Below are 57671 nucleotides of genomic sequence, written 5' to 3' on the forward strand. Positions count from 1 at the left end.
GCAGACATAATTCTATGAAAGCATAAATTAAAAACGCACAGAAGCGTAGGACGTAATGTCTGGTTTATAAAATGAACCTTCAATTTTATTTTTTATGAAAACAGCATTTCATTTTTATGGTTTCGTTTATACCGATGGTTTATGTGGAAATTGTCGAATAGAGCAGGTTTGCGCAACGCTGGGATCAGTCTTAAAAAGTAAAAAAATATATTTGCTTGAACGATTCACCGTTTTTTTCATCCGGTTAAATATGCAAAGATAAATGCGCAGAAATGTGTTTCTCAAACCGTTCATTTATCACAAAAGGATTGTTCGATGTCCAACAATGGCTCGTCACCGCTGGTGCTTTGGTATAACCAACTCGGCATGAATGATGTAGACAGGGTTGGGGGCAAAAATGCCTCCCTGGGTGAAATGATTACTAATCTTTCCGGAATGGGTGTTTCCGTTCCGAATGGTTTCGCCACAACCGCCGACGCGTTTAACCAGTTTCTGGACCAAAGCGGCGTAAACCAGCGCATTTATGAACTGCTGGATAAAACGGATATTGACGATGTTACTCAGCTTGCGAAAGCGGGCGCGCAAATCCGCCAGTGGATTATCGACACTCCCTTCCAGCCTGAGCTGGAAAACGCCATCCGCGAAGCCTATGCACAGCTTTCCGCCGATGACGAAAACGCCTCTTTTGCGGTGCGCTCCTCCGCCACCGCAGAAGATATGCCGGACGCTTCTTTTGCCGGTCAGCAGGAAACCTTCCTCAACGTTCAGGGTTTTGACGCCGTTCTCGTGGCAGTGAAACATGTATTTGCTTCTCTGTTTAACGATCGCGCCATCTCTTATCGTGTGCACCAGGGTTACGATCACCGTGGCGTGGCGCTCTCTGCCGGTGTTCAACGGATGGTGCGCTCTGACCTCGCATCATCTGGCGTGATGTTCTCCATTGATACCGAATCCGGCTTTGACCAGGTGGTGTTTATCACTTCCGCCTGGGGCCTTGGTGAAATGGTCGTGCAGGGCGCGGTTAACCCGGATGAGTTTTACGTGCATAAACCGACACTGGCGGCGAATCGCCCGGCTATCGTGCGCCGCACCATGGGGTCGAAAAAAATCCGCATGGTTTACGCGCCGACCCAGGAGCACGGCAAGCAGGTTAAAATCGAAGACGTACCGCAGGAACAGCGTGACATCTTCTCGCTGACCAACGAAGAAGTGCAGGAACTGGCAAAACAGGCCGTACAAATTGAGAAACACTACGGTCGCCCAATGGATATTGAGTGGGCGAAAGATGGCCACACCGGCAAACTGTTCATTGTGCAGGCGCGTCCGGAAACCGTGCGCTCACGCGGTCAGGTCATGGAGCGTTATACGCTGCATTCACAGGGTAAGATTATCGCCGAAGGCCGTGCTATCGGTCATCGCATCGGCGCGGGTCCGGTGAAAGTCATCCATGACATCAGCGAAATGAACCGCATCGAACCTGGCGACGTGCTGGTTACTGACATGACCGACCCGGACTGGGAACCGATCATGAAGAAAGCATCTGCCATCGTCACCAACCGTGGCGGTCGTACCTGTCACGCGGCGATCATCGCTCGTGAACTGGGCATTCCGGCGGTAGTGGGCTGTGGAGATGCAACAGAACGGATGAAAGACGGTGAGAACGTCACTGTTTCTTGTGCCGAAGGTGATACCGGTTACGTCTATGCGGAGTTGCTGGAATTTAGCGTGAAAAGCTCCAGCGTAGAAACGATGCCGGATCTGCCGTTGAAAGTGATGATGAACGTCGGTAACCCGGACCGTGCTTTCGACTTCGCCTGCCTACCGAACGAAGGCGTGGGCCTTGCGCGTCTGGAATTTATCATCAACCGTATGATTGGCGTCCACCCACGCGCACTGCTTGAGTTTGACGATCAGGAACCGCAGTTGCAAAACGAAATCCGCGAGATGATGAAAGGTTTTGATTCTCCGCGTGAATTTTACGTTGGTCGTCTGACTGAAGGGATCGCGACGCTGGGTGCCGCGTTTTATCCGAAGCGCGTCATTGTCCGTCTCTCTGATTTTAAATCGAACGAATATGCCAACCTGGTCGGTGGTGAGCGTTACGAGCCAGATGAAGAGAACCCGATGCTCGGCTTCCGTGGCGCGGGCCGCTATGTTTCCGACAGCTTCCGCGACTGTTTCGCGCTTGAGTGTGAAGCAGTGAAACGTGTGCGCAACGACATGGGACTGACCAACGTTGAGATCATGATCCCGTTCGTGCGTACCGTAGATCAGGCGAAAGCGGTGGTTGAAGAACTGGCGCGTCAGGGGCTGAAACGTGGCGAGAACGGGCTGAAAATCATCATGATGTGTGAAATCCCGTCCAACGCCTTGCTGGCCGAGCAGTTCCTCGAATATTTCGACGGCTTCTCAATTGGCTCAAACGATATGACGCAGCTGGCGCTCGGTCTGGACCGTGACTCCGGCGTGGTGTCTGAATTGTTCGATGAGCGCAACGATGCGGTGAAAGCACTGCTGTCGATGGCTATCCGTGCCGCGAAGAAACAGGGCAAATATGTCGGGATTTGCGGTCAGGGTCCGTCCGACCACGAAGACTTTGCCGCATGGTTGATGGAAGAGGGGATCGATAGCCTGTCTCTGAACCCGGACACCGTGGTGCAAACCTGGTTAAGCCTGGCTGAACTGAAGAAATAAAATAAATCCCCGGCGGCGTTTAGTCGCCGGGGTTATGTGATCCCCGAAGATGAAACTTATTCAATCTCTTCACAGACATCCTGCGTTAAACGCCGCATAATATCTTTTCTTAACAAAAACTTTTGTATTTTACCTGAGGTAGTTCGCGGTAGTTTTTCGATTACCACGATATGTTCAGGATATTTATATTTTGCGACCCGTTTACGGCTAAAAAAAGCCACTACCTCTTCCAGCGATAATGAATGATGCGGCGCTTTCAGCACGACATAAGCGCATGATCGTTCACCTAAACGTTCATCGGACATTGCAACCACACAGGCATCGTGAATTTTAGGATGCTGCAATAAAATATCTTCCACTTCACGGCTGCTAATATTTTCGCCGCCGCGGACAATAATATCTTTTTTGCGTCCGGTAATTTTTATATAGCCAGCCTCATCCATGCGGCAGAGATCGCCGCTGTAATACCAGCCTTCTTCATCCAGCGCACGGGCGGTTAATTCAGGTTCATCAAAATACCCCATAAACACATTGGGGCCACGCGAGGCTTCTTCACCTTCACAACCTGGCGGTAAGGTCTTGCGTGCGTCATCGACCACTTTAATCTCTACACCTGCGGCAGCGTAACCATCGGTGTGCATAAAGCGTGACAAAGGATCATCGAGATTCACCACCGCATGCGGCGAACTTTCTGTGGAACCATAAACACTTAATAATTTAATGCCGAGCTGCTGGCATTCACGCGCCACTTTTTTGGGGATTGTGGTTCCGCCGCAAAGAAAGAAACGCAGCGCTGAAAGGTCCGCGGGTTGTTTCTCTAGTACATTCAAAAGATCATAGACAAACGGCGTTGCGCCTAGCATACAGGTGCAACGCTGCTGCTCAAGCAGCGCGAGACATGCATCAGGAGTGAAAATATCTAACAACACGCTGCGAGCACCAATTAAAAATGGTGCTGTTACGCCATGCAGAAATCCCGTTGCGTGACCAAGTGGCGCAGGCATCATAAAGACATCCTGCCAGGTCAGATTCAGCCGCGCGTAATAAGCCCGCTCACTGGCGAGAATATTGTTATGCGTTAGCATCACGCCCTTTGGCAGACCCTCGGTTCCGGAGGTAAACAGCACCGCAGCTAATTCATCGCCGTGGGTCGTTATCGCCGTGGTCAGTGGGATATTGTCGGCGATAATCTGACTTAATGAGAGGGAAGAGGTGGCGGGAGCCAGTTTGTCCACGCCTACAATTTGTTGTAGTTGTGGAAGCTGATTTTGCAGCGGCAGGATTAAATCTACCGGACGCGTTTGTTTAAACAACGTCGGTGCAAAGAACATTTTTGCCTGACACTTATTGAGCACCCACACCAGTTCTGCTTCCCGCCAGGAAGGCAACAGCGGCACGGAAACCGCACCGGTTTTCAGGCAGGCAAGATAGATAACGGTAAATTCACACCAGCCTGGCAGTTGAAATGCGATGCGATCGCCTGATTCAATACCCTTCGCTAACATCCAGTTTGCCAGACAGCTCGCGGCGTGATCGAGCGCGCTATAGGTGTACGATGCACCATGATTATCGACCACGGCAATTTTGTCTGGCATCGCACGAGCGGTCTGCTGCCAGTAATCAGCCAGCGAAGCATCGCCCCATAACCCTTGCTGACGATACGCCGCACGACGTTGTTCGTTAAACGTTAATGTCACTTTCATTTTGGACTCTCGAGACAGAACATCAGGCCCGAGATGCGGGCCTGTGGGATGCATGATTAGCCGTAGCGAAAATCAATACCGAAGGTGCCTGCGGGATATTGCCACTGTTCGAGAATAGTGTTGCCGCACAGCACCCGACAGGTGCCGCACTCCAGACAACCGGCGGAATCGAAATGAATGTTTCCTGCGTCATCCTGCTTATAAAGTCCGGCAGGGCAGGCTTTCATTAATTTACGGAATTCATTGATATCGGGATTTGCCGCCAGAATGATATGCGGATGGCCCTCATCAACATGGAATTTATTTACGCCTAATTTGATGTCGACGTTAACCGTAGCGTTCTGGCTCATAGCGCGGTTGCTCCCTTAATGCCATCTTTCAGCAAGTTGATCAGCCCAATTTTCTTCGCATGTCCCATGATCATTTTGCGTACCGGTTGGTTAGGCTTACCGTCGATAGTGAACATCTCGTTCATGATGTCGGCTACCATTCGTGGGTATTGGCTAAACAGGCGCGGGTTTTCCATCAGCGCCGGGATCTTGCGGAAATGCTGCATATCGCGCATAACACAACTTTGTTCCAGCTCACGCTTGTATTGCGCCAGACTGCTGGCGGAGAAATCCGTGCGTTCTTTGGCGGCAATCACCGTTGTGGCGGCAGCCTGAGCCGATGCAATGGCTAAATCCATGCCGCGAACTGTAAAACCCAAATTCAGGCAGAAGCCTGCGGCGTCACCAACGATAATCACGCCATCGTTAACCAGCTGCGGCACCATCGCCAGACCGCCTTCCGGTACCATATGCGCGGAGTATTCAAGCAGTTTGCCGCCGCTAATCAGCGGGCGAATGGCGGGGTGTTGTTTAAAATCTTCCAGCATTTGCGGCACACTTTTTTGCGCATGGGCGATATCACCCAATCCACAAACCAGCCCCAACGATACGGAATCATTGTTGGTATAGAGGAATCCGCCACCCATCAGGCCGTCCGAAGGGGAACCGGCAAACAGCCAGGCGGCACCTTCCTCGCCCGTAACATTAAAGCGATCGTTGATTTGTTCTGGTGTGAGGCCAATAACCTCTTTAACACCAACAGCGTAATGATGCGGATCGGAAGCGGGAACCATTCCCAGCGAGCGGCCAAGCATCGAGTTAACGCCATCAGCCAGAATCACCACATTCGCTTCGAGAATATCATCCCCGGCCTGCACGCCAGTGACCTTGTTTCCTTCACGAACCAGCGCATCGACGCGAACGCCCGGGATAAACTGCGCGCCTGCCTGCTCGGCTTGCTCCATCAACCACGGGTCCAGACGATTACGCAATACGGTATAAGATGCGTGTTGCGGAACATCTGGTTGCTCGCGGTGAAAATCGAGGGTAACGGCGCTTACTTCGGTTAAGAAGGAGATTTTCTCGCGTGTGACCTTGCGTTCTACCGGCGCTGATGTTGCAAAGCCTGGAATAATCGCTTCAAGTGTGTGGGCATAAAGACGCCCGCCGGTCATGTTTTTACATCCGGCACTGTCGCCGCGTTCTATCACCAGGACATCCAGCCCGGCTCGCGCCATGACCAGTGCGGCAACGCTACCGGCAACGCCCGCACCGACCACAATGGCATCAAATTTGTCATCCGACATGCGTTATGCTCCCTTCCCGCTGCGTTTACAGCGGGAGATGTGGTTGAAAGGGGAATTAGCGGCTCAACTGGCTAATCAGGGCAGGGACGACTTTGTAGATATCGCCCACCAGACCGTAGTCGGCATAGTTGAAGATTGGCGCATTTTTATCTTTATTGATGGCGACAATCACTTTTGCGCCGTTGCCGCCAACCATATGTTGGATCTGCCCGGAGATCCCCAGCGTCAGGTAGAGATCGGATTTCAGCAACACGCCGGAGACACCGATATAACGTTCACGCTCCATCCAGTTCTCGCCTTCGGCAATTGGACGTGAACAGCCGACTTCAGCATTCAGCACCGCCGCCAGTTCGTGGACCATTTTCAGGTCATCCTGCGCTGCCAGACCACGACCGACGCCAACCACACGTTTTGCTTTGCTCAGGTCCACGCTGCTTGCCGCTTTCGCACGGCGTTCGCGACAGAGAATTTCATGACGCGGAGCAACATAAGGTACCGTTTCTGTCGGGCACTGATGAGAGATATCTCTGGTGGACGGTTCCTGAACACCGGGTGCAAGGGTAATGATCGCCAGCGGGCTGTTGATCTTTTCCTGAGCGAACGCTAACCCGCCATACATCCGGTGTTCGGCGCAAATGTGACCATCGACAATATCCACCGCCGTGGCATCGTTCACCAGCGCCGCATTCAGTTGCACACTTAACCGTGCTGCCAGAGCTTTACCACGTTTCGTCGCGGCCAACAGCAACATAGCGGGGGGGTTATCTTTCAGCAGGGCAGCAATGCTTTCGGCGTAATTTTCAGTACGTTGCAGCGCGTCGTTTTGCTCAAGAACATAAATGCATTTTGGCCCATAAGGCATAACTGCCTGCGCCTGCTCGATATTTTGTACAATGGCATACACCTGTTGGCCCCATTGCTGAGCGCCGCCAAACAGTTCAGCATAACGTTCAGGATTATCGCTAAAGACCCAGACGCTGTTTAATTGACTCATCGTTTCTTCTCCGTAGGCTTCAGTTCAGGGCTTTCTTCAGATATTCCGCCAGCTCGGCAATGGCCTCCGGCGAATCGTTATCGAGAATGATGTGTTTACGTTCTGTTTGCGGCGGTACGCGAATGCCGGTCAGTTCAGCAAGTGGTGCGCTCTGGCTCCAGCCAATATCACTTGCCTGCCACTGATTTACCGGTTTTTTACCCGCGCCGAGAATGGCTTTCATCGAAGGAATACGTGGCACGTTAATATCGGAGGTGACGCAGAGCACGGTTGGAACAGAGAGTTCAATAACTTCAACATCATCTTCAAGCGTGCGTTCAATCACCAGTGTATTGCCCTGACGCTGAATAGCACTCACTGCATTAATCACCGGAAGTTGCAGAATTTCTCCGACCAGCAAGCCAACCTGCTGGGCATAAAGGTCGCCGGAACCTTCACCAAAGATCAGTAAATCGAAGCCGATCTTTTCAACTGCTGCCGCCAGCGCTTTTGCGGTATCGAGAGGCAGTGCATGCTCAAGTTGTGCATCCTGCACCATATACAGGCTGTGCGGCCCGCGGGATAGCACGTCTTTGCGCACTTTCGAGTTCTGCAACAATGAGCCGCCAACGGTCAGCGCGGCTATCTCATCGTCATCTGTTGCAAGCTGGCTTGCAGCTTCAATGGCATTGAGATCGAACTGGCTGATTTTGGCGTCGGCATTGTCGAAATTCAGGGTGTATTCTGGAGTGACAACAATGTCCTGTTCTTCAGGCACCAGCTTAAAGCAGGTTATTATTTTCATGATTTCTCCTGTGAGTCGCATACGGAACCATCTCCGATGGAAGGTAAAAATGGCCTGAAAATAGTGTGCGATAGCGGTGCGGGGTTTTCGACGGAGCAAGCTGTTTTCCTTGCCAACAATCTTGCAAAAAAAATGCGATCGCTAAAACAAAAGTGCAATTTGCGGCAATATAGTTATTCCATGACCGTACAATCTTGCATTCAGTGTAAATAATCTTGTTTAGCTCTCGCTAAACGCGGTTGTATAACCGCAATACACGCCGTATTTTATCCGGCATATATTGTTTTTGCTTGCTCATGGAATAGGGAGGTTGTCATGTATCAACGCTGTTTTGATAATGCCAGTGAAACGCTGTTTGTCGCTGGTAAAACGCCACGGCTTTCACGTTTTGCATTTAGCGATGATCCAAAATGGGAGTCTGGACATCACGTTCATGACAATGAAACCGAGCTGATTTACGTCAAGAAAGGGGTGGCAAGGTTTACCATCGATTCTTCGTTATATGTCGCGCATGCAGATGATATAGTGGTGATAGAACGCGGCAGGCTGCATGCGGTGGCCTCTGACGTTAACGATCCGGCAACGACGTGTACCTGTGCGCTGTACGGCTTTCAGTTTCAGGGGGCTGAGGAAAATCATCTACTGCAACCGCATTCTTGTCCGGTAATTGCCGCGGGGCAGGGAAAAGAAGTCATTAAAACCTTATTTAATGAGCTAAGTGTGATTTTGCCGCAAAGTAAAAATAGCCAAACATCTTCGTTATGGGATGCATTTGCCTATACATTAGCAATTCTTTACTACGAAAACTTTAAAAATGCTTATCGTTCGGAGCAGGGGTATATTAAAAAAGATGTTCTGATAAAAGATATTCTTTTCTATCTGAATAATAATTATCGCGAAAAAATCACTTTAGAACAGTTATCGAAAAAATTTCGTGCCAGCGTCAGTTATATTTGCCATGAATTTACCAAAGAGTATCGTATTTCCCCAATTAACTATGTTATTCAACGGCGTATGACGGAAGCGAAATGGTTACTCACTAATACTGAATTATCACAGGCAGAGATCTCCTGGCGTGTGGGTTATGAAAATGTCGATCACTTTGGCAAACTGTTTTTGCGCCATGTCGGCTGTTCACCCAGCGATTACCGCAGGCAATTTAAAAACTGTTTTGCGGAACAAGAAATCCTATCTGAATTTCCTCAACCGGTAAGTCTTGTTGGATAAATCTGGCGGCGCAGTTTGTTAAGAAGCTGCGCCGCCTGCAGATTATTTGTTCTGATAGTCTTTCAGGATCTGCCGACCTGCTACGTAAATCATAATTTCGTCTGTACCGCCGCCGATACGTTCACAACGGACATCACGCCAGAAGCGGGAGACGCGCGCTTCATCGGTATAGCCCAGACCGCCCATGATTTGAATCGCATCATCAATGACCTCCATTGCGGTACGTGCGCAATGCAGTTTTGCCAGCGCCGCGCTGGTGCGCAGTGACTGATGCTGATCGGCTTGCCATGCCACTTTCAGCACCATGTTGCGCATGTTGTCAATCTTAATCGCCATCAGCGCCAGTTTTTCCTGGATCATCTGGTTATGACCAATGGGCTTACCAAAAGCGATACGTTGGTTGGCATAGCGGGCGGCATCTTCAAAGGCGCATTCGGCAAAGCCGGTGCTGCGCGCGGCGTTGATCAGGCGCTCCATCTCAAAGTTGTACATCACATTGAGGAAACCCATTCCTTCTTCGCCCACCATGTCGCTCTCTTCAACTTCCACGTTGTCGAGATAGACTTCGCAGGTGCTGAGCATATGCCAGCCGATTTTATGCAGCGGGTTAATCTTAATGCCGGGCTTACTGGAGTCGACCCACCACAGGGTGAAGGCTTTTTTGGGATCTTTCGGTTGCGGATCGCGCGCCAACACCAGCATATACGGGTACTCTTTCGCACCGGTAATAAAGGTTTTCTGTCCGTTGATGTAAACCTTGCCGTTTTTACGCGTGTAAGTGGTGGTGGCACTGTTGTTATCTGAGCCAGCACCTGGTTCCGTCAACGCCAGGGCATAGGCGGGGTCGCCGGTTTCCAGGGTGCTTTCTGCCGTTTTACGTAGCTGCTCTGCAGAACCGAAACGGCGCATACTGTGAATACATTGACCGTTGGTAATTAAAAATGCCGGAGCACCGCATTTTGACACTTCCATCAGCGCCAGCATTTGGGTGACGTAATCCGCAGGGATACCACCAAATTCTTCCGGCACGCCAAGCATGGAAATACCGTTATCCGCCAGCGCCCGCATAAACTCACGCGGATATGTCCCGTTTTGATCGCAGGTGCGGAAATACTCTTCCGGAAAGTTAGTCGTAATCAGTTCGCGAATACTGGCCAGCAGCAGTTCTTGTTCTTCAGTTAAAGAAAAATCCATCATTATACTCCTGTTAATGAGCCGCTTCAGGCAGGACAAAACCCATCGCCGCATCGATAAATAATCTTTCGTCCATCAGTTTGAGTTCTGGCGAAATCACTGGGGTGAAATCCATTTTGTCGAGAATATCTTTTTGTAAATCGACGCCAGGGGCGATTTCGATTAAATGCAGGCCGTCTTCTTTCAGCGTGAATACTGCGCGCTCAGTGATATAACGAACATCCAGCCCTCGCTCGAGAGCGATTTTTCCGCTGAAAGTAATTTCCGGTAGTTCCCGAATAAATTTCTTCACCCGTCCTTCCTGGACGATATTTAATTTGCCGTCGGTAATTTCTGTTTTTAAACTGCCCGCAGTTAATGTGCCGCAGAAAATGATTTTCTTCGAAGTGGCACTGATATCAATAAATCCACCGGTGCCCATGATTTTACCATTGAATTTATGCACGCCGACGTTACCGTGCTGGTCGACTTCAGCAAAACTCAAATAACAAACATCCAGACCGCCACCGTGATAAAAATCAAACTGGGACGTCATATCCAGAATGGCACGGGTATTCACGTTCGCGCCAAAGGCGATCCCCTGTGAAGTAATTCCGCCAATCGGACCTGTTTCTACCGTCAGAATAAAGTCATCAGCACAACCTTCTTCTCGGGCGACCAGGCCAATGCCGTCAGCAATACCGACGCCGACATTCCCCACCGCGCCTTTACGCATTTCGAATAATGCGCGCCGCGCAACTAATTTACGTTGGTTTAGGGGCAGGCTAAGTTTGGTACTGTCATCAAGGGTGAAGTCACCAGAAATAAAGCGGTTAACCGGTGCACCGCCATACAGTTGGGTTTGATCCGGATCGACCACCACAATATCCACCAGATAACCCGGAATACGGACAGATTTAGGATGCAGCGTGGCTTTCTTAACCATTTTCTGCACCTGCATCATCACAATACCGCCGTTATTGTGCACCGCCTGGGCAATAACCAATGCGTCGAGATACATCACCTCATCTTCAAAAGTGGCGTAGCCTTCGCTGTCGCAGGTGGTAGCGCGAATGAAGGCGATATCTGGCGCAATCGCTTTGTAATAGAGATATTCTTTGTTATCAAACTCGACCAGTTTAATCAGGTCTTCTTTAGTGACTTCATTCAGTTTGCCGCCTTGCTGGCGTGGATCGACAAATGTCCCGATGCCAATATCACTAATAATACCAGGCTGGTGGGCTGCGGCGGCGCGTAAGGTTTGTGTAAGTACACCTTGTGGATAGTTATAAGCAATAATTTTATTTTGTTCTGCGAGATCAGAAATACGCGGCGATTGTCCCCAGTGACCGCATAATGCCCATTTCAGCAGACCTTCTTGCGCCAGCGGACTAATACCGCGGTCGGCGCGATCGCCAAGCCCTGTTGGACTAATAATCGATAAATTACGTGGCGTTTGAGTCTGTTTATATTTATCAGCAAGAGCAGTAATTAACGTGGTGGCTTCCAGAATACCGCCGCCAGCGCCTAACACACAAAGTGTTGCTTCGTCGGGAATATAATTCACCGCTTCCTGTGCCGACAGGACCGGCACTCGTCCATTAATACGAGGTGGTTTTACAGGTTTCATTGTTAATTCCTGATTCAGGTGTGATTTTCCCTACGCCAGATGGATAATTAGCGCACAGAGACTCACGAAATATTTTTATTAAATACGGTTGAATATATTTTTTTAGTTCGGCGGGGGAGGATATTCCCGCCGAAATATTATTGCTTATGCCTGATGTAAAATAGTTAATACTGTGCGTAAATCAGTTACCGAGATTTGCCCTGGCGCAGAGGCTTTTTTTACCGCACCAAAAGTTGCCGCCGACCCAAATACTTCACCAGCCAGACGAGAAATTACGCCAGTTTTTGCCATCGACATCGTGATGATTGGACGATCGGCATACTGCTCCTGCATCTCCAGGGTCGCGGCAAGCAACGTCAGCACATCGCTGGTACTTTGCGGCATCAGCGCAATCTTAGGAATATCGGCGTCGAAGGATTGCATTTTGCGCAGACGGGCAATGATTTCTTCGGCTTCCGGCGTTTTATGGAAGTCATGGTTGGACATGACAACTTTCACATCATGCGCGTGGGCGTAGGCGACGGTTTCTTTAACCTGATCATCGCCGGTAAATAACTCCAGATCGATCATATCAACCAGGCCGCTGTCGATGGCTGCACGATTGAGAGCAATATAAGCCTCGGTGGAAATCGCCTGCTCGCCGCCTTCTTTGGCACTGCGGAAGGTAAACAGCAGCGGTTTTTCTGGCATGGTTTCACGGAGAATTTTTGCCGCCGCCATGACAGACTCCACATTGGAGAGGTCGGCAAAGTGGTCCACACGCCATTCCAGAATATCAAAGTCCGCTTCACGATAGGCGAGAGCTTCGGATTTCACGCGGGCGATATCTTTCGCCATCAGCGAGACGATGATTTTAGGTGCGCCCGCACCAATGACGAGATCTTTTACAGTTACGGTTTTCATTTTTTACCCTTTCTGCACGCGGTCAGCCTGTCAGGCACCGAACCCCATGACCTGTTTAACATATTCCAGAGGGAAATCTTTGCCAGTCCATAACGTGAACTGTTCAGCCCCTTGCCACAACAACATGCCGTATCCATCAATCGTTTTGCAACCAGCTTGTTGCGCCTGCTGCAATAACTTCGTCATATGCGGGTTATACACGCATTCAGTGACCAGCAGTCCCGGATGTAACAGACTGATATCATTAACCAATGATTCATTCTCAAGGGGTTTCATACCCATTTTTGTGCCATTGGTTAAAATGTCGGCGGAAGCCAGGGCTTCAGCAAAGGCTTGCTGATCGGCGAGATCGGTAACCGTGACGACACAATCGGTGTTTTCGTTAACCCGCTGCGCGAAGGCGAGGGCTTTATCGAAGAACTCATCCCGACGGTTAAAGAGTTTAATTTCTTTTAAACCTTCAATTGCCCCCTGCGCGCCAATCGCCGTTGAGGCACCTCCGGCCCCTAACAGCACCATTGTTTTGCCTTTGATATCAAAACCGCTCTCTTTAATGGCTCGAATATGGCCCGTGCCGTCGGTGTTATAGCCGCGCAGGTAGCCATCATCATTAACGATGGTGTTGATGGCACCCACCAGTTTGGCTGCTGGCGTTAATTCATCAACATATTCACACGCCAGTTGTTTGTTCGGCATTGATACACCAGTTCCGCGCATTTTTAGAGCTTTTAATCCTTCAATTGCTCCGGGAAAGCTATCGTTATCCACTTCGAAGGCCATATAGGTAAATGGCAATCCCGCTTTTTCTAAGGCTTTATTCTGCATTTCAGGCGATAAACTGTGGCGGATAGGATAAGCCATCAACCCAATCAATTCGTATTTTGCGGTAACATCCATAATTAACTCCTTTAACCTCTATGCTTAATTGTGTTTAACCGGGTGCTAAATTTGCGCTCGCCAAACCGCACATCATTCTCAGGAATAATAAAAACGCGGTAATAGCGGATAAAAACAATAATTGCGGTAATCAGGGCCAGCAGCGCGAAAGTAAAATCGAGAACAATGATATATTGCAGGCCGATGTTCGACAGATAACCGGTAATCAGCGGAATAACAAAGTTAGCCAGTCCACCCATCATCATATAAATACTGGTGACTTTGGCTTTGCTTTTTGGGAAAAACTCTGACATGACCGAAACACCGAGCTGTAAAATGCCGCCAGCTGCTGAGAAACCGATAACAAAGGCGCCGGCATTACACACCAGTGGAGAAGGGTACAGGTAGATAATGGCTGCTGTTATTGTTGCCAGTGCAGAGTTAAATACATTAGCCCAGATGGGCCGGACCATTTTTTTCAGTAGTGCGGCAAAAATAAAGACACAGACCAACGAGCCCATACTGTAATAAGAGATGGTTTTTAATGCCTCAGCTTCTGACATACCAGCAAAAGCCATCGCATATTTGGGCATCCACACCACAATCACATAAAAGGTCGAGAATGCGGCTACACCGAACAGTACCGATGAAACACCTTCCAGCCAGACTAACGGTTTGCTGTTCATTTGCGGTAATTCATTAGTTACGCTGGCGTCCACCAACTGGCTGGGGAATTTGCTTTTCAACAGCATCAGCGTGATCAGTACAAATAGAATACCCGGAATAATCAGCCCATAGCCGTACCAGATATTATTGAGCAACATATAGCTCACCAGCATTGGGTAGAACATTTGCCCAAATGACACCATCGCTTTAACCAGTATGACCGCCGAACCAGAGGCTTTCGGAAAGCATTCCATGAGCGCGGGGTAGCCACCCGTATCCAGCGCTGAGTTAGCGATACCTACGCACACTGCCAGACCGTAGGCGAGAGTTAAATTCGGGCAAGCGGGAATACCAAAGAAGAATAGCAGATACATTATTACTGCCATTAATATCACCGCCCGACGACCAAACTTATCGGAGATCACACCGAAGAATAAAATACTGATCAATCGCCCCAAACCGATACCGGAAATTAAGTAGGCAATGCCCGCGTTGTCAGTGGAAAACTTTTCCGCCAGAGATGACATATTTTGGGCAAGCGTAATAACACTAATGCCGTGCAGGAAGTAGCTGAAGTAAATACAAAGAACAGCCAGGATAAATGGCGTGCTGAAAGCCTTATTTTGAGACATTTTCACAGCTCCTTGCTGAAAGATAATTTCGTTACCGTACGTATTGTTCTCCGACGGTTTACATAATTACTATACTGAAGATGATTTTCCCTGGGTACATGGCATAAAGTTTATGTTTCCAGGAATATTGCATGTCATAGTTTGTTTTTGATCGCGATTTTCCTTAGTTAGCGCAGAAAGAGTTATTTATCCGTAAGATCTTGCATGACCTGAAAAGAATATTGCATTACCCACCCGGAGCGACATTTTCCTTTAGCGAGTGATGCCGCGTTTTTTTGCGGCTGCGTAAGCCGATAAACAGTGCCAGTAAAAAACCGATGGCAGCGATGGCGGTATCGAACCACATAATATCGGCAATACTTCTTTGGGACAGATGAGCCGTAATCAACGGAATAGTAAAGGTCGCAATACTGCCCGCACTGTAATAGATCCCTGTAGCTTTACCTTTAGCGTAAGGGAAACGTTCAGCCATTAACGTCAGGCCAATTTGCACAACACCTCCAGCAGAGGTAAAACCAATGACAAAAGCAAATATTATCACCACATAAAATGTGGGATGCAGGCAGACGGTAAACAGAGCAATAAATGAGATAAAGGTGTACAGCATCAGTAATGTTGTTGGGCGAACGGTATTACGAATGAGTGGAGCGGTAATAAATACACAAAGCAGCGAACCCACGGTGTAGATACTGAGTAGTTTGATCGACATAGTGTATGACATGCCTGCAACAAATTGTCCGTACTGTGCCAGCCACTGGCTAACCAGATAAAACGTTGCCATTGAGATATAGCCATATAAGGTATAACTGGCTAAATCGATAATTGAACAGCGATGTTCCGTAGAGCTGGTGGTTTTCTTTATGACAGGTAAGCGACGACCCGGATGGGGTGGGAACGTACCACGGTATAAAAACAGAGCGTTAATAAACATAATGCCTGCAGCAATCATAAAGGACCAACCGAACCACAGTTCAGCCCACACTAACAGGCTAATGATTAGCGGTAATAAAAATTGTCCGCTGGAAACAAATGCTTTAATTAAAATATTGGCTGTCCCAGGTGAGCGTGGAAAAGCTTCCATCAAACTGGGATAAGTGCCTGCATCGAGAAAACTGTTTGCCATTCCCGCCAGAAAGCCAAAAACATAAGCGATAATGATGTTATTGGTCTGCAGGATGCCAAAAAAGAAGGCCATATAGCAGCACATCCCGAGCATGATAAAAGGGCGGCGACCAAAGCGATCGGATAATAATCCTGCAAAAAGCAAGACACTTAATCGACCAATGCCCAGCGATGAGATAACTATCGAGACACCCGCGGCATTAGTCTGCCAAAGTGTCTCCAGCGAGGCCATATTCAGGCTCATCAAAATGACGCCCATACCATGCACCAGGTAATTAAAATACAACCCAAGTGCGGTAGGGAAATAGGGATTTTTCATAGGTTCTACTTAGCAAAGGTGCTTTAAAAAGTGAAGCGATGTTGTGTCAGCATCCGTTCATTATTGTTGTAACAACGACAATTCCTTTCTGTGGAAAAATTAACAAAGCCGCTCCAGATCGTGTGCATATAATTCAGCAGCTACCGATTGATAGATCTTCCAGTCAATAAAATTGCCATCAGGGTAGACTCGTTGAAATGCGGTTAAGTCGGGGAAAAAACGCATGGTGTTGTTGCCGATGCGGTTATTTATTTTCTCTATGATGGCATGAAGATGTTTTTTTCTTTGCTGACGCATAGCCAACAGTTGCTCGACTACACGATCAGGAATGGCACACTTGCCATTTTCCCACTGACGCCAGCTTTCACTGTCACCGGTCTGGGCAATCCAGGTCGCGCATTCATCAATAGTCATGGCAAAAATATGGCGGAGTGCCTGGAGTTCATAAGCGTTCATCGTGTAATGGCTGCATGAAATAAACAATAAAATATAAATAACATTATCAGCCTGCTGACGGCTTGAAGAGAGTCACAGTATCTTGTGCAACATTATTGGAAAGAGTGAGGGGCGAGGTAGCGAAGCGGAAAAATGTTAAAAAAAAGCCCATCGTGGGAGATGGGCAAAGACTACACACAGCAATTCGTTGTTTCACTCAGGGGATTTCCATGCTTATAAATCAATATGTTGATTTATAACCGTGAGCTAATAGTAGGCATACGGACTTTTTGCGTCGATCAGATTCGTCTCATTAGTTTAAAAACTGTAAAGAATTTGCGACAGGTACTACCAGCTGAATGGCGGTAAGCAGGAAAATATGGGGAAGAGCAAGCAAATATCAATTAGCGGTGGTTAACAATCAGGCGGCAGAGCCGCCTGATGAGAAATTACTTATTCGGTTTCTCGATTTCGCCAAGTTCTTCGAGAATTTCTTCCGGTTGGTCCGTCGGCGGCGGGACTTCTTCCACCCACGCGGCAAACAGACGCCAGGAAACGGCTAACAGAACCGGACCAATAAACAGACCGATCATCCCGAAAGCAATCAAACCACCAATAACGCCAGAGAGAATCAGGATCAGCGGTAAATCGGCACCCATGCGAATTAACATTGGGCGGATGACGTTATCCAGCGTGCCAACCACACCGCTCCACACTAACAATACCGTTCCCCAGGTGGTATCGCCAGTCCAGTAGAGCCAGATAATCGCCGGAATCAGTACCGGCAACGGGCCAAGCTGGACAAGGCAGGAGAGGATCATTAACACCGTTAGCAACGTTGCATAAGGTACGCCGGATACGGCGAGGCCGATACCGCCAAGCACTGCCTGTACTAACGCCGTCACCACCACACCCAGCGCCACCGCGCGGATAGCCTGTGCCGCCAGCAGCACGGCGGCATCTCCGCGAACGCCTGCCAGACGGGTTGCAAAATGGCGAATGCCTTGTGCCACCTGTTCACCGCGCCAGTACATCAGGGCACTGAAGAGAAGCATCAGCGCACAATGCACCATAAAGCGCCCGATATGCGCCGCCTGCCCAACGAACCAGGTGGTGGTGGTGCCAATATAAGGGCGGACTTTCGCCATGATCGCCGTCCCCCCCATATCCAGCAAGTTGTGCCAGCCTGCATACAGCTTCGCGCCAATCACCGGAATGGTATTAAGCCACGCCAGATCGGGTAACGTCATGTCACCGCTGGAAATGGCTTTAATTAGCGGGCCGCTGCCGTCGACGATACTGTTAACCAGCAAAGCAATAGGGATGATAAACACCATCACTAATAACAGCGTCATCACCAGAACGGCGAGAGAGCGGCGGCCAAACATGATCTTTTGCAAACGTAACAATACCGGCCAGGTGGCGATAACCACCGTACCGGCCCATGCAAAGCCGAGAATAAAGGGTTGAACAATCCACAGACATGCCACAATCATGATGGCTAAAAACAGCACCGAAAGCAGAATTTGTGCGACATCCCTGGGCTGACGAACATTTACCATAACTACTTTTCACCTTTTTTGTGCGTCAAATCGTCGACGCGACGTGAATACGCGAAACTCACCTGCATAATGATGAGCAATTTCAGCGATTTTTAACAGGCCGATTCTGCCCTTAATTCTGATGGGCGTGTTAGAAAAAAATGTGGTACAACAACTCAGGCAACACGCAAACGATTTACTCGTCGTATTTCAAGTTGCATGTGCTGCGGCTACGTTCGTTCACCCCAGTCACTTACTATTGTAAGCTCCTGGAGTTCACTCGCTTGCCGCCTTCCTGCAACTCGAAATCCATAGAGTAAATAAACATCACCTTTCAGTGCGCTATTGCAGCCGCCTGAAAGAATAGTGTATCGACCTACATCACAGACCGCAGGAAAGGGTCAATATAATGATTCCACAGATTTCCCAGGCACCCGGCGTCGTTCAACTGGTGCTTAATTTTTTGCAAGAGCTGGAGCAACAAGGTTTTACCGGCGATACGGCGACAAGTTATGCCGATCGTCTGACAATGTCGACCGACAACAGTATTTACCAACTTCTCCCCGATGCGGTGGTATTTCCGCGTTCAACCGCAGATGTGGCGCTGATCGCCCGTCTTGCCGCGCAGGAACGCTATTCATCGCTGATCTTTACCCCCCGCGGCGGCGGCACCGGCACTAACGGTCAGGCGCTCAACCAGGGGATTATTGTTGATATGTCCCGCCATATGAACCGCATCATCGAAATTAACCCTGAAGAGGGCTGGGTGCGCGTTGAGGCCGGGGTGATAAAAGATCAACTCAATCAGTACCTGAAACCGTTCGGCTACTTTTTTGCGCCGGAACTTTCGACCAGCAACCGGGCAACGCTCGGTGGGATGATCAATACCGATGCTTCTGGTCAGGGATCGCTGGTCTATGGCAAAACGTCAGATCACGTACTTGGCGTACGCGCGGTGTTGTTGGGGGGCGATATTCTCGATACGCAACCTTTACCCGTCGAGCTGGCGGAAACGCTGGGTAAAACCAATACCGCTATCGGGCGAATTTATAACACGGTTTATCAACGTTGCCGTCTGCAACGCCAGTTAATCATCGACAACTTCCCCAAACTTAACCGCTTTCTTACCGGTTACGATCTGCGTCATGTCTTTAACGATGAGATGACCGAGTTCGACCTGACGCGCATTCTGACGGGTTCAGAAGGGACGCTGGCCTTTATTACCGAAGCGCGGCTGGATATTACGCCCTTGCCTAAAGTGCGCCGTCTGGTGAACGTCAAATATGACTCTTTTGACTCCGCGCTGCGTAACGCGCCGTTTATGGTTGAGGCGCGGGCGCTTTCGGTAGAGACGGTGGACTCAAAAGTGCTCAACCTTGCGCGGGAAGATATTGTCTGGCATTCCGTCAGCGAGTTGATTACCGATGTGCCTGATAAAGAGATGCTCGGGCTGAACATTGTGGAATTTGCTGGTGATGATGAGGCACTGATTGACGAGCGAGTTAATGCACTCTGTGTGCGGCTTGATGAGCTGATTGCCAGCCAACAGGCAGGAGTGATCGGCTGGCAGGTGTGCCGCGAGCTGGCGGGTGTTGAACGTATCTATGCGATGCGCAAAAAAGCCGTTGGTCTGCTTGGCAATGCCAAAGGTGCCGCTAAGCCAATTCCGTTTGCTGAGGATACCTGCGTACCGCCGGAACATCTGGCCGATTATATTGCTGAATTTCGCGCGCTGCTCGACAGCCACGGCTTAAGCTACGGTATGTTCGGTCACGTCGACGCAGGTGTCTTGCACGTCCGTCCGGCACTGGATATGTGCGATCCGCAACAAGAGATTTTGATGAAGCAAATCTCTGATGACGTGGTGGCGCTGACTGCGAAATACGGTGGTTTGTTGTGGGGCGAGCACGGCAAAGGTTTTCGCGCTGAATACAGCCCGGCGTTTTTCGGTGAGGAACTTTTTGCAGAACTGCGCAAAGTGAAAGCGGCATTTGACCCGCATAACCGACTCAACCCAGGGAAGATTTGCCCGCCAGAAGGTCTCGATGCGCCGATGATGAAAGTGGACGCGGTGAAGCGCGGTACATTCGATCGGCAGATCCCCATTGCGGTACGCCAGCAGTGGCGCGGTGCGATGGAGTGTAACGGCAACGGTTTATGCTTCAACTTTGATGCCCGTAGTCCGATGTGTCCGTCGATGAAGATCACCCAGAACCGGATTCATTCACCGAAAGGGCGCGCAACGCTGGTGCGTGAATGGCTGCGCTTGTTGGCGGATCGCGGCGTTGACCCACTCAAACTGGAACAAGAACTGCCTGAATCCGGCGTCAGTTTACGGACGTTAATTGCCCGCACGCGCAATAGCTGGCATGCGAATAAAGGCGAATATGACTTCTCACACGAAGTCAAAGAGGCGATGTCGGGCTGTCTGGCCTGTAAAGCTTGTTCGACCCAGTGCCCCATCAAAATTGATGTGCCGGAGTTTCGCTCTCGTTTCCTGCAGCTCTATCACACCCGTTATTTACGCCCGCTGCGCGACCACCTCGTCGCTACGGTCGAGAGCTACGCACCGCTGATGGCACGCGCGCCGAAAACCTTTAACTTCTTCATTAACCAGCCGCTGATGCGCAAACTCTCGGAAAAACATATCGGCATGGTTGATTTGCCGCTGCTGTCGGTCCCCTCGCTACAACAACAAATGGTGGGGCATCGCTCGGCAAACATGACGCTGGAACAGCTTGAAGCTCTCAATGCAGAGCAGAAAGCGCGCACGGTGTTGGTGGTGCAGGACCCCTTTACCAGCTATTACGATGCGCAAGTGGTGGCGGATTTTGTCCGTCTGGTTGAAAAATTAGGTTTCCAGCCTGTGTTACTGCCATTTTCGCCAAATGGCAAAGCCCAGCATATTAAAGGTTTTCTTAATCGTTTTGCGAAGACGGCGAAAAAGACGGCGGATTTCCTCAACCGTATGGCGAAGCTGGGGATGCCAATGGTGGGCGTCGATCCGGCGCTGGTACTTTGTTATCGCGATGAATATAAACTGGCGCTGGGCGAGGAACGTGGCGAGTTTAACGTCTTACTGGCGAATGAATGGCTGGCAAGCGCACTTGAGTCACAGCCAGTGGCTACAGTCAGCGGTGAATCATGGTATTTCTTTGGTCACTGTACCGAAGTTACCGCCTTGCCGGGTGCGCCAGCACAATGGGCCGCGATATTTGCCCGTTTTGGCGCGAAACTGGAAAATGTCAGCGTGGGTTGCTGCGGCATGGCAGGGACTTACGGACATGAAGCGAAAAACCATAAAAATTCGCTCGGGATCTATGAGTTATCCTGGCATCAGGCTATGCAGCGACTGCCGCGTAACCGCTGTCTGGCGACCGGATATTCCTGCCGTAGTCAGGTCAAACGGGTTGAAGGCACGGGGGTACGCCATCCTGTGCAGGCTTTACTGGAGATTATTAAATGATATGGAAACGAAAAATCACCCTGGAAGCACTGAATGCCATGGGTGAAGGAAACATGGTGGGGTTACTGGATATTCGCTTTGAACATATTGGTGATGACACCCTTGAAGCGACAATGCCAGTAGACTCGCGGACAAAGCAGCCTTTCGGGTTGCTACATGGAGGTGCATCCGTGGTACTGGCCGAAAGTATCGGTTCCGTTGCCGGTTATTTATGTACCGAAGGTGAGCAAAAAGTGGTTGGTCTGGAAATCAATGCTAACCACGTCCGCTCGGCACGAGAAGGGCGGGTGCGCGGCGTATGCAAACCGTTGCATCTCGGTTCGCGTCACCAGGTCTGGCAGATTGAAATCTTCGATGAGAAAGGGCGTTTGTGCTGTTCGTCACGATTGACGACCGCCATTTTGTGACGTTGTCACCAGAAAAGTGTGACGCATATTGCTTTTGGTCATTATCTGCACAGTAAACGGTGGTATACTGTGCAGGTCTTGTCTAAAAGCGAGGATGCTATGTCTACTCAACTTGATCCCACCCAGCTGGCCATTGAATTTTTACGCCGTGACCAGAGCAATCTTTCACCTGCCCAATATCTCAAACGTCTGAAACAACTAGAACTTGAATTTGCTGACCTGCTTACTCTCTCTTCTGCTGAGTTAAAAGAAGAAATCTACTTTGCCTGGCGTCTGGGCGTGCATTGATCCTGACTTAATGCCGCAAGTTCGCCAAATCGACCTGGATTAACCTCCGTCCAGGTTCGATGACCTTCTTAATACTGTTTATCTACCCGCCTGATATTGTTCAAAAATAATACTAATCGCAGTTTGTGTTAAAACGGCGGGTTAGCTTTATGAGATTATTCTTATCGCCCCTTCAAGAGCTAAGCCACTGAGAGTGCCGGAGATAAGCGCCGGATGGGGTAGAAACCCTTAAGCCTGTGTCGCACAGACTTAAGGGTTTTCTTATTTCTGAACGCTGCACTTTTTTACCTATCTCTTAAATAGTCATTTTCAATACAACTTTTTCTTTTTCATCACAGCCTTAATGCTCCTTAGATAATAACCATTATCTAACAATGAGATACCTAATTCTTAGCGTGCCTGTTAACCCACACATCAGGGTCTATGCTTATTAAAAGCAGGCAAAAAGCATGTTTTACGGTAAAGCCCCTGCGTTTGCTGGGTTGAACTGATAATCATTATCACTAACATGCTGTTATACGCTGAAAGCGATGAAGTGAGGTAAATCGATGGACATGCATTCAGGAACCTTTAACCCACAAGATTTCGCCTGGCAAGGCTTAACGCTGACACCCGCAGCGGCGATACACATCCGTGAGCTGGTGGCAAAGCAGCCGGGTATGGTCGGCGTGCGCTTAGGCGTGAAGCAAACGGGCTGCGCGGGCTTTGGCTATGTGCTCGACAGTGTTAGCGAGCCGGACAAAGACGATCTGCTGTTTGAACACGACGGCGCGAAGCTGTTTGTCCCGCTGCAAGCGATGCCGTTTATTGATGGCACGGAAGTCGATTTCGTTCGTGAAGGACTTAATCAGATATTCAAATTTCACAACCCTAAAGCCCAGAATGAATGTGGCTGTGGCGAAAGCTTTGGGGTATAGGCGGTACTATGTCTCGTAATACTGAAGCAACTGACGATGTCAAAACCTGGACCGGCGGCCCGCTGAATTATAAAGAAGGATTCTTCACCCAGTTAGCCACCGATGAGCTGGCAAAGGGGATAAACGAAGAGGTGGTGCGCGCAATTTCGGCGAAGCGTAATGAGCCGGAGTGGATGCTGGAGTTTCGTCTAAACGCCTATCGCGCATGGCTGGAGATGGAAGAACCGCACTGGTTGAAAGCGCACTACGACAAGCTGAATTATCAGGATTACAGCTACTACTCAGCACCATCGTGCGGTAATTGTGACGACACTTGCGCGTCTGAACCTGGCGCGGTGCAGCAAACTGGCGCGAACGCCTTTTTAAGTAAAGAGGTGGAGGCGGCGTTTGAGCAGTTGGGCGTTCCCGTGCGGGAAGGCAAAGAGGTGGCGGTGGATGCCATTTTCGACTCAGTTTCGGTTGCCACTACTTATCGCGAAAAACTGGCGGAGCAGGGAATTATTTTCTGTTCCTTTGGTGAGGCGATCCACGATCACCCGGAACTGGTGCGTAAATATCTCGGCACCGTGGTGCCGGGGAATGACAACTTCTTTGCCGCGCTTAATGCGGCGGTAGCCTCTGACGGTACGTTTATTTATGTGCCTAAAGGCGTGCGCTGCCCGATGGAACTTTCCACCTATTTTCGCATTAACGCAGAAAAAACCGGGCAGTTTGAGCGCACCATTCTGGTGGCCGACGAAGACAGCTACGTCAGCTACATTGAAGGCTGTTCCGCTCCGGTGCGTGACAGCTATCAGTTACACGCGGCAGTGGTGGAAGTCATCATCCATAAAAACGCCGAGGTGAAATATTCCACGGTACAAAACTGGTTTCCTGGCGATAACAACACCGGCGGTATTCTCAACTTCGTCACCAAGCGTGCTTTGTGCGAAGGCGAAAACAGCAAAATGTCATGGACGCAATCAGAAACCGGGTCAGCGATTACGTGGAAATATCCCAGCTGCATTTTGCGCGGCGATAACTCCATTGGTGAGTTTTACTCAGTGGCGCTGACCAGCGGTCATCAGCAAGCGGATACCGGCACCAAGATGATCCACATCGGTAAAAACACCAAATCGACCATTATCTCGAAAGGGATCTCTGCCGGACATAGTCAGAACAGTTATCGCGGCTTAGTGAAAATCATGCCGACGGCAACCAATGCGCGCAATTTCACTCAGTGCGACTCAATGCTGATTGGCGCTAATTGTGGGGCGCATACCTTCCCGTATGTTGAGTGTCGTAACAATAGTGCGCAACTGGAACACGAGGCAACGACATCACGTATTGGTGAAGATCAACTGTTTTACTGCCTGCAACGCGGGATCAGCGAAGAAGACGCCATCTCGATGATTGTTAACGGTTTCTGCAAAGACGTGTTCTCGGAGCTGCCGTTGGAATTTGCCGTTGAAGCACAAAAACTCCTCGCCATCAGTCTTGAACACAGCGTCGGATAAGGAATAAACATGTTAAGTATTAAAGATTTACACGTCAGCGTGGAAGATAAAGCTATCCTGCGCGGATTAAGCCTCGACGTTCATCCCGGCGAAGTTCACGCCATTATGGGGCCAAACGGTTCGGGCAAAAGTACCTTATCGGCAACGCTTGCCGGGCGAGAAGATTATGAAGTGACGGGCGGCACGGTTGAGTTCAAAGGCAAAGATTTGCTTGCGCTGTCGCCGGAAGATCGCGCGGGCGAAGGCATCTTTATGGCCTTCCAGTATCCGGTGGAAATTCCCGGCGTCAGTAACCAGTTTTTCCTGCAAACGGCACTTAATGCGGTGCGCAGCTATCGCGGCCAGGAAACGCTCGACCGCTTTGATTTTCAGGATTTGATGGAAGAGAAAATCGCTCTCCTGAAGATGCCGGAAGATTTATTAACCCGTTCGGTAAACGTTGGTTTTTCCGGCGGCGAGAAAAAGCGCAACGATATTTTGCAAATGGCGGTGCTGGAACCGGAGTTATGCATTCTTGATGAGTCAGACTCCGGGCTGGATATTGACGCATTAAAAGTGGTTGCCGATGGCGTGAACTCGCTGCGTGACGGCAAGCGTTCATTCATCATTGTTACGCACTACCAACGCATTCTCGACTACATCAAGCCTGATTACGTCCATGTGCTGTATCAGGGACGAATTGTGAAATCCGGCGATTTCACGTTGGTCAAACAACTGGAGGAGCAGGGTTATGGCTGGCTTACCGAACAGCAGTAACGCGCTGCAACAGTGGCATCACTTGTTTGAAGCTGACGGAGCGAAACGCTCTCCGCAAGCACAGCAGCATTTACAACAATTGCTGCGTACCGGACTGCCGACACGTAAACATGAAAACTGGAAATATACGCCGCTGGAAGGGCTGACCAATAGCCAGTTTGTCAGCATTGCGGGAGAGATATCCCCACAGCAGCGTGATGCCTTAGCGTTAACATTAGACGCTGTGCGGCTGGTTTTTGTCGATGGACGTTACGTGTCAGCACTGAGCGATGCGACTGAAGGCAGCGGGTATGAAGTGAGCATTAACGACGACCGTCAGGGGGTACCCGACGCTATTCAGGCGGAAGTGTTTCTGCATTTGACGGAAAGCCTGGCACAAAGCGTGACGCATATCGCCGTGAAGCGCGGTCAACGGCCGGCAAAGCCATTGCTGTTAATGCATATTACCCAGGGCGTGGCAGGTGAAGAGGTCAACACTGCCCATTACCGACATCATCTGGATCTGGCGGAAGGTGCCGAAGCAACGGTGATCGAACATTTTGTCAGCCTTAATGATGCTCGTCACTTCACCGGCGCACGGTTCACTATCAATGTCGCAGCGAACGCCCACTTGCAGCATATCAAGCTGGCGTTTGAAAACCCGGTCAGTCACCACTTTGCCCATAACGATTTGTTGCTGGCTGACGATGCCACCGCATTTAGCCATAGTTTCCTGCTGGGTGGCGCAGTGTTACGACACAACACCAGTACGCAACTCAATGGCGAAAACAGCACGCTGCGGATCAATAGCCTGGCGATGCCGGTGAAAAACGAGGTGTGTGATACCCGCACCTGGCTGGAACACAATAAAGGTTTTTGTAACAGCCGACAGTTGCACAAAACTATCGTCAGCGACAAAGGCCGCGCGGTATTTAACGGTTTGATCAACGTCGCGCAGCACGCCATCAAAACGGATGGTCAGATGACCAACAATAATCTGCTGATGGGCAAACTGGCGGAAGTGGATACGAAACCGCAGCTGGAAATCTATGCAGATGATGTGAAATGCAGCCACGGCGCGACGGTGGGGCGTATTGATGATGAACAGATGTTCTATCTGCGCTCGCGCGGGATCAATCAGCAGGATGCCCAGCAGATGATCATTTACGCCTTTGCTGCTGAACTGACGGAAGCACTGCGTGATGAGGGGCTTAAACAGCAGGTGCTGGCCCGAATCGGTCAACGACTGCCAGGAGGTGTAAGATGACTTTTTCCGTCGACAAAGTGCGGGCCGACTTTCCGGTGCTTTCTCGTGAGGTAAACGGTTTGCCGCTGGCTTATCTCGACAGCGCCGCCAGTGCGCAGAAACCGGGCCAGGTGATTGACGCCGAGGCCGAGTTTTATCGTCACGGCTACGCGGCGGTGCATCGCGGTATTCATACCTTAAGCGCCCAGGCGACCGAGAAAATGGAGAACGTACGCAAGCAGGCATCGTTGTTTATCAACGCCCGTTCGGCGGAAGAGCTGGTGTTCGTCCGCGGCACGACGGAAGGGATCAATCTGGTCGCCAATAGCTGGGGCAACAGCAACGTGCGGGCGGGCGATAACATCATCATAAGTCAGATGGAGCACCACGCTAACATTGTTCCCTGGCAGATGCTTTGCGCACGCGTTGGCGCAGAGCTGCGTGTGATCCCGCTCAATCCCGACGGTACGTTGCAACTGGAGACGCTGCCTACGCTGTTTGATGAGAAAACTCGCCTGCTGGCAATTACTCATGTCTCCAACGTGCTTGGCACAGAAAATCCACTGGCGGAAATGATCACGCTTGCGCACCAGCATGGCGCAAAAGTGCTGGTGGATGGCGCTCAGGCGGTGATGCATCATCTGGTGGATGTTCAGGCGCTGGATTGCGACTTTTACGTGTTCTCCGGGCATAAACTGTATGGCCCCACCGGAATTGGCATTCTTTATGTCAAAGAAGCCTTGTTGCAGGAGATGCCGCCGTGGGAAGGGGGCGGTTCTATGATCGCCACCGTCAGCCTGAGTGAAGGCACTACCTGGACCAAAGCACCATGGCGGTTTGAAGCCGGTACACCCAATACCGGGGGCATCATTGGTCTTGGCGCGGCGCTGGAGTATGTTTCGGCGCTGGGGCTTAATAACATAGCCGAGTATGAACAGAATCTGATGCATTATGCGCTATCACAGCTGGAATCTGTACCGGATCTCACTCTCTATGGCCCACAAAACAGGCTTGGCGTTATTGCTTTTAATCTCGGTAAACACCACGCCTATGATGTTGGCAGTTTTCTCGATAATTACGGCATTGCTGTGCGTACCGGACATCACTGCGCAATGCCATTGATGGCCTATTACAACGTCCCTGCGATGTGTCGGGCGTCGCTGGCCATGTATAACACCCATGAAGAAGTGGATCGTCTGGTGACCGGCCTGCAACGTATTCACCGTTTGCTGGGATAACAGGGAGGCACTATGGCTTTATTGCCGGATAAAGAAAAGTTGCTGCGTAATTTTTTACGCTGCGCCAACTGGGAAGAGAAATATCTCTACATTATTGAGCTGGGCCAGCGTCTGCCAGAATTACGCGACGAAGACAGAAGTCCACAAAATAGCATTCAGGGCTGTCAGAGTCAGGTGTGGATTGTCATGCGCCAGAATGCCCAGGGAATTATTGAATTACAGGGCGACAGCGATGCGGCGATTGTGAAAGGGCTTATTGCGGTCGTCTTTATTCTCTACGATCAGATGACGCCGCAGGATATTGTCAATTTCGATGTGCGTCCGTGGTTTGAAAAAATGGCGCTCACCCAACATCTCACCCCATCTCGTTCACAAGGTCTGGAAGCGATGATTCGCGCAATTCGCGCCAAAGCCGCTGCACTTAGCTAAACTAAAAGGACAGCTTTCATCCGGTTGGCTCACATTGCCGGATGGTCAATGTTTACACTGACCTGCACAGGAGTGTTTTGGTTTCAGGTGAACATAAGCGCCATCCGACGTTTCAGCGTGAGTCTCCGGCAAATACAGGAGGTTTACAATGAAACGCGCGTCTTTGCTTACACTCACGCTTATCGGCGCTTTTAGCGCCATCCAGGCTGCCTGGGCGGTTGATTATCCGCTACCACCAACCGGAAGCCGACTGGTTGGGCAAAATCAAACGTATACGGTGCAAGAAGGGGATAAAAACCTTCAGGCTATTGCCCGACGTTTTGATACTGCGGCAATGTTGATCCTTGAAGCCAATAACACTATCGCCCCGGTGCCAAAACCTGGTACGACGATAACTATTCCTTCACAACTGTTATTACCTGATGCACCGCGTCAGGGGATTATCGTTAACCTTGCAGAGCTGCGCCTTTATTATTATCCGCCGGGAGAAAATATTGTGCAGGTTTATCCAATAGGTATTGGATTGCAGGGGCTGGAAACGCCGGTGATGGAAACGCGTGTTGGGCAGAAAATCCCTAACCCAACCTGGACGCCTACGGCAGGCATTCGTCAGCGTTCGCTGGAGCGTGGCATTAAATTACCGCCAGTCGTTCCTGCCGGACCAAATAACCCGCTAGGACGTTACGCACTGCGCCTCGCGCATGGTAATGGCGAATACCTCATTCATGGTACCAGTGCGCCGGACAGCGTCGGTTTGCGCGTCAGTTCAGGGTGTATTCGCATGAATGCACCGGATATTAAAGCCTTGTTCTCCAGCGTGCGGACGGGAACGCCGGTGAAAGTGATCAACGAACCGGTGAAATATTCCGTGGAGCCTAACGGGATGCGTTATGTTGAAGTACATCGACCACTATCGGCAGAAGAACAGCAGAACGTTCAGACAATGCCATACACACTGCCAGCAGGCTTTACGCAATTTAAAGACAATAAGGCTGTAGATCAGAAGTTAGTCGATAAAGCGTTGTATCGTCGGGCAGGGTATCCGGTTTCGGTGAGCAGTGGAGCAACTCCCGCAGCCAGCAATGCGCCTTCAGTAGAGTCAGCGCAGAATGGTGAACCAGAGCAAGGGAATATGTTACGCGTGACGCAGTAGCGGTAAACGGCAGACAAAAAAAATGGCGCACAATGTGCGCCATTTTTCACTTCACAGGTACTATTACTTGCGGTATTTAGTAGCCATGTTGTCCAGACGCTGGTTAGCACGAGCTGCGTCATCTTTAGCAGCCTGAACGTCGGAACGCATTGCGTTCACGTCGTTGCTCAGCTGGTCAACTTTAGCGTTCAGAGTCTGAACGTCAGAAGACAGCTGATCGATTTTAGCGTTGCTGGAGCAACCTGCCAGCAGAGTAGAACCCAGGATTACCGCGCCCAGTACCAGTTTAGTAGCTTTCATTATTAATACCCTCTAGATTGAGTTAATCTCCATGTAGCGTTACAAGTATTACACAAAGTTTTTTATGTTGAGAATATTTTTTTGATGGGAAGGCACTTATTTTTGATCGTTCGCTCAAAGAAGCATCGAACGCTGGGTTTTAGATAAAAAAATTGAGAGAAAACAGGATGCTTCCATCGGATTCATCTTAGATAAAGTGAGATTATATAGTGAAATCCGATTTGATTTTTTATTGCTTCTGGTTATCGATTAAATAAAAAAAGCGCCCATCAGGGCGCTTCGATATACAAATTAATTCACAAAAGCAATATTACAGGACGTGAACAGATGCGGTGTTAGTAGTGCCGCTCGGTACCAGTGCACCAGAAACCATAACTACAACGTCACCTTTGTGTGCCAGACCGCTCTGCAGAGCCAGTTCTTTACCCAGACGGTAGAAATCATCAGTAGAAGTGATCTCTTTAACAAGCTGCGGCACAACGCCTTTGCTCAGTACCAACTGATGAGCCGTTTTTTCGTTGGTGGTCAGTGCCAGGATGGTGGCATCCGGGAAGTATTTACGTACTGCGCGAGCAGATTTACCGCCCTGAGTAGCAACCACGATCAGCGGAGCATCCAGTTTTTCAGCAGTTTCAACGGCACCACGGCATACCGCTTCGGTAATGCGCAGTTTACGGTTGTCATTGTTGAACTCGAGACGGCTGTTCATCACGCGGTCGGTACGTTCGCAGATGGTCGCCATGATAGAAACCGCTTCCAGCGGGTATTTACCTTTTGCGGATTCACCAGACAGCATCACTGCGTCAGTACCGTCGAGGATGGCGTTTGCAACGTCACCGGCTTCTGCGCGAGTCGGGCGTGGGTTTTTGATCATGGAATCCAGCATCTGGGTCGCAGTGATAACGACTTTACGTGCACGGATACATTTTTCGATCATCATCTTCTGGGCGAAGATAACTTCTTCTACCGGGATTTCTACACCCAGGTCGCCACGCGCAACCATGATGCCGTCAGAGGCTTCGAGGATTTCGTCGAAGTTGTTGAGGCCTTCCTGGTTTTCGATTTTGGAGATGATGTGGATGTTTTCGCCGCCGTGCGCTTTCAGGTGCTCACGGATTTCGATAACGTCAGAACGCTTACGAATAAAGGAAGCAGCAACAAAGTCTACGCCTTGTTCGCAACCAAAGATCAGGTCCTGTTTGTCTTTTTCAGCCAGTGCTGGCAGAGCAATGGAAACGCCAGGCAGGTTCACACCTTTGTTTTCGCCCAGGTCACCGTTGTTCAGCACTTTACAGATAACTTTGTTACCTTCAATGGCGGTAACTTCCATACCGATCAGACCATCGTCAACCAGTACGGTGTTGCCAACAGACAGGTCAGTAGTGAAACCTTCATACGTTACCGCAACCATTTCGCTGTTGCCGATAACAGATTTATCAGTGGTGAAAGTAAAGGTCTGACCAGCTTTCAGAGAAACGTCGTTACCGCCTTCCAGTTTCATGGTGCGGATTTCCGGACCTTTGGTATCAAGCAGGATAGCGGCGGTTTTACCAGTTTTGCTCATCACGTTGCGCAGATTCTGAATGCGCTGACCGTGTTCTGCATAGTCACCATGAGAGAAGTTCAGACGCATAACGTTCATGCCAGCGTCCAGCATTTTAGCTAACATCTCTTCAGATTCGGTTTTCGGTCCGATGGTGCAAACAATTTTGGTCTTTTTCATGACAGTCTTAGTCTTTAAGTTGAGAAGGATGGGAGAAACTTGCTTTCTGGGCGCACTGCCGGAAAGCGAATCCGGTATTACGAAAGTGGTGGTGCCTCGCTCTAAGGATAGGTGACATCGAAAAAGCGTGCAGAGGAATGTGTGCTTGTGTCTCAGCCCAACGTGAGTGCCTGTTTTTGAGTCGTTGAGTTCTACAGTCCAAAGTGCTGAAACCATTCAAGAGTCAATTGGCGCGCATTATACGCTGAAATTAATCCAAAAGGAAAACAAAAACAGCGTTTCAAAAAATATACAACTTGTTAGACAATAAATTGTTATCAAAGATTTAACGTTCCAGGGAAAAGGTTACGCAAAAACTTCACTGTTTGCGCAACGTCTGGTGCCGAAGTTGTCAGTGTGAGGATAAGTGAAAGTTCATCCGGTGTATAAATATATCATCGCTCAATTGCTACAGTTAAAATAATTTATCGCGTTATTTGTCTGATTTTGTTTGATTTTTGTTTAATTGGTTAGATTGATATATGCTGATAGTTGGCATGATAAATAGGTATAAAGAATGGGAAATCGGACAAAAGAGGATGAACTGTACCGAGAAATGTGCAGAGTTGTCGGTAAAGTTGTGCTGGAAATGCGCGATCTGGGGCAGGAACCAAAGCATATTGTTATCGCAGGCGTATTACGTACAGCATTAGCCAATAAACGCATTCAGCGCAGTGAGCTGGAAAAGCAGGCGATGGAAACCGTCATTAACGCACTGGTAAAATGACCATTCAGGATGAGGCGGTAAGCTTCATCCTGATATTCTTGCTTCAGTTGCGGTCCAGTTAATCATTCTAAATAACAACTGCTGAAATTATACGAATTTCGGTATGTATTTTAATTTATAGCGATAATGTTATTTTTATTTTCTGCAATGAAAGTCACAAATAATTGTCGCTTAAGTTAAATTTATTTCAAATGATAATAAATATCAGTTCACTTATAATTTCTTGCTTTGTAATTTTAATTGATAACGATCAATGTTAAGGGCTCAGAATAATCACATTATTTTTTCTCCTAACCATAAAGGATTGGTTTATCGGCGTTAATCTTTTCTCATACACTATCGGGTTAGGGAAAATATCTGGTGTTGGGGACAGAGTCAGCAGCGTATTAGTTGAATGCTTAATATCAGGCTGCTGAATTGTCAGCACTGTGTTTGCGAAGAGGATGCGAAATAAATGAACCCGGTTGATCGTCCACTATTAGATATTGGCTTAACGCGATTAGAATTCTTGCGTATATCAGGAAAAGGCCTTGCTGGTCTAACAATTGCCCCTGCGTTACTGTCACTTTTGGGTTGCAAACAGGAAGATATTGATAGCGGCACAGTAGGGTTGATAAATACCCCCAAAGGGGTGCTGGTGACCCAGCGAGCGCGATGCACGGGTTGCCACCGCTGTGAAATCTCTTGTACCAACTTCAACGATGGCTCAGTAGGGACATTCTTCTCCCGTATCAAAATCCATCGCAATTATTTCTTTGGCGACAACGGGGTTGGCTCTGGCGGCGGCCTGTATGGCGATCTCAACTATACCGCGGACACCTGCCGTCAATGCAAAGAGCCGCAATGCATGAACGTCTGCCCGATTGGTGCGATTACCTGGCAGCAGAAAGAAGGCTGTATTACCGTCGATCATAAACGCTGTATTGGCTGTAGCGCCTGTACTACGGCATGCCCGTGGATGATGGCCACCGTAAATACCGAAAGTAAAAAATCCTCGAAATGTGTGTTATGCGGTGAATGCGCAAACGCCTGCCCAACAGGGGCGTTAAAAATTATCGAGTGGAAAGATATTACTGTGTGAATCTTGCAAAGGAAAAAATCATGGCTAACGGTTGGACAGGTAATATATTAAGAGTCAATCTCACGACAGGAAATATTACCCTCGAAGATTCCAGTAAGTTTAAAAGTTTTGTCGGTGGCATGGGCTTCGGCTACAAAATTATGTATGACGAAGTACCGCCAGGCACGAAACCTTTCGATGAAGCGAATAAATTAGTCTTTGCTACCGGCCCATTAACTGGATCTGGTGCCCCCTGTAGTTCTCGCGTAAATATCACCTCACTTTCTACTTTTACCAAAGGAAATTTAGTCGTCGATGCCCATATGGGTGGCTTTTTTGCAGCGCAAATGAAATTCGCTGGATACGACGTCATTATTATCGAAGGGAAGGCGAAATCACCGGTATGGCTGAAGATTAAAGATGACAAAGTTAGCCTGGAAAAAGCCGATTTCTTATGGGGAAAAGGGACGCGCGCAACGACGGAAGAAATTTGTCGATTGACCAGTCCGGAAACCTGTGTGGCGGCTATTGGTCAGGCTGGGGAAAACCTTGTTCCTCTCTCTGGCATGTTGAATAGCCGTAACCACAGCGGCGGTGCGGGAACTGGCGCAATAATGGGTTCGAAAAACCTGAAAGCGATTGCGGTTGAAGGGACGAAAGGGGTCAACATTGCCGATCGTCAGGAGATGAAGCGTCTCAATGATTACATGATGACTGAACTTATTGGTGCGAATAACAACCATGTCGTGCCAAGTACGCCACAATCGTGGGCAGAGTATTCAGATCCCAAGTCACGCTGGACAGCACGTAAAGGGCTGTTTTGGGGCGCGGCTGAAGGTGGTCCGATTGAAACGGGTGAAATTCCGCCAGGCAATCAGAATACGGTCGGCTTTCGTACCTATAAATCCGTTTTTGACTTAGGACCGGCGGCAGAGAAATACACAGTAAAAATGAGCGGCTGCCACTCTTGCCCGATCCGTTGTATGACCCAAATGAATATTCCTCGGGTGAAAGAGTTTGGCGTGCCCAGCACAGGTGGTAACACTTGTGTAGCAAACTTTGTCCATACCACCATCTTCCCGAACGGGCCGAAAGATTTTGAAGATAAAGACGATGGTCGTGTGATTGGTAACCTGGTGGGTCTGAATTTGTTCGATGACTACGGCCTATGGTGTAACTACGGGCAGTTGCATCGCGACTTTACTTATTGTTACAGCAAAGGTGTGTTCAAGCGTGTTCTGCCAGCTGAAGAGTATGCAGAAATTCGCTGGGATCAACTGGAAGCGGGTGATGTTAACTTCATTAAAGATTTTTACTACCGTCTGGCGCATCGTGTGGGTGAGCTGAGTCACCTGGCTGATGGTTCATATGCCATCGCAGAACGCTGGAATTTGGGTGAAGAGTACTGGGGCTACGCGAAAAATAAACTCTGGTCGCCGTTTGGCTATCCGGTTCACCATGCCAATGAAGCGTCAGCGCAGGTTGGTTCCATTGTTAACTGTATGTTCAACCGTGACTGCATGACGCATACCCATATCAACTTTATTGGTTCCGGCTTGCCATTGAAACTGCAACGTGAAGTGGCGAAAGAACTTTTTGGTTCTGAAGATGCTTACGATGAAACCAAAAACTACACGCCAATCAATGACGCAAAAATTAAATATGCAAAGTGGTCGCTGTTGCGGGTCTGTTTGCATAACGCCGTCACCCTGTGCAACTGGGTCTGGCCAATGACCGTTTCGCCGCTGAAAAGCCGTAATTACCGGGGCGATCTGGCGCTTGAAGCCAAATTCTTCAAAGCGATCACCGGCGAAGAGATGACTCAGGAAAAATTAGATTTAGCTGCAGAGCGTATTTTTACGTTGCATCGTGCCTACACGGTAAAACTGATGCAAACCAAAGATATGCGTAATGAACACGATCTTATCTGTTCCTGGGTATTCGACAAGGATCCGCAGATCCCGGTCTTTACTGAAGGTACTGACAAAATGGATCGTGACGATATGCATGCTTCGCTCACGATGTTCTACAAAGAAATGGGCTGGGACCCACAGCTTGGTTGTCCAACCCGCGAAACATTGCAGCGTCTGGGGCTGGAAGATATTGCCGCCGATCTGGCAGCACACAATCTACTGCCTGCGTAAGGAATGGGTAAGATGAACCATCAGGATGAATTGCCGTTAGCGAAAGTCAGCGAAGTTGACGAGGCGAAGCGGCAATGGTTGCAGGGGATGCGTCACCCCGTTGATACGGTAACCGAACCAGAACCTGCTGAAATCCTGGCTGAGTTCATTCGCCAGCATTCTGCGGCTGGGCAGCTGGTGGCGCGCGCCGTGTTTCTCTCGCCACCCTATTTGGTTGCAGAAGAGGAACTGTCAGTTTTGCTGGAAAGCATTAAGCAGAACGGAGACTACGCGGATATCGCTTGTTTGACGGGAAGCAAGGATGATTACTATTACTCAACGCAGGCCATGAGTGAAAACTACGCGGCGATGTCTTTGCAAGTTGTGGAGCAGGACATTTGTCGCGCCATTGCACACGCCGTTCGTTTTGAGTGCCAGACGTATCCTCGTCCTTACAAAGTCGCCATGCTGATGCAAGCGCCATATTACTTCCAGGAAGCGCAGATTGAAGCCGCGATCGCCGCGATGGATGTTGCACCTGAATATGCCGATATACGGCAGGTGGAGTCATCGACGGCGGTGTTGTACTTGTTTAGCGAGCGATTTATGACCTATGGCAAGGCTTATGGCTTATGCGAATGGTTCGAGGTAGAGCAGTTTCAGAACCCCTGAAATTTCAGGGAGATGTCATGGATAGGGTGGACAGTTGCAGCCACTGCATTAGGGGATAATCAGATGTCCTTCACTCGACGCAAATTTGTTCTGGGGATGGGAACAGTAATCTTTTTTACTGGTTCTGCGTCTTCTCTGTTAGCGAACACGAGGCAAGAAAAGGAAGTTCGGTATGCCATGATTCATGACGAGTCACGGTGCAATGGCTGTAATATTTGCGCCCGCGCATGCCGTAAAACTAACCACGTCCCCGCTCAGGGAAGCCGTTTATCGATAGCACACATTCCAGTCACCGATAACGACAACGAAACGCAGTATCACTTTTTTCGCCAGTCATGTCAGCACTGCGAAGATGCTCCGTGCATCGACGTTTGCCCGACGGGGGCGTCGTGGCGTGATGAGCAGGGGATCGTGCGGGTAGAAAAATCGCAGTGCATCGGCTGCAGTTATTGCATTGGCGCTTGTCCGTACCAGGTTCGCTACCTTAACCCTGTCACTAAAGTGGCAGATAAATGTGATTTCTGCGCTGAGTCCCGACTGGCAAAAGGCTTTCCGCCCATTTGCGTCAGCGCCTGCCCGGAACACGCATTGATCTTTGGTCGCGAAGATAGCCCAGAAATTCAGGCGTGGTTGCAGCAAAATAAATACTATCAATATCAGCTACCTGGTGCCGGGAAACCGCATCTGTATCGCCGGTTCGGTCAACATTTGATTAAAAAGGAAAATGTATGAACCCGTCGCAACATGCTGAACAGTTTCAGAGCCAGTTAGCGAACTATGTGCCACAGTTCACTCCCGAATTTTGGCCGGTGTGGTTGATCATTGCCGGAGTATTGCTGGTTGGGATGTGGTTGGTGCTGGGGCTGCATGCCTTGCTTCGTGCTCGTGGCGTGAAGAAATCAGCCACCGATCATGGTGAGAAGATTTATCTTTACAGCAAAGCGGTCAGATTATGGCACTGGTCGAATGCGTTACTCTTTGTATTGTTGCTGGCCAGTGGGCTGATAAATCACTTTGCGATGGTGGGCGCAACTGCGGTTAAAAGTCTGGTTGCGGTGCATGAAGTTTGCGGATTTTTGTTACTGGCATGCTGGCTCGGCTTTGTGCTGATCAATGCCGTTGGGGATAATGGTCACCACTATCGCATTCGTCGTCAGGGGTGGCTGGAACGAGCGGCAAAACAAACGCGATTTTATTTGTTTGGCATTATGCAGGGGGAAGAACATCCTTTCCCGGCAACAACCCAGTCTAAATTTAATCCCTTACAGCAGGTCGCCTATGTTGGTGTCATGTATGGATTGCTGCCGTTGTTACTATTGACGGGGCTGCTGTGTCTCTATCCGCAAGCCGTGGGAGATGTGTTTCCTGGCGTAAGATACTGGTTATTGCAGACACATTTTGCTCTGGCATTTATAAGCCTCTTTTTTATCTTCGGTCATCTTTATCTTTGCACCACGGGGCGTACGCCACACGAAACCTTTAAAAGCATGGTCGATGGCTATCACCGGCACTAACGAATGATCATTACACAAGCAGACCTGCGAGAATGGCGTATCGGAGCGGTGATGTATCGCTGGTTCCTGCGCCATTTCCCACGCGGCGGTAGTTATGCCGATATTCATCATGCACTGATTGAGGAAGGATATACGGACTGGGCGGAGAGTCTGGTTGAGTATGCGTGGAAAAAATGGCTGGCGGATGAAAACTTCGCGCATCAGGAAGTTTCCTCTATGCAAAAACTGGCCACAGACCCCGGAGAGAGACCATTTTGCAGTCAGTTTGCCCGCAGCGACGATCATGCTCGCATCGGCTGTTGTGAGGATAACGCCAGAATCGCAACCGCTGGGTATGCCGCGCAAATTGCCAGTATGGGTTATAGCGTGCGGATTGGAAGTGTCGGCTTTAACAGTCACATTGGCAGCTCCGGTGAACGCGCACGGGTTGCTGTAACCGGTAATTCTTCGCGGATAAGCAGCGCTGGAGATAGCAGTCGGATTGCGAATACCGGAATGCGAGTACGCGTTTGTACATTGGGTGAACGGTGTCATGTCGCCAGTAATGGTGACCTGGTGCAAATCGCCAGCTTTGGCGCAAACGCCAGAATTGCCAACAGCGGCGACAATGTACACATCATTGCCAGCGGTGAAAATTCAACGGTAGTGAGCACGGGCGTGGTCGACTCAATTATTCTCGGGCCAGGAGGAAGCGCCGCACTGGCATATCATGACGGCGAAAGAGTTCGCTTCGCCGTCGCCATTGAAGGTGAAAACAATATTCGAGCCGGAGTCCGCTATCGTCTTAATGAACAGCATCAGTTTGTTGAATGCTGATAGCTTTACCTTTAATCAAACGAAAGACGCCGACGAGCACGGGATGCAGGCTTTACGACCGCCCGAGCCATCGCCTCACCAATTTCTGCACATGCCGTAAGTCCCTGAACGAAAGGCTGGTCGTGCATCAACCAGGGCAACGCGCCGAACGCTACGCGCCCACGAATATCTTCGGGTTGCTGTAACGTATAATCTTCGCCAACATCAGGGATTTCATCCCCTGTTTTCTGTAATTGCTCGCGTAGCCCAGGGAAAGGGATATCTTTCACTTTAAGCGGACGTTGTCCGCGGGCATCAATAAAAACGTCAAACGAGTAGCTGTTGTCTTCCGTTTTCAGGACGGTGCGCGACTCATTAATTTCCATTTTGTAGTCTTCACCGAGGGCGAGAATATGAATGATTCCCGCTTCACATAAGGCAAGTAGGCGACGAATAGACTCTGAAGGGATTGCCGCATAATTATCGATGAAAACCCGGGCAAGGCCTTTACTGAACCGTTTATGGTCGTGTTCATTCAGATGTGGAACAATTTCCTGTACGGCTTCATGCAGGCGCAGAATGACATAACGCCAGGGAACAGTATGTTTTTCTCGTTTATTGCGTTCGACTTCCTGGAGATTTTTTTCTGCCCAGTCAAATGGGTCGCGTTGTTTGCGCTCGGCAAACCAGGCTTGAGCAAAGGAATCGACATTCAGGCTCTCTAAGGCTATGCGTTGACTCCAGTCTGGATCAGCAAACTTGATTTCCTCTACTATCAATCTAAATACCCGATCCAAAAGGCCCTCTTCGCCTTTTTGAATCTCAGCATTTAATGCCTGATCGGTGACGATGTGTAAGGGCTCGTAGGGAATAGGGCAATAGAAATCGGCTTCGGGTAAAATACCCGTGCGCGACAACAACGTGATATTTAGCTTTTCACTTGCGTTATCGCGGTGAAAAACGACGTGTTGTTTATCATCTTCAATGAACGAACCATGCTGAATAGCCACTGCCATTGCCGCATCCAGTCCGCTCAAGGATGTTCCCATAATACCCACGTTACACGCATCGACCTTTGCTTCCATCAGGCCTGACCACGGGCTGGGAAAATACGTTCGGGTTGCTTCTTCTTCATCAGGCCAGACGTGACCCGTGGCGATCACCGCTAAATCAAACGTCTCGCTGGGTAAATCCTGATTTGTAGCGAGCATGACGCCAGCATTTGTAATTTGCAGATCGGTAACCTGGCATGATTCATAAACAGCCACTGCAAATTTTTGCTGTCGTGCCTGGTCTACTAGTCGTAAAAATTGATCGCGGAAATATTCGCCCAGCAGAATTCGCGGTAAAAACTGACGATCGTGCAAGGTTTCTTTTTTAACGCCATAACGCTGGAGATGGCTGTCTTCTTGCTTTTGTAGCCATTCGAGATACGTACAATAAATCGGCGGTATTTCAATACTGGCAATATTTGCCAGCATCATTTTTGAGTTTTCCTCATCACTGTATGGCATCCCGACACCGGCCTCGTCAGCCTGCTCGAAGATAGAAATAGAAAGTGGAGTTTGTTGCTGTAGAAGCGAGAATAAGGTGTAGATCCCCGTAGGCCCGGCACCCACAATAGCAATTTTTTTCATTGTTACTTACCTGTACGCATTCTTTCGAATTTAGTGTTATCAGATAAGTTTGGTTGAGATTTTTAGAATTTGAGAAATTTCAGACAGGGATGAAAAGGGCGCTAACCGCCCTTGATTAAATTCTGTCAGGCGAGTTTTGCCTGATTGATTTGACTAAGTGGCTCATTGACATCGAAAACTTTGGCGACAACTTCCTCAACGCCGAGATTTTTCAGTCGGGCAGTATGTTTTTCCAGATAGGCAAGGGCGCTTTTTTCATCAGTGAAAAGGTAGATCCCACCGGCTTCGTGGTTCTTTTCACTTTCTGTCCATACCTTCCACAGAAAACCAGGTTCCTGATTAATCGACTCAGCAAGTGGTTTAAGCTGCTCAGCCATTGCGTCGCCAAATGGGCCATTAAAAGCAAAATGAAGTTGTAACAAAGTTGCCATAGCGATTCTCCTTCTGATAACGCATACGAAGACAGTGTAAATCTTTTAACGTATTGGATACAGAGAAGAAACAAAGGGAAAAAGGAGAAGACCAGATTAAGAAAATCTGGTGCGTCCGAGTGGACTCGAACCACCGACCCCCACCATGTCAAGGTGGTGCTCTAACCAACTGAGCTACGGACGCAGGATGGTGCGTTCAATTGGACTCGAACCAACGACCCCCACCATGTCAAGGTGGTGCTCTAACCAACTGAGCTATGAACGCAACGTTGTAGGTGACAACGGGGACGAATATTAGCGGCAGAGTGGGAAGGTGGCAAGAGGCAAAACGTAATTTTCTGCGCTATTTCGACCGTTTGCAGAGCTTTTAAGCAAATTGGCTATATTTTGTTGATTTGCAAGGGTGATTTTTATTCAGGATCGCATTTACATCTGATACAACCCAATAATTCGTGTATCAGAGTTTAAACAGAGTTGTTTGCCACCATCTCAAATCTGTCGTGGATAAATCCTCCGTAGCCTTTACACTTAGGTAGCAATAAAGGCACACAGATGCAGCAAAGGAATAAATCATGGGATCTGATGCGAAAAACTTGATGAGCGACGGGAACGTGCAAATTGTTAAGACCGGCGAGGTCATTGGCGCGACGCAACTTACTGAAGGCGAGTTGATTGTTGAAGCTGGCGGAAGAGCCGAAAATACCGTGGTCACGGGGGCTGGCTGGTTGAAAGTGGCAACCGGTGGGATCGCCAAATGCACACAGTACGGTAACAATGGCACGCTATCGGTCAGCGATGGTGCCATTGCCACAGATATTGTTCAGTCCGAGGGAGGCGCAATTAGTCTCTCTACGCTCGCTACGGTTAATGGCCGCCATCCCGAAGGTGAATTCAGCGTTGATAAAGGTTATGCCTGCGGTTTGTTGCTGGAAAATGGCGGTAACCTGCGTGTACTGGAAGGACATCGCGCGGAAAAAATCATTCTCGATCAAGAGGGCGGCCTGTTGGTTAATGGGACAACCTCAGCGGTCGTGGTAGATGAAGGTGGTGAATTGTTGGTGTATCCAGGTGGGGAAGCCAGCAATTGTGAGATTAATCAGGGCGGCGTTTTTATGCTGGCCGGGAAAGCCAGTGATACGTTGCTTGCTGGTGGCACCATGAATAATCTCGGTGGTGAAGACTCTGACACTATTGTTGAGAATGGATCCATTTATCGTCTGGGGACGGATGGCCTTCAGCTCTACAGTTCCGGTAAGACGCAAAACCTGTCCGTGAATGTGGGTGGTCGGGCTGAAGTGCATGCCGGTACGCTGGAAAACGCGGTAATACAAGGTGGGACAGTGATCCTGTTGTCACCCACCAGCGCGGACGAAAATTTTGTCGTAGAGGAAGATCGCGCACCGGTTGAACTGACCGGGAGTGTTGCATTACTGGACGGCGCTTCAATGATTATTGGTTATGGCGCAGAGCTGCAACAATCAACGATTACTGTACAGCAGGGCGGTGTGTTGATTCTAGACGGCAGTACGGTAAAAGGTGACAGTGTCACTTTCATTGTTGGTAACATCAATCTGAATGGTGGAAAACTGTGGCTGATCACTGATGCGGCAACGCATGTGCAACTGAAAGTGAAACGCCTGCGCGGAGAGGGAGCGATTTGCCTGCAAACCAGTGCAAAAGAAATTTCACCTGACTTCATCAATGTGAAAGGGGAAGTTACCGGGGATATACACGTTGAGATAACAGATGCCAGTCGGCAAACTCTGTGTAACGCTCTGAAATTACAGCCAGACGAAGACGGGATTGGCGCAACGCTCCAGCCTGCGTAAAAATACAGGCGCAACCCGTGAAGGTTGCGCCTTGTCTTTATTAGCGGGATGCTCGTTGCAGAATGATGGCTGACGGCAGACGTTGCAGGAACCGCATACGCAACATCATCATAATGGCTGCCGACGTCAGGCCAATAATAAAGCCTATCCAGAAGCCTGCTGGCCCCATAGGTTCAACGACCAGATCGGTCAGTGCCAGAATATAGCCGCTTGGCAAGCCCAGCACCCAGTAAGCCGTAAAGGTAATATAGAAAATGGAACGCGTATCTTTATAACCACGCAAAATCCCACTGCCAATCACCTGGATTGAGTCAGAAATCTGATATACCGCCGCCAGCAACATCAAATGCGCAGCCAGCGTTACAACCTCGGGATTGTCGTTGTACAACAGGGCGATTTGCTCCCGCAGTGAAACCGTGAAAATGGCCGTCAGGGTTGCCATACAGACACCCACCATAAGCCCGGTCCGCGCAGCGGTTTGCGCATCCAGCGTTGAGCCCTGACCCAGACGATAACCTACGCGGATAGTTACCGCTGCCGCCAGCGACATTGGAAGCACGAACATTAGTGAACTAAAGTTCAGGGCAATCTGGTGTCCTGCGACATCAACAATACCGAGCGGAGACACTAACAGAGCCACGACGGCAAACAGTGTCACTTCAAAGAACAGTGCCAGCGCAATCGGCAAACCGAGTTGAATCAGTCGTTTCATAACCGCAGGATCGGGTTTTGCGGTGCCTTTTTCGTTACGAATATCGCGCATGGAGCGGGCGCGTTTAATGTAAGAAACCATGGCAAGGAACATGACCCAATACACCGCCGCAGTAGCCACGCCACAACCAACGCCACCGAGCTCAGGCATACCGAAATGACCATAAATAAAGATATAGTTCACCGGGATGTTCACCAGCAGGCCGATAAAGCCCATTACCATACCCGGCTTGGTTTTTGCCAGACCTTCACACTGGTTACGGGCAACCTGGAAGAACAGATATCCCGGCGCGCCCCACAACAACGCACGCAGATAACCCACGGCTTTGTCCGCCAGAGCCGGATCGATGTTTTCCATGGAGCGGATAATGTAACCTGCATTCCACAGCACCAGCATAATGAGAACGGAAACAAAACCTGCCAGCCAGAAACCTTGTCGCACCTGATGCGCAATGCGCTCACGTCGACCGGAACCATTTAATTGCGCGATAACCGGCGTTAATGCCAGCAGCAGTCCGTGACCAAAGAGGATCGCCGGAAGCCAGATAGAAGTACCGATAGCGACCGCCGCCATGTCGGTGGCACTATAGCCGCCCGCCATCACGGTATCGACAAAACCCATCGCAGTTTGGGCGATTTGCGCGAGAATCACCGGGATTGCTAATGCTAATAACAGACGCGCTTCACTGATATACTTCTGCACGTGAACACCTTTTATTTGTAGTTATATGAGAGACTAAAAAGCCGCCTGAATGGGCAGCAAAAAGAAGAAGCAGGGGAAATTCAGTCTATTGTAGCGAGGATTTATTAATTCTCCAGTGAAAAAATAGCCATTCTTACCCCTTCACTGGTAAGGGCGTTTTCCACCTGCTATTGTGCTGAACAGAATGTCTTAACTGATTTCAGGAGTTGTAAGTATGTTTACGGGGATTGTACAGGGCACCGCAAAACTGGTGTCGATTGACGAGAAACCAAATTTTCGTACGCATGTGGTGGAGTTACCCGACCACATGCTGGACGGCCTGGAAACCGGTGCTTCCGTGGCGCATAACGGTTGCTGCCTGACCGTGACGGAAATTAACGGCAACCATGTCAGTTTTGACCTGATGAAAGAAACGTTACGCATTACCAATCTTGGCGATTTAAAAGTGGGGGATTGGGTAAACGTTGAGCGTGCGGCGAAATTCAGTGATGAAATTGGCGGACACTTAATGTCAGGTCATATTATGACCACTGCTGAAGTGGCGAAAATATTAACCTCAGAAAATAATCGCCAGATCTGGTTTAAAGTCCAGGATAGTCAGTTGATGAAATATATTCTGTACAAAGGATTTATTGGCATCGACGGTATTAGCCTGACCGTCGGCGAAGTCACGCCAACGCGTTTTTGCGTCCATTTAATTCCGGAAACACTGGAACGCACGACTCTTGGGAAGAAAAAACTTGGCGCACGCGTCAACATTGAAATCGATCCACAAACTCAGGCAGTGGTAGATACGGTAGAACGTGTGCTGGCGGCACGAGAAAATGCCATGAATCAACCAGGCACAGAAGCCTGATCTGAAATCGCCCCCGGAGAGGGGGCGATAGAATAGCCTTTAGCGAGCCACTCGAAGGCCGTTTTCAACACCGCGTGAGAACACGACCTGCCAGAGCTGAATATCACGGGCGCGGAAAGCACCTGCACAGGCATTCAGATAATAGGTAAACATTCGTTTAAAGCGTTCACTATAGTTATCCGCAATTTCTGGCCATGCGGCGAGGAATCGTTCATACCACGCCATCAACGTAGTATCGTAATCAGCACCGAAGTTATGCCAGTCTTCCATCACAAAGTGGGGTTCGCTGGACTGAGCAATCTGGCGTACAGAGGGCAGGCAACCGTTCGGAAAAATATATTTATTAATCCAGGGATCAACATTCAGATCGGTTTTTTTCGAACCGATAGTATGGAGCAGGAATATGCCTTCCGGTTTCAAATTACGATCCACCACCGCAAAATAGGTATCGTAATTTTTCGGTCCGACGTGCTCGAACATCCCCACAGAAACAATACGATCAAACTGGTCGTTCAGGTCACGATAATCTTGCAGCAAAATGGTGACATCCAGGCCTTCACAGCGTTCCTGAGCCATTTTTTGCTGTTCGGCAGAAATGGTGACGCCCACCACGCTTACGTCATAATTAGATGCCATGTAGTGTGCCAGTCCGCCCCAGCCGCAGCCAATATCCAGTACGCGCATCCCTGGTTTTAACTGCAATTTTTCACAAATCATTTTGAGCTTCGCCTGCTGGGCAGATTCCAGATTATCGGCATCTTTCCAGTAAGCGCAGGAATATTGCATGAAGGGATCAAGCATGCGGCTGAACAAGTCATTACCCAAATCGTAATGCTCTTTGCCGACTATCCAGGCACGTTTTTTACTCTGCAGATTGAAGAGACGAGCGCCGGCAATACGCAGCGTGTCTTTGAAATGATGGGGGAGTTGGTTCTCGAGACCTGCGCGTAAGACTTTGCTAAAAAACATATCCAGTCGGTCACATTCCCACCAGCCATCCATATAACTTTCGCCTAACCCCAAAGAGCCTTCTTGCAGAACGCGTTTAAAAAAATCGGGGTTTTTCACACGAATATCCGCCGGGGCAGAACCGTTAATGGCTATACCGGCACGGCTAAGTAATTCGTTGGCGATACGGTACCAGTTGTCATCCGGTACGCTGACTTCTTCTATACACGATGAACTCATAGTTTCTCCATCACTGGTCGGTGATCAGAACCTTAAAACAGCGTAGACGCTTTTTGGGCTTTGTGAGAAATCTCGCAGAAAAAACCGCGAGTCTATAATCCGACGTAGAACAGAGGGAAAGGAGGAACCCTTGCCGAAATGACCATCCATAGTGAGTCGGGAGCGATCCTGTCCCCGTAAAAACATAATATTTATAGTAGCTTTAACAACTCGAAATTAGTATAGGCCGCTAATTTCAATCATACAACAAAATTTTGTTAGCAGCCTAAGTATAAGTATATCGATATAGATCAGTGTGATTCGCTATGAGCGACTTCGGCATTGCCATGATTCTGGCAGCCAACTTCTTCACAACGTTGCATCATGTAACCCAGCGCGACCAGCACTACTGTTGATAACATCACGCTGGTGGTGGTGAGCAATGGCGTGCTGATACTGATCAGCCAGGAAACTACCAGACTTGCGAGGAAGCACAGACCCAGTTGTAGAGTGTTCTGCAAAGCTGCGGCGCGACCAGTTGCGTGTGGGAAGGGACGCAGCGCCTGGGCGACAACAATAGGGTAGATCGCGCCATTGGCAATCGCCATCACACAGAATGGGATCAGGATTTCGACCAGCGACACATGGCTAATGAAGCCTGCAGCCCAGGTCGCAATGACGCTGACAGCAAACAGCACCAGCAACCACGGTAATAACTGCTTGCCTTGCCATTTCTGCAGTGCGGCGCGACAGCCATAACCACCAATCAGAAACGCGATAGTTTGCGGGACATAACTTAAACCAATAACTGCCGGGCTGTAGCCCATTTCACTAAGGATGAACGGTGAACCGGTCAGCCATGCAAAAAAACTGGCTGAACAGGCCGCATATATCAGCACGTTGCCGCGATAGGTTTTAGAACGTAGCAGGTCGGTAAAGGTCAGACCATCCTGACTATTGTTACGGGCCTTCGTCGTGGGTTTGAGCCAGAAAATAGGCAGAATCAGCACCACGGTAATGGCAAACAGGGTGGCGAAAATCGCCTGCCAGGAAAAATGGACCAGCAGCCAGCTTCCTAACAGGGGAGCAAGTGCCGGAGACAGACCCACCAGCGGCATGATGGTCGCAAAAATACGGTTGACTTTCTGTGAAGGATAATAATCCGTCACTAACGCTTGCCAGATAACCGCCGCGGCGCAGACCCCCACAGCCTGTACAAAACGCAATACCAGCAGCGTAGCGGCGTTTTCTACCCACAGCATCCCCAGACTACCTAACGCAAAAATTGTCAGGCCGATTAATAACACCGGTTTACGACCATAACGGTCGGAGAGTGGCCCCCACAGAAGCTGGGCTGCGGCAAAACCGGCAAGGAACAGACTAAGGCTGGCACTGACAGCAGACGCAGGCGTTTGCAGGTCGGCCTGTATGGCGGCGAAAGCAGGCAGATACATATCGGTTGCCAGAAAACCGAGTACGCTCAAACCCGCCAGCCAGACTAAAAATCTTTTCCCAGGTTGCATGTATATTCTCTAAATCTCTCAATTAAACACCGCCGCAAAGTGTAGGGAGTGAAATTAGTGTTGTGAAACGGTAATATTTGATGACTGGTTTCAAAAATTTTGTAGGCAGACTATGTGGTCAGAATATTCACTCGAAGTTGTTGATGCGGTAGCGCGTAATGGTAGTTTTAGCGCTGCGGCACAGGAGCTGCATCGCGTTCCTTCTGCGGTCAGCTATACCGTGCGTCAGCTGGAAGAGTGGCTGGCGGTGCCGCTCTTTGAACGACGGCACCGTGATGTGGAGCTGACCGCTGCTGGAGCGTGGTTTCTCAAAGAAGGGCGCTCTGTTGTCAAAAAAATGCAGATCACCCGCCAGCAATGTCAGCAGATAGCGAACGGCTGGCGCGGTCAGTTAGCTATCGCAGTGGATAATATTGTCAGGCCAGAACGTACACGGCAGATGATCGTTGATTTTTATCGCCATTTTGATGATGTCGAACTTCTTGTCTTTCAGGAAGTGTTCAACGGTGTCTGGGATGCGCTTTCCGACGGGCGCGTGGAACTGGCGATTGGCGCAACACGCGCGATTCCGGTAGGCGGTCGTTATGCCTTCCGGGATATGGGGATGCTAAGCTGGAGTTGCGTTGTTGCCAGCCACCACCCGCTGGCGTTGATGGATGGCCCATTCAGCGATGATACGTTGCGCAACTGGCCGTCGTTGGTGCGCGAAGACACCTCGCGAACGCTACCTAAGCGTATTACCTGGTTGCTGGATAACCAAAAAAGACTTGTCGTGCCTGACTGGGAATCATCGGCAACCTGTATCTCGGCAGGATTATGCATAGGGATGGTGCCAACACATTTCGCCAAACCGTGGCTTAATGAGGGGAAGTGGGTAGCATTAGAACTGGAAAACCCCTTTCCGGATTCGGCATGTTGTCTGACATGGCAGCAAAATGATATGTCGCCTGCGTTAACCTGGTTGCTTGAGTATCTCGGCGATAGTGAGACGCTGAATAAGGAGTGGCTGCGGGAGCCGGAAGAGACTCCCGCAACGGGTGATTAACGACGATAGTCGCGGAACGGGCCGTCAGCCACGGAGCGGCGTTCAATCAAGCGCGGATGCACTTCAATGGACTGCGGTTCTTCACGTTTGTTGACGATACGATCCAACAGCATGTTGAACGCTGTTTCACCCAGCGAGTCTTTTGGCTGATGGATCGTGGTCAGCGCCGGCGTAAAATAGCGGGCGTTGCGCACGTTATCATAACCGATCAGCGAAACATCCTGCGGGACGCGCAGGCCCATTTCATCAGCAGCACAAAGTGCGCCCATTGCCATGATATCGCCACCACAGAAGACGGCAGTAGGGCGATGCGGCTGCGACAGGATTTGCTGCATGGCGCGATAACCGGATTCAGGTTCAAAATCACCCTGCACAATCCAGCTTTCCGGCACCTTGATCATTGCTTCTTCCATCGCCTTCATAAAACCGGCAAGGCGGCCTGCGCCAGTGTTACGTTCCAGCGGGCCGGGGATAACGCCGATTTCGCGGTGACCGCGTTCAATCAGATAACGCCCGGCCATGTAGCCGCCTTCGAACGCGTTATCAATGACCGCATCGGTGAAGTCAGCTTTTGCTTCACCCCAGTCCATCACCACCATTGGGATATGGCGATACTCTTCCAGCATCGCCAGCAACGGCTCTGGGTACTCAGAACACATCACCAGCAGACCATCGACGCGTTTTTGCGCCATCATCGACAGATAAGCCCGCTGTTTCTCAAGATTGTTCCACGCATTACCCAGAATCAGGGTGTAACCTTTCTGGAAGCAATTTTTTTCAACCGCTTCAATGATCTCGGCAAAATAGGCCGCTTCGCTGCTGGTCGCCAGCAAACCGATAGACTTGGTGTGGTTAACCTTCAGGCTACGCGCCACCGCGCTAGGGGAGTAGTGTAATTCTTTAATCGCTGCCCACACGGCGTTGCGCGTTTCTTCAGCGACGAAACGTGTTTTGTTGATCACGTGTGACACAGTTGTAGTGGAAACGTTTGCTCGTTTCGCTACATCTTTTATTGTTGCCATTCCATTTCACTCCAGACCCTAACTTCAGCTCCTGCAAAATCGCAAGGTAAACGTTTGCCTTTACACACCTTACGCACAACAAAAGTGTTGCGGTACGCCGGAAAAACGACACGGAGCGTCAGGAAGGGGTCAATGGCCAGTACGCAAATAGTGTAAGCGTGGAATTTTGGCCGATCTTGACGAAAAGGGGAAGTGGTAAAAACACTTATCATTATAAATGACGGGAGATTTTTTCATCACAGTGTGTAAAAATGCGTAATATCACTTTTTGTGTGGTAATAAAAAAGGAGAAAACTTGATGAGCACCGACCTTAAATTTTCACTGGTAACAACGATTATCGTCCTCGGTTTGATCGTAGCCGTGGGTTTGACTGCCGCGCTGCACTGATTTCCTCTCGAGGGAGCGCGTTCTCCCTCGCATCTCCTTCCTGTTTGTTAGCAAAATGGCAAAAGTGTTTTCTCTTTTTGTTATTTTCATTTTTTTGTGATTGCTGTCATGCTTTCGCCACTTTAATGAATATCGCGTAATGACGCGAAGAGGTGGAGATAAGGCATGAAAATTAACTATCCGTTGCTGGCGCTGGCGATTGGCGCGTTTGGTATCGGGACAACGGAGTTCTCGCCAATGGGCTTGTTGCCCGTCATTGCGCGCGGTGTGGATGTCTCGATTCCCGCTGCCGGAATGTTAATCAGTGCCTATGCAGTTGGCGTAATGGTGGGCGCGCCGCTGATGACGCTTCTACTTTCTCATCGTGCCCGCCGCAGTGCGTTGATTTTCCTGATGGCAATTTTCACGCTAGGCAACGTTCTTTCCGCCATCGCGCCGGATTATATGACCCTGATGCTTTCACGCATTTTGACCAGCCTGAATCACGGAGCATTTTTTGGTTTGGGTTCAGTCGTGGCCGCAAGCGTGGTGCCAAAACATAAACAGGCCAGCGCAGTTGCCACTATGTTTATGGGGTTAACCCTGGCAAATATCGGTGGCGTGCCGGCGGCGACCTGGTTGGGTGAAACCATCGGCTGGCGGATGTCATTTCTGGCAACGGCGGGGCTGGGAGTGATTTCAATGGTAAGTCTGTTCTTCTCATTACCTAAAGGTGGTGCAGGGGCACGACCTGAAGTGAAAAAAGAGCTGGCGGTATTAATGCGTCCGCAGGTGCTGTCTGCATTGCTGACGACGGTACTGGGAGCTGGTGCAATGTTTACTCTCTACACCTATATCTCTCCGGTACTGCAAAGTATTACCCACGCAACACCGGTGTTCGTCACGGCAATGCTGGTGCTGATTGGTGTCGGATTCTCTATCGGTAACTATCTCGGCGGCAAACTGGCAGATCGTTCAGTTAACGGCACGTTGAAAGGCTTTTTGTTGCTGCTGATGGTGATTATGCTGGCAATCCCGTTCCTGGCCCGCAATGAGTTCGGCGCAGCTATTAGCATGGTGGTGTGGGGCGCAGCAACCTTTGCGGTCGTACCGCCGTTACAGATGCGCGTGATGCGTGTCGCCAGTGAAGCGCCGGGTCTGTCTTCATCAGTCAATATTGGTGCCTTTAATCTTGGAAATGCGCTGGGAGCAGCTGCTGGTGGTGCGGTAATTTCCGCTGGGCTGGGATACAGCTTTGTGCCAGTGATGGGAGCGATTGTCGCGGGACTGGCATTATTGCTGGTGTTTATGTCAGCCAGAAAACAACCTGAAACAGTTTGCGTTGCTAACAGCTAATTAAACAAAAACGCAGAAGGATAACCTTCTGCGTTACAGTTGCTGACAACGTGCGATTTATCTTGCCGGATGCGGTGTTAACGACTCATCCGCGTTGACATGAAAAGACGCGTTAGGCGTCGTATCATGCAGCGCTTGTCGGATGCGGCGAGTGCCTTATCCGACCTACATCGATGATCCGCGTAGGCCTGATAAGCGTAGCGCTTCAGGCAATGCTGCATTTGCCATCAGTTATTATGCAGCGAGATTTTTCGCTACGAATTCCCAGTTCACCAGCGCCCAGAAGTGCTCCAGATAGCCAGGACGTGCATTGCGATAGTCGATGTAATAAGCGTGTTCCCAGACATCAACGGTCAGCAGCGGAGTCGCATCGGTGGTCAGCGGAGTACCCGCGTTAGAGGTTGAAACGATAGCCAGTTTACCATCGCTGTTTTTCACCAGCCAGGTCCAGCCAGAACCAAAGTTTTTGATCGCTGCATCAGTAAACTGCGCTTTGAAATCGGCAAAGCTGCCAAAAGATGCGGCGATAGCTTCAGCGACTTTTCCAGTCGGTTCGCCACCGGCGTTCGGTGCCAGGCAGTTCCAGTAGAAAGTATGGTTCCAGACCTGAGCTGCGTTGTTGAATACGCCACCTTCAGAGCTGCGAATAATCTCTTCCAGTGATTTACCTTCAAACGCGGTACCTTTAATCAGGTTGTTCAGGTTAGTGACATAAGTCTGATGGTGCTTGCCGTAGTGATACTCGATGGTTTCCGCAGAAATGTGCGGTGCCAGAGCATCTTTAGCATATGGTAGTGCAGGTAATTCGAATGACATTGCTACTCTCCTTTATTATTAATTTGCATACGTACAATAGCCTTATTGTGCGTATGGATAGGGTAGCAAATTAAAAGGTGAGACAAAAGATGAACTTACCCTGTTGCCGTAACAACAGGGTAAAGTTTTAGCGAAGTGTTTTTGGGGTCATTACCCGACGAGCGCCAACATAGTGGCGCTGCCAGTAGTCTTCACTGAGAGAAGTGATTTGAATTTCCTGACCTGTGCGCGGTGACTGAATAAATTTGCCGTTGCCGACATACACGCCGACATGATCGGCTGTGCCGCGTCCCTGAGTACGGAAAAAGACCAGGTCGCCGTTTTTCAGTTCACTACGTTCGATTGGCGCTGCATCACGCAGGTGATACATTTCATTCGCCGTACGCGGAATACGAATTTTCACCAAATCTTTATAAGCGTAATAAACCAGGCCGCTGCAATCAAAACCGGTACGCGGTGAGCTGCCACCCCAACGATATGGCTTACCAATTTGCTGCATCAGTTTATTCATTGCCACTTTCGTAGCTTTTTGCACCTTCGCTTTGTGCGCGTCGGCAAGAGTTCCTGACGCGGCATTTTTGACTTTCACACAATGCGATTTATAGCCCTTACGTTTGGTACACTTTTCGGTAAAGCTGGCTGAGGCCGTTTTATTGACGGCGTGTTTGCTGCGAGTTTTGGCGTTTTTAGAAGCGGTAATGGAAGATTTTTTAACGGAAGAAGCGGTTTTGCTTTTGGTCGTACTTTTACTGGCGGCTTTTTTCGCTGTTTTCTGGGTCTTTTTGGTGGTTGCCGTGCTTTTCTTTTTATCTGCTTTTTTGGTGATATGAGTGGTAGCAGAACTCTCCCTGGCTTGCTTTGAAGCATGGGCCATAGGCGTTAAAGGCAGGGTGGTAAAAAGTAAAGCACAGAGCGTGATCGAAATACGGTTTATCCGCGCCACTGAGCGTCCCTCTGTTAAGGCAGGTCTATCATGCCTGCGTCTGATTTACAAAACTTGATGATTCTAATGCATAGAAGAAGAGAAAGTTAATAGCTTTTATTGTTAAAAAATACGTTTCGTTGGCGAGCGCAAAAAAATGCAGCAGTGAAAGCTAAAAATGGTTATAAATACGCCAGTTTGCCGGCATCAGAGAAGAAACGAATATTTGAAATGCAACAAATAGAGCAAAGGGATAAAATAGCAAAAGCGTGATGAAAATGTTATTTTCCGATGCCGCACTGACCCGCTACAATGTCAGATTACTGCCGTAAAGAAGTTTGAGGAAGCAAGACAATGAGCACCACTATCGAAAAAATCCAACGCCAGATTGCTGAAAACCCGATCCTGCTGTACATGAAAGGTTCACCGAAACTGCCGAGCTGCGGTTTCTCTGCCCAGGCAGTCCAGGCGCTTGCCGCATGTGGCGAACGTTTTGCCTATGTTGATATTCTGCAGAATCCGGACATTCGTGCGGAACTGCCGAAATATGCTAACTGGCCGACCTTCCCGCAACTGTGGGTTGACGGCGAGCTGGTCGGCGGTTGTGATATCGTGATCGAAATGTATCAGCGTGGCGAACTGCAGCAGCTGATCAAAGAAACTGCCGCTAAATACAAGTCTGAAGAGCCGGACGCGGAATAATCCGTCCTGCAATACTGACGGATGCGAACGGGCATCCGTCAGTCCTTTCTCTATCCCCAATCCAGCCCTTGTGGCGAACTTGAAAATCCCGCCTCACGCAGCAGCGTAAACATCGGCGTTTGCCGGACCGGTAGATCATTCACTTCTGTTAGCGTAAAGCGCAGCCGTGGTTCGCGACGCAGTGCGGTAGTCAGCGCGTGGAAAACCTCTGGGGCGAGTAATTCCTCTTTTTCCTGCCAGACCAGCATTTTTTTGCCACCTTGCGCCAGATAGAGTAACAATTTGCCGCCAGAAACGACCACCAGCGCACCCGCCCGACGCGTTGGAACCAGCGTTGCCGGATGTGCAGGCCAGGGCAGAAGATTTCCCCACACATTAGCCGGATCGTTGGCAGAGAGCGCCACTGGTGTATAGTGGCGCGTTTGCGTGGCTTGTGTCGCCAGATCGCGCAATCGGTCAATAGTCAGACGTTCAGCGAATTGCGCGCCACCCAGACCTTCTACAAAACGACCTCGCATAATTCGCCCGGAGTCTTCCATACTTCGACAAAGCGTTTGCATCGATGGAAACCCGCCAGGGATATTTTCGGCTATCACCGCCTGACGACTGATGATGCCGTAGCGGTCGAGCATATTTTCCGCCAGCGCCAGCATCCTTTCGGTATCGTTTAGTGGCTCCACCTGCAATAACGACCAGCGTCCAGCCAGATTTGGTGTGTTGTAAGATACCCGCGGCGAGACGGGTTGCGCATAGACAGGACGTCCACGACGAGCCCGGTGACTGCGGCGAGTTGAGGTGCGTGCGTTGGAACTGCTGCGGGTGAGGGCGCGTAACGGTGCCCAAATGTCGCTGGTGATGACGCCTTGCCAGACCAGCGCCCATAACGCCTCTTGCAGGGCAGAGAGATCAACCGATTCGCCGATTTTGTCGCGTATCCGTTGGCTGATTTGTTGTGCAAACCAGGCTCCTCCGTCAGCCAGAACAGCGACTATCGCTTGTTGCAGCGCCGAACGATTCGCCTGATCCGCTTCGGCGGGAGTGAACGATTCTGCAGCATATTCCTGTAGATGCAGTGCCACCAGGCCGTCATCTTCACCCAGTTTTTTTTGCCCCGACCAGATAACCGCACCGGTTGCCAGTAATTCATCGAGCATTTCTGACGAATAGTCGCGTACGCGGGCAGGCAGGATCTGGCTTTCCCAGAGTGAGGCGGGTAAACCGACTCCGGCAAGCTGTTCGATCACCCGCATCACGCCATCTACGCCCTCATAAACGCCTGGCGATGTTGAGGCAAAGAGCGCCGGGCTACCATCGGTGGCGGGTAATACGCCCTGACGTTCCAGCAGCAATCGCGCATAGGTCGTGGCTGCAACGGGACGCGTCGCTTCTCTGGCGGCTTGCAGCGAGCGCAAACGCAGACGACGAAATACTTCATCGCTCACCCAGATGTCTTGTTGCAGATTCATCACCAGACCCTGTTCACGCAGTTGCTGAAGCTGCTCTTCGACAATGGCAATACCGAGACTAAACTCATGAGCCAGTTGTTCAGCCGTGACCAGAGCATGAGCCCGGAGATAGCGCAGAAAGAGGTCGCGAAGCGGGTAACTGACTCTATGTAAATAAATCTCTGGCAATGACTCTGGTAGTCGTACGCCGAGGGCATCACGCAGCCTGGCGGCATCATCCATACAGGCAAGACGCTCCTGTCCGCTAATCATCGCTGGGAAGATTCGTTTTACTGCAAGAAGATTTTCCAGATACGACGCAACCTCTTCACTGCTGCCTGTATGCCGTTGCGCCAGGTCTTCAACGGTCATTGGCCCCAGTTCGCGCAGCAGGTCGAACAATCCTTCTTCACCTTTCGCTCTTCTGCCAGGAGCCAGTCGTTGCAACTCTTCTTCCACCTGGCGAATGACCTGCGGGTCGAGTAATTCCCCCGGATCGACCTGTCCGAGTAGATTGCGCAGTAACTCGCTGTCCAGCGACAGTACGGATGCCCGGCGCTCTGCCAGCGGGGCGTCGCTCTGGTACATAAATTCCGCGACATAGCCGAACAATAAACTTGTGGCGAAAGGCGAGGGCGTAGTGGTCGTTACATCGGATATTTGAATTTCGCCACCGTTCAGGCGACGCATCAAACGTTCCAGTGCGGGAAGATCATAAACATCTTGCAGACATTCGCGTAGGGTTTCGAGAATGACCGGAAAATCCGGATATCCCTGAGCGATTTCCAGCAACTGACTGGCGCGCAGCCGTTGTTGCCAAAGCGGGGTGCGATGGCCCGGAGTGCGCCCCGGCATTAATAATGCCCGCGCGGCGCATTCGCGAAAACGGGCGGCGAAAAGTGCCGAGCTGCCTACCGCCTCGCGGACAATTTGCAGCAACTTTTCTGGTTCAAACAAAAAAATCGCGGCATCGGGCAATTTACCATCGGTGTCAGGAATACGTGCAACAATGCCGTCATCACTGGCGACCACCGACGCGTCAGCGCCCCATAGCGCATGTATTCGCCCGGCAATCGCCAGCGCCCAGGGTTCATGCACCCGTCTTCCATAGGGAGAGTGCAAAATAATACGCCAGTCACCAATTTCATCACGGCACCGTTCGAGGACCAGATGGCGACTCCCCGGAACGATGCCCGTCGCGTTGCGCTGCTCCTCAATCAACCCCTGAATATTGGCGATCGTATTTTCTTCTGCCAGCCACGGGGGAATAGTCCCGGAAAAGAACGCGCCATCCGCCAGCAAATGAAGAAAATCGCCGATCATCTCGCCTAATTCAGCCGGACGTCCGTTACCTTCACCACGCCAGAAGGGGAGCCGGGCAGAACGACCCGGAGCAGGAGTCACAATCACCTGATCGCGGGTGATTTGCTGGATCCGCCATGAGGTAGCGCCGAGAGTGATAATGTCGTTCACCCGCGACTCATATACCATCTCCTCATCCAGTTCACCCACCCGCCGCGAACCGGCCTTTTCTTCACCTTCGGGTAATAACACGCTATACATGCCACGATCCGGAATGGTGCCGCCGCTGGTAACCGCCAACAATTGAGCGCCAGGCCGGGCGGTCAATATCCCGGTCTCCCTGTTCCAGACCAGTTTGGGGCGAAAAGCAGAAAAATCGCCAGAGGGATAGCGCCCGGAAAGCATATCCAGCGTGGCGTCAAAAACACGTCTTGGCAGATCTTTCCACGGTGCGGCACGGCGTACGCGGGAGTACCATTCGTCTACCTGTAATGCATCCATCGCCGCGGCGGCAACGGTTTGCTGCGCAAGGACGTCGAGAGGATTATGCGGTGGTGTCAGGTTTTCCAGCCTGCCTGCGAACATACACTCTACAATGACTGCGGAATCGACTAAATCACGCCGGGTACGGGGGAAAAACAGCCCTTTAGATACACCGCCAACCTGATGTCCGGCGCGACCAATGCGTTGTAACCCACTGGCAACAGAAAGCGGCGTTGCCACCTGAATCACCAGATCCACCGCGCCCATATCAATCCCCAGTTCAAGACTGGAGGTTGCGACCACGCAGCGTAATTCACCCGATTTCAGCGCCTGTTCGGTGATTGCTCGTTGTTCTTTAGAGACGGAGCCGTGGTGTGAGCGGGCAATAAAAACGTCGCTACTTTGTACACGGTTAGAGGTTGCGCCGGAGGTCGACTCGAAATGGGCCGCATCAACGGCGATAGACGGGGAACGCTGTAAGCGTGCGGCGTAAAGCTCATTTAATCGTGCCGTCAGTTTTTCCGCCAGCCCCCGCGAATTAGTAAAGACAATGGTCGAGCGATGGCGCAACACTTCATCAAGGATACCCGTTTCAATATATGGCCAGATGGAGCCTTCCCGGCCGGCATGGCTGTCTTCGCCGGTGCCGCTGGCGACCGATGAGACATCATCCATATTGGCGACCGGTACG

At 50.0% G+C, this 57671-nt stretch carries 50 protein-coding genes, 2 tRNA genes and 1 other RNA gene (1 of these 53 only partly in view); 25 read left to right on the forward strand and 28 right to left on the reverse strand.

What is annotated here, in order from left to right; all coding sequences use genetic code 11:
• Positions 1–315 precede the first annotated feature (315 nt).
• Entirely contained in the window at positions 316–2694 is a 2379-nt protein-coding gene (gene ppsA, locus K0778_RS01805) for a phosphoenolpyruvate synthase (protein ID WP_000069375.1), read from the forward strand.
• 56 nt (positions 2695–2750) lie between these two features.
• Here the strand turns inward: ppsA and fadK are convergent, their stop codons facing one another.
• From fadK to K0778_RS01830, 5 genes are read right to left on the reverse strand one after another with little or no spacing between them, the layout of a single operon-like run.
• Positions 2751–4397 carry a medium-chain fatty-acid--CoA ligase gene (gene fadK / locus K0778_RS01810; protein ID WP_063084894.1) on the reverse strand — a complete coding sequence of 549 codons (1647 nt, stop codon included), beginning with the start codon at positions 4395–4397 and terminating at the stop codon, positions 2751–2753.
• Positions 4398–4453: 56 nt separating this feature from the next.
• Positions 4454–4747 (reverse strand): ferredoxin family protein, encoded by a 294-nt coding sequence (locus tag K0778_RS01815; protein WP_000081071.1) that lies wholly within the window; start codon positions 4745–4747, stop codon positions 4454–4456.
• Positions 4744–6033, reverse strand: a complete 1290-nt coding sequence (locus tag K0778_RS01820; protein ID WP_001619510.1) for an FAD-dependent oxidoreductase — start codon at positions 6031–6033, stop codon at positions 4744–4746. The genes K0778_RS01815 and K0778_RS01820 overlap by 4 nt, the downstream gene beginning before the upstream one ends.
• A gap of 55 nt (positions 6034–6088) precedes the next feature.
• Positions 6089–7027, reverse strand: coding sequence for an electron transfer flavoprotein subunit alpha (locus tag K0778_RS01825; protein ID WP_001619509.1), 939 nt, complete (start codon positions 7025–7027; stop codon positions 6089–6091).
• 19 nt (positions 7028–7046) lie between these two features.
• A complete protein-coding gene (locus K0778_RS01830) occupies positions 7047–7811 on the reverse strand; it encodes an electron transfer flavoprotein (RefSeq protein ID WP_001619508.1) in 765 nt (254 codons plus the stop codon).
• Positions 7812–8126: 315 nt separating this feature from the next.
• On the opposite strand from K0778_RS01830, the gene K0778_RS01835 reads away from it, so the two are divergent.
• A complete protein-coding gene (locus K0778_RS01835; RefSeq protein WP_000284783.1) occupies positions 8127–9038 on the forward strand; it encodes an AraC family transcriptional regulator in 912 nt (303 codons plus the stop codon).
• Between the two features lie 42 nt (positions 9039–9080).
• On the opposite strand, the gene K0778_RS01840 is transcribed toward K0778_RS01835, so the two are convergent.
• From K0778_RS01840 to ydiK, 9 genes are all read right to left on the reverse strand, one after another.
• The gene (locus K0778_RS01840) at positions 9081–10232 is read right to left on the reverse strand and encodes an acyl-CoA dehydrogenase (RefSeq protein WP_063084893.1); all 1152 of its coding nucleotides are present in this window, start codon (positions 10230–10232) and stop codon (positions 9081–9083) included.
• A gap of 13 nt (positions 10233–10245) precedes the next feature.
• Positions 10246–11841, reverse strand: a complete 1596-nt coding sequence (locus K0778_RS01845) for an acyl CoA:acetate/3-ketoacid CoA transferase (RefSeq protein ID WP_000805640.1) — start codon at positions 11839–11841, stop codon at positions 10246–10248.
• Between the two features lie 144 nt (positions 11842–11985).
• Entirely contained in the window at positions 11986–12744 is a 759-nt protein-coding gene (gene aroD / locus K0778_RS01850; RefSeq protein WP_000860163.1) for a type I 3-dehydroquinate dehydratase, read from the reverse strand.
• Positions 12745–12774: 30 nt separating this feature from the next.
• Positions 12775–13641: a quinate/shikimate dehydrogenase gene (gene ydiB, locus K0778_RS01855; protein ID WP_063084892.1), complete on the reverse strand. Its 867-nt coding sequence runs from the start codon at positions 13639–13641 to the stop codon at positions 12775–12777.
• Between the two features lie 11 nt (positions 13642–13652).
• Positions 13653–14918 (reverse strand): MFS transporter, encoded by a 1266-nt coding sequence (locus K0778_RS01860; protein ID WP_001301286.1) that lies wholly within the window; start codon positions 14916–14918, stop codon positions 13653–13655.
• 226 nt (positions 14919–15144) lie between these two features.
• Positions 15145–16359 (reverse strand): MFS transporter, encoded by a 1215-nt coding sequence (locus tag K0778_RS01865; protein ID WP_001619504.1) that lies wholly within the window; start codon positions 16357–16359, stop codon positions 15145–15147.
• Positions 16360–16458: 99 nt separating this feature from the next.
• Positions 16459–16815: a YdiL family protein gene (locus K0778_RS01870; RefSeq protein WP_001310864.1), complete on the reverse strand. Its 357-nt coding sequence runs from the start codon at positions 16813–16815 to the stop codon at positions 16459–16461.
• A gap of 135 nt (positions 16816–16950) precedes the next feature.
• Positions 16951–17058, reverse strand: an RNA gene (rprA, locus tag K0778_RS01875) — antisense sRNA RprA.
• Between the two features lie 185 nt (positions 17059–17243).
• Positions 17244–18356 carry an AI-2E family transporter YdiK gene (ydiK, locus tag K0778_RS01880; RefSeq protein ID WP_063084891.1) on the reverse strand — a complete coding sequence of 371 codons (1113 nt, stop codon included), beginning with the start codon at positions 18354–18356 and terminating at the stop codon, positions 17244–17246.
• Positions 18357–18744: 388 nt separating this feature from the next.
• Between ydiK and K0778_RS01885 the strand changes: the two genes are divergently transcribed.
• The 10 genes from K0778_RS01885 to ldtE all read left to right on the forward strand — a co-directional run bounded on the left by K0778_RS01885 (position 18745) and on the right by ldtE (position 29710).
• On the forward strand, positions 18745–21801 hold the full coding sequence (locus K0778_RS01885; RefSeq protein WP_001619501.1) for an FAD-binding and (Fe-S)-binding domain-containing protein: 3057 nt from the start codon (positions 18745–18747) through the stop codon (positions 21799–21801).
• Positions 21798–22208, forward strand: a complete 411-nt coding sequence (gene menI / locus K0778_RS01890) for a 1,4-dihydroxy-2-naphthoyl-CoA hydrolase (protein WP_000637986.1) — start codon at positions 21798–21800, stop codon at positions 22206–22208. Before K0778_RS01885 ends, menI begins: the two co-directional genes overlap by 4 nt.
• A 99-nt stretch (positions 22209–22307) precedes the next feature.
• Positions 22308–22496 (forward strand): YdiH family protein, encoded by a 189-nt coding sequence (locus K0778_RS01895; protein WP_001296104.1) that lies wholly within the window; start codon positions 22308–22310, stop codon positions 22494–22496.
• Positions 22497–23044: 548 nt separating this feature from the next.
• Positions 23045–23413: a Fe-S cluster assembly scaffold SufA gene (gene sufA / locus K0778_RS01900; protein ID WP_000367160.1), complete on the forward strand. Its 369-nt coding sequence runs from the start codon at positions 23045–23047 to the stop codon at positions 23411–23413.
• Between the two features lie 8 nt (positions 23414–23421).
• The gene (gene sufB / locus K0778_RS01905) at positions 23422–24909 is read left to right on the forward strand and encodes a Fe-S cluster assembly protein SufB (RefSeq protein WP_000089364.1); all 1488 of its coding nucleotides are present in this window, start codon (positions 23422–23424) and stop codon (positions 24907–24909) included.
• 9 nt (positions 24910–24918) lie between these two features.
• Positions 24919–25665 (forward strand): Fe-S cluster assembly ATPase SufC, encoded by a 747-nt coding sequence (gene sufC, locus K0778_RS01910; RefSeq protein ID WP_000948863.1) that lies wholly within the window; start codon positions 24919–24921, stop codon positions 25663–25665.
• Positions 25640–26911, forward strand: coding sequence for a Fe-S cluster assembly protein SufD (sufD, locus tag K0778_RS01915; protein ID WP_000907948.1), 1272 nt, complete (start codon positions 25640–25642; stop codon positions 26909–26911). Before sufC ends, sufD begins: the two co-directional genes overlap by 26 nt.
• Positions 26908–28128 (forward strand): cysteine desulfurase SufS, encoded by a 1221-nt coding sequence (sufS, locus tag K0778_RS01920; protein WP_000144539.1) that lies wholly within the window; start codon positions 26908–26910, stop codon positions 28126–28128. The genes sufD and sufS overlap by 4 nt, the downstream gene beginning before the upstream one ends.
• Positions 28129–28140: 12 nt before the next feature.
• Positions 28141–28557, forward strand: coding sequence for a cysteine desulfuration protein SufE (gene sufE, locus K0778_RS01925; RefSeq protein ID WP_001196530.1), 417 nt, complete (start codon positions 28141–28143; stop codon positions 28555–28557).
• A gap of 148 nt (positions 28558–28705) precedes the next feature.
• Positions 28706–29710, forward strand: a complete 1005-nt coding sequence (gene ldtE, locus K0778_RS01930) for a L,D-transpeptidase LdtE (protein ID WP_000817105.1) — start codon at positions 28706–28708, stop codon at positions 29708–29710.
• Between the two features lie 63 nt (positions 29711–29773).
• On the opposite strand, the gene lpp is transcribed toward ldtE, so the two are convergent.
• From lpp to K0778_RS27615, 3 genes are all read right to left on the reverse strand, one after another.
• Positions 29774–30010 (reverse strand): murein lipoprotein Lpp, encoded by a 237-nt coding sequence (lpp, locus tag K0778_RS01935; RefSeq protein WP_000648420.1) that lies wholly within the window; start codon positions 30008–30010, stop codon positions 29774–29776.
• A 310-nt stretch (positions 30011–30320) separates the two neighbouring features.
• Positions 30321–31733 carry a pyruvate kinase PykF gene (pykF, locus tag K0778_RS01940; protein WP_001295403.1) on the reverse strand — a complete coding sequence of 471 codons (1413 nt, stop codon included), beginning with the start codon at positions 31731–31733 and terminating at the stop codon, positions 30321–30323.
• Positions 31734–31740: 7 nt separating this feature from the next.
• Positions 31741–31935, reverse strand: a complete 195-nt coding sequence (locus K0778_RS27615; RefSeq protein ID WP_240806354.1) for a protein YnhH — start codon at positions 31933–31935, stop codon at positions 31741–31743.
• A 354-nt stretch (positions 31936–32289) separates the two neighbouring features.
• On the opposite strand from K0778_RS27615, the gene fumD reads away from it, so the two are divergent.
• The 7 genes from fumD (at position 32290) to ydhT (ending at position 38684) form a co-directional block, all read left to right on the forward strand.
• Positions 32290–32499, forward strand: coding sequence for a fumarate hydratase FumD (gene fumD, locus K0778_RS01945; protein ID WP_000528342.1), 210 nt, complete (start codon positions 32290–32292; stop codon positions 32497–32499).
• 454 nt (positions 32500–32953) lie between these two features.
• Entirely contained in the window at positions 32954–33580 is a 627-nt protein-coding gene (locus K0778_RS01950; protein WP_001070230.1) for a ferredoxin-like protein, read from the forward strand.
• Positions 33581–33600: 20 nt separating this feature from the next.
• Positions 33601–35703 carry an aldehyde ferredoxin oxidoreductase gene (locus K0778_RS01955; RefSeq protein ID WP_001273527.1) on the forward strand — a complete coding sequence of 701 codons (2103 nt, stop codon included), beginning with the start codon at positions 33601–33603 and terminating at the stop codon, positions 35701–35703.
• Positions 35704–35715: 12 nt separating this feature from the next.
• Positions 35716–36354 carry a YdhW family putative oxidoreductase system protein gene (locus tag K0778_RS01960; RefSeq protein WP_001301419.1) on the forward strand — a complete coding sequence of 213 codons (639 nt, stop codon included), beginning with the start codon at positions 35716–35718 and terminating at the stop codon, positions 36352–36354.
• A gap of 63 nt (positions 36355–36417) precedes the next feature.
• Positions 36418–37086 carry a 4Fe-4S dicluster domain-containing protein gene (locus tag K0778_RS01965; RefSeq protein WP_001310861.1) on the forward strand — a complete coding sequence of 223 codons (669 nt, stop codon included), beginning with the start codon at positions 36418–36420 and terminating at the stop codon, positions 37084–37086.
• Positions 37083–37868 (forward strand): thiosulfate reductase cytochrome B subunit, encoded by a 786-nt coding sequence (phsC, locus tag K0778_RS01970; protein ID WP_001069979.1) that lies wholly within the window; start codon positions 37083–37085, stop codon positions 37866–37868. Before K0778_RS01965 ends, phsC begins: the two co-directional genes overlap by 4 nt.
• Positions 37869–37871: 3 nt before the next feature.
• Complete coding sequence (gene ydhT / locus K0778_RS01975; RefSeq protein WP_000587525.1) at positions 37872–38684, forward strand: protein YdhT; 813 nt, start codon at positions 37872–37874, stop codon at positions 38682–38684.
• An 11-nt stretch (positions 38685–38695) separates the two neighbouring features.
• Here the strand turns inward: ydhT and K0778_RS01980 are convergent, their stop codons facing one another.
• The 4 genes from K0778_RS01980 to K0778_RS01995 form a co-directional block, all read right to left on the reverse strand.
• Positions 38696–40300 (reverse strand): FAD-NAD(P)-binding protein, encoded by a 1605-nt coding sequence (locus K0778_RS01980; RefSeq protein WP_063084889.1) that lies wholly within the window; start codon positions 40298–40300, stop codon positions 38696–38698.
• Positions 40301–40425: 125 nt separating this feature from the next.
• A complete protein-coding gene (locus K0778_RS01985; RefSeq protein ID WP_000212657.1) occupies positions 40426–40731 on the reverse strand; it encodes a monooxygenase in 306 nt (101 codons plus the stop codon).
• A gap of 107 nt (positions 40732–40838) precedes the next feature.
• Positions 40839–40915, reverse strand: a tRNA-Val gene (locus tag K0778_RS01990).
• 4 nt (positions 40916–40919) lie between these two features.
• A tRNA-Val gene (locus K0778_RS01995) sits at positions 40920–40996 on the reverse strand.
• A gap of 307 nt (positions 40997–41303) precedes the next feature.
• Here K0778_RS01995 and K0778_RS02000 point away from each other — a divergent pair.
• Complete coding sequence (locus K0778_RS02000; protein ID WP_000534271.1) at positions 41304–42560, forward strand: AIDA repeat-containing protein; 1257 nt, start codon at positions 41304–41306, stop codon at positions 42558–42560.
• Between the two features lie 40 nt (positions 42561–42600).
• On the opposite strand, the gene mdtK is transcribed toward K0778_RS02000, so the two are convergent.
• Positions 42601–43974, reverse strand: a complete 1374-nt coding sequence (gene mdtK / locus K0778_RS02005) for a multidrug efflux MATE transporter MdtK (RefSeq protein ID WP_001174940.1) — start codon at positions 43972–43974, stop codon at positions 42601–42603.
• 214 nt (positions 43975–44188) lie between these two features.
• Between mdtK and ribE the strand changes: the two genes are divergently transcribed.
• On the forward strand, positions 44189–44830 hold the full coding sequence (ribE, locus tag K0778_RS02010; RefSeq protein WP_000493947.1) for a riboflavin synthase: 642 nt from the start codon (positions 44189–44191) through the stop codon (positions 44828–44830).
• Between the two features lie 39 nt (positions 44831–44869).
• Here the strand turns inward: ribE and cfa are convergent, their stop codons facing one another.
• Together cfa and punC are read right to left on the reverse strand one after the other, a co-directional pair.
• Entirely contained in the window at positions 44870–46018 is a 1149-nt protein-coding gene (gene cfa, locus K0778_RS02015) for a cyclopropane fatty acyl phospholipid synthase (protein ID WP_000098896.1), read from the reverse strand.
• A 290-nt stretch (positions 46019–46308) separates the two neighbouring features.
• On the reverse strand, positions 46309–47520 hold the full coding sequence (gene punC, locus K0778_RS02020) for a purine nucleoside transporter PunC (RefSeq protein WP_001182363.1): 1212 nt from the start codon (positions 47518–47520) through the stop codon (positions 46309–46311).
• 112 nt (positions 47521–47632) lie between these two features.
• Here punC and punR point away from each other — a divergent pair, with 112 nt between their 5' ends.
• Positions 47633–48565 carry a DNA-binding transcriptional activator PunR gene (gene punR / locus K0778_RS02025; RefSeq protein WP_000269493.1) on the forward strand — a complete coding sequence of 311 codons (933 nt, stop codon included), beginning with the start codon at positions 47633–47635 and terminating at the stop codon, positions 48563–48565.
• Here the strand turns inward: punR and purR are convergent.
• Positions 48562–49587 carry an HTH-type transcriptional repressor PurR gene (gene purR, locus K0778_RS02030; protein ID WP_000190982.1) on the reverse strand — a complete coding sequence of 342 codons (1026 nt, stop codon included), beginning with the start codon at positions 49585–49587 and terminating at the stop codon, positions 48562–48564. The two genes, punR and purR, sit on opposite strands and share 4 nt — an antisense overlap.
• A gap of 298 nt (positions 49588–49885) precedes the next feature.
• Here purR and cydH point away from each other — a divergent pair, with 298 nt between their 5' ends.
• Entirely contained in the window at positions 49886–49975 is a 90-nt protein-coding gene (cydH, locus tag K0778_RS02035) for a cytochrome bd-I accessory subunit CydH (protein WP_000102278.1), read from the forward strand.
• A 165-nt stretch (positions 49976–50140) separates the two neighbouring features.
• A complete protein-coding gene (locus K0778_RS02040) occupies positions 50141–51310 on the forward strand; it encodes an MFS transporter (RefSeq protein ID WP_000701040.1) in 1170 nt (389 codons plus the stop codon).
• A 234-nt stretch (positions 51311–51544) separates the two neighbouring features.
• On the opposite strand, the gene sodB is transcribed toward K0778_RS02040, so the two are convergent.
• The gene (gene sodB, locus K0778_RS02045) at positions 51545–52126 is read right to left on the reverse strand and encodes a superoxide dismutase [Fe] (protein WP_000007283.1); all 582 of its coding nucleotides are present in this window, start codon (positions 52124–52126) and stop codon (positions 51545–51547) included.
• A 127-nt stretch (positions 52127–52253) separates the two neighbouring features.
• Positions 52254–53069: a peptidoglycan DD-endopeptidase MepH gene (mepH, locus tag K0778_RS02050; protein ID WP_000101193.1), complete on the reverse strand. Its 816-nt coding sequence runs from the start codon at positions 53067–53069 to the stop codon at positions 52254–52256.
• Positions 53070–53402: 333 nt separating this feature from the next.
• Here mepH and grxD point away from each other — a divergent pair, with 333 nt between their 5' ends.
• Positions 53403–53750 carry a monothiol glutaredoxin 4 gene (grxD, locus tag K0778_RS02055; protein WP_000108172.1) on the forward strand — a complete coding sequence of 116 codons (348 nt, stop codon included), beginning with the start codon at positions 53403–53405 and terminating at the stop codon, positions 53748–53750.
• A 50-nt stretch (positions 53751–53800) separates the two neighbouring features.
• Here grxD and K0778_RS02060 read toward each other — a convergent pair whose 3' ends face one another.
• Positions 53801–57671 carry the 3' portion of an ATP-dependent helicase gene (locus K0778_RS02060; protein ID WP_001301008.1) on the reverse strand. 746 nt of this gene lie beyond the right edge of the window, so 3871 of the gene's 4617 nt are visible here — the last part of the coding sequence; the start codon falls outside the window, past its right edge — the gene reads right to left on this strand; the stop codon is at positions 53801–53803.

The organism is Escherichia sp. XD33, from assembly GCF_019375075.1.
GTDB classification, from domain to species: domain Bacteria; phylum Pseudomonadota; class Gammaproteobacteria; order Enterobacterales; family Enterobacteriaceae; genus Enterobacter; species Enterobacter flexneri_A.

Coding starts and splice junctions, on each gene's coding strand:
- sufS (WP_000144539.1), top strand. CDS start 26,908: ATGACTTTTTCCGTCGACAAAGTGCGGGCCGACTTTCCGGTGCTTTCT.
- K0778_RS01845 (WP_000805640.1), bottom strand. CDS start 11,841: ATGAAACCTGTAAAACCACCTCGTATTAATGGACGAGTGCCGGTCCTG.
- ydiK (WP_063084891.1), bottom strand. CDS start 18,356: ATGGTAAATGTTCGTCAGCCCAGGGATGTCGCACAAATTCTGCTTTCG.
- lpp (WP_000648420.1), bottom strand. CDS start 30,010: ATGAAAGCTACTAAACTGGTACTGGGCGCGGTAATCCTGGGTTCTACT.
- punC (WP_001182363.1), bottom strand. CDS start 47,520: ATGCAACCTGGGAAAAGATTTTTAGTCTGGCTGGCGGGTTTGAGCGTA.
- sufE (WP_001196530.1), top strand. CDS start 28,141: ATGGCTTTATTGCCGGATAAAGAAAAGTTGCTGCGTAATTTTTTACGC.
- ppsA (WP_000069375.1), top strand. CDS start 316: ATGTCCAACAATGGCTCGTCACCGCTGGTGCTTTGGTATAACCAACTC.
- K0778_RS01860 (WP_001301286.1), bottom strand. CDS start 14,918: ATGTCTCAAAATAAGGCTTTCAGCACGCCATTTATCCTGGCTGTTCTT.
- ydiB (WP_063084892.1), bottom strand. CDS start 13,641: ATGGATGTTACCGCAAAATACGAATTGATTGGGTTGATGGCTTATCCT.
- fadK (WP_063084894.1), bottom strand. CDS start 4,397: ATGAAAGTGACATTAACGTTTAACGAACAACGTCGTGCGGCGTATCGT.
- ydhT (WP_000587525.1), top strand. CDS start 37,872: ATGATCATTACACAAGCAGACCTGCGAGAATGGCGTATCGGAGCGGTG.
- K0778_RS01885 (WP_001619501.1), top strand. CDS start 18,745: ATGATTCCACAGATTTCCCAGGCACCCGGCGTCGTTCAACTGGTGCTT.
- K0778_RS01835 (WP_000284783.1), top strand. CDS start 8,127: ATGTATCAACGCTGTTTTGATAATGCCAGTGAAACGCTGTTTGTCGCT.
- sufB (WP_000089364.1), top strand. CDS start 23,422: ATGTCTCGTAATACTGAAGCAACTGACGATGTCAAAACCTGGACCGGC.
- K0778_RS01820 (WP_001619510.1), bottom strand. CDS start 6,033: ATGTCGGATGACAAATTTGATGCCATTGTGGTCGGTGCGGGCGTTGCC.
- ribE (WP_000493947.1), top strand. CDS start 44,189: ATGTTTACGGGGATTGTACAGGGCACCGCAAAACTGGTGTCGATTGAC.
- sodB (WP_000007283.1), bottom strand. CDS start 52,126: ATGTCATTCGAATTACCTGCACTACCATATGCTAAAGATGCTCTGGCA.
- grxD (WP_000108172.1), top strand. CDS start 53,403: ATGAGCACCACTATCGAAAAAATCCAACGCCAGATTGCTGAAAACCCG.
- sufC (WP_000948863.1), top strand. CDS start 24,919: ATGTTAAGTATTAAAGATTTACACGTCAGCGTGGAAGATAAAGCTATC.
- K0778_RS01815 (WP_000081071.1), bottom strand. CDS start 4,747: ATGAGCCAGAACGCTACGGTTAACGTCGACATCAAATTAGGCGTAAAT.
- K0778_RS01980 (WP_063084889.1), bottom strand. CDS start 40,300: ATGAAAAAAATTGCTATTGTGGGTGCCGGGCCTACGGGGATCTACACC.
- pykF (WP_001295403.1), bottom strand. CDS start 31,733: ATGAAAAAGACCAAAATTGTTTGCACCATCGGACCGAAAACCGAATCT.
- cydH (WP_000102278.1), top strand. CDS start 49,886: ATGAGCACCGACCTTAAATTTTCACTGGTAACAACGATTATCGTCCTC.
- K0778_RS01840 (WP_063084893.1), bottom strand. CDS start 10,232: ATGGATTTTTCTTTAACTGAAGAACAAGAACTGCTGCTGGCCAGTATT.
- sufD (WP_000907948.1), top strand. CDS start 25,640: ATGGCTGGCTTACCGAACAGCAGTAACGCGCTGCAACAGTGGCATCAC.
- K0778_RS01830 (WP_001619508.1), bottom strand. CDS start 7,811: ATGAAAATAATAACCTGCTTTAAGCTGGTGCCTGAAGAACAGGACATT.
- K0778_RS01825 (WP_001619509.1), bottom strand. CDS start 7,027: ATGAGTCAATTAAACAGCGTCTGGGTCTTTAGCGATAATCCTGAACGT.
- K0778_RS02040 (WP_000701040.1), top strand. CDS start 50,141: ATGAAAATTAACTATCCGTTGCTGGCGCTGGCGATTGGCGCGTTTGGT.
- cfa (WP_000098896.1), bottom strand. CDS start 46,018: ATGAGTTCATCGTGTATAGAAGAAGTCAGCGTACCGGATGACAACTGG.
- fumD (WP_000528342.1), top strand. CDS start 32,290: ATGGGAAATCGGACAAAAGAGGATGAACTGTACCGAGAAATGTGCAGA.
- menI (WP_000637986.1), top strand. CDS start 21,798: ATGATATGGAAACGAAAAATCACCCTGGAAGCACTGAATGCCATGGGT.
- K0778_RS01985 (WP_000212657.1), bottom strand. CDS start 40,731: ATGGCAACTTTGTTACAACTTCATTTTGCTTTTAATGGCCCATTTGGC.
- K0778_RS01950 (WP_001070230.1), top strand. CDS start 32,954: ATGAACCCGGTTGATCGTCCACTATTAGATATTGGCTTAACGCGATTA.
- K0778_RS01955 (WP_001273527.1), top strand. CDS start 33,601: ATGGCTAACGGTTGGACAGGTAATATATTAAGAGTCAATCTCACGACA.
- K0778_RS02000 (WP_000534271.1), top strand. CDS start 41,304: ATGGGATCTGATGCGAAAAACTTGATGAGCGACGGGAACGTGCAAATT.
- K0778_RS01965 (WP_001310861.1), top strand. CDS start 36,418: ATGTCCTTCACTCGACGCAAATTTGTTCTGGGGATGGGAACAGTAATC.
- sufA (WP_000367160.1), top strand. CDS start 23,045: ATGGACATGCATTCAGGAACCTTTAACCCACAAGATTTCGCCTGGCAA.
- K0778_RS01960 (WP_001301419.1), top strand. CDS start 35,716: ATGAACCATCAGGATGAATTGCCGTTAGCGAAAGTCAGCGAAGTTGAC.
- purR (WP_000190982.1), bottom strand. CDS start 49,587: ATGGCAACAATAAAAGATGTAGCGAAACGAGCAAACGTTTCCACTACA.
- K0778_RS01895 (WP_001296104.1), top strand. CDS start 22,308: ATGTCTACTCAACTTGATCCCACCCAGCTGGCCATTGAATTTTTACGC.
- phsC (WP_001069979.1), top strand. CDS start 37,083: ATGAACCCGTCGCAACATGCTGAACAGTTTCAGAGCCAGTTAGCGAAC.
- aroD (WP_000860163.1), bottom strand. CDS start 12,744: ATGAAAACCGTAACTGTAAAAGATCTCGTCATTGGTGCGGGCGCACCT.
- punR (WP_000269493.1), top strand. CDS start 47,633: ATGTGGTCAGAATATTCACTCGAAGTTGTTGATGCGGTAGCGCGTAAT.
- K0778_RS01870 (WP_001310864.1), bottom strand. CDS start 16,815: ATGAACGCTTATGAACTCCAGGCACTCCGCCATATTTTTGCCATGACT.
- K0778_RS01865 (WP_001619504.1), bottom strand. CDS start 16,359: ATGAAAAATCCCTATTTCCCTACCGCACTTGGGTTGTATTTTAATTAC.
- ldtE (WP_000817105.1), top strand. CDS start 28,706: ATGAAACGCGCGTCTTTGCTTACACTCACGCTTATCGGCGCTTTTAGC.